Source organism: Undibacterium sp. TC4M20W (assembly GCF_049340245.1).
In the GTDB taxonomy this organism is placed as follows: Bacteria; Pseudomonadota; Gammaproteobacteria; order Burkholderiales; family Burkholderiaceae_D; genus Undibacterium.
In genome coordinates this window covers 1-46,932 of record NZ_JBMPPI010000039.1, presented here as the reverse complement: position 1 = coordinate 46,932, position 46,932 = coordinate 1, and the positions used below count along the sequence as shown (strand labels likewise).

Annotated in this window: 52 protein-coding genes; 29 read left to right on the top strand and 23 right to left on the bottom strand. The window is 50.7% G+C overall.

The window, feature by feature from the left end:
• Nucleotides 1–203 precede the first annotated feature (203 nt).
• The 6 genes from ACO0LL_RS27750 to ACO0LL_RS27725 all read left to right on the top strand — a co-directional run bounded on the left by ACO0LL_RS27750 (nucleotide 204) and on the right by ACO0LL_RS27725 (nucleotide 3,391).
• Nucleotides 204–458, top strand: coding sequence for a type II toxin-antitoxin system Phd/YefM family antitoxin (locus tag ACO0LL_RS27750; RefSeq protein ID WP_422954056.1), 255 nt, complete (start codon nucleotides 204–206; stop codon nucleotides 456–458).
• Complete coding sequence (locus ACO0LL_RS27745) at nucleotides 455–895, top strand: type II toxin-antitoxin system VapC family toxin (protein WP_422954055.1); 441 nt, start codon at nucleotides 455–457, stop codon at nucleotides 893–895. Before ACO0LL_RS27750 ends, ACO0LL_RS27745 begins: the two co-directional genes overlap by 4 nt.
• Nucleotides 896–998: 103 nt before the next feature.
• Nucleotides 999–1,667, top strand: coding sequence for an SMI1/KNR4 family protein (locus tag ACO0LL_RS27740; RefSeq protein ID WP_422954054.1), 669 nt, complete (start codon nucleotides 999–1,001; stop codon nucleotides 1,665–1,667).
• A gap of 106 nt (nucleotides 1,668–1,773) precedes the next feature.
• On the top strand, nucleotides 1,774–2,220 hold the full coding sequence (locus tag ACO0LL_RS27735) for a hypothetical protein (RefSeq protein WP_422954053.1): 447 nt from the start codon (nucleotides 1,774–1,776) through the stop codon (nucleotides 2,218–2,220).
• A 173-nt stretch (nucleotides 2,221–2,393) separates the two neighbouring features.
• The gene (locus ACO0LL_RS27730; protein WP_422954052.1) at nucleotides 2,394–2,840 is read left to right on the top strand and encodes a hypothetical protein; all 447 of its coding nucleotides are present in this window, start codon (nucleotides 2,394–2,396) and stop codon (nucleotides 2,838–2,840) included.
• Nucleotides 2,841–2,938: 98 nt separating this feature from the next.
• Nucleotides 2,939–3,391: a hypothetical protein gene (locus tag ACO0LL_RS27725; protein ID WP_422954051.1), complete on the top strand. Its 453-nt coding sequence runs from the start codon at nucleotides 2,939–2,941 to the stop codon at nucleotides 3,389–3,391.
• A gap of 115 nt (nucleotides 3,392–3,506) precedes the next feature.
• Here ACO0LL_RS27725 and ACO0LL_RS27720 read toward each other — a convergent pair whose 3' ends face one another.
• From ACO0LL_RS27720 to ACO0LL_RS27690, 7 genes are all read right to left on the bottom strand, one after another.
• Entirely contained in the window at nucleotides 3,507–4,646 is a 1,140-nt protein-coding gene (locus tag ACO0LL_RS27720) for a hypothetical protein (RefSeq protein ID WP_422954050.1), read from the bottom strand.
• Nucleotides 4,647–5,026: 380 nt separating this feature from the next.
• On the bottom strand, nucleotides 5,027–5,365 hold the full coding sequence (locus ACO0LL_RS27715; RefSeq protein WP_422954049.1) for a hypothetical protein: 339 nt from the start codon (nucleotides 5,363–5,365) through the stop codon (nucleotides 5,027–5,029).
• A 127-nt stretch (nucleotides 5,366–5,492) separates the two neighbouring features.
• Entirely contained in the window at nucleotides 5,493–6,044 is a 552-nt protein-coding gene (locus tag ACO0LL_RS27710; RefSeq protein WP_422954048.1) for a hypothetical protein, read from the bottom strand.
• A 173-nt stretch (nucleotides 6,045–6,217) separates the two neighbouring features.
• Nucleotides 6,218–8,746: a beta-1,3-glucanase family protein gene (locus ACO0LL_RS27705; RefSeq protein WP_422954047.1), complete on the bottom strand. Its 2,529-nt coding sequence runs from the start codon at nucleotides 8,744–8,746 to the stop codon at nucleotides 6,218–6,220.
• A gap of 180 nt (nucleotides 8,747–8,926) precedes the next feature.
• Complete coding sequence (locus ACO0LL_RS27700; RefSeq protein ID WP_422954046.1) at nucleotides 8,927–9,601, bottom strand: hypothetical protein; 675 nt, start codon at nucleotides 9,599–9,601, stop codon at nucleotides 8,927–8,929.
• A complete protein-coding gene (locus ACO0LL_RS27695; protein ID WP_422954045.1) occupies nucleotides 9,601–10,815 on the bottom strand; it encodes a hypothetical protein in 1,215 nt (404 codons plus the stop codon). Before ACO0LL_RS27695 ends, ACO0LL_RS27700 begins: the two co-directional genes overlap by 1 nt.
• A gap of 72 nt (nucleotides 10,816–10,887) precedes the next feature.
• On the bottom strand, nucleotides 10,888–11,727 hold the full coding sequence (locus ACO0LL_RS27690) for a YdaU family protein (protein WP_422954044.1): 840 nt from the start codon (nucleotides 11,725–11,727) through the stop codon (nucleotides 10,888–10,890).
• A gap of 538 nt (nucleotides 11,728–12,265) precedes the next feature.
• On the opposite strand from ACO0LL_RS27690, the gene ACO0LL_RS27685 reads away from it, so the two are divergent.
• The gene (locus ACO0LL_RS27685; RefSeq protein ID WP_422954043.1) at nucleotides 12,266–15,934 is read left to right on the top strand and encodes a tetratricopeptide repeat protein; all 3,669 of its coding nucleotides are present in this window, start codon (nucleotides 12,266–12,268) and stop codon (nucleotides 15,932–15,934) included.
• 136 nt (nucleotides 15,935–16,070) lie between these two features.
• Here ACO0LL_RS27685 and ACO0LL_RS27680 read toward each other — a convergent pair whose 3' ends face one another.
• From ACO0LL_RS27680 to ACO0LL_RS27670, 3 genes are all read right to left on the bottom strand, one after another.
• Nucleotides 16,071–16,649 (bottom strand): DUF4865 family protein, encoded by a 579-nt coding sequence (locus ACO0LL_RS27680; RefSeq protein ID WP_422954042.1) that lies wholly within the window; start codon nucleotides 16,647–16,649, stop codon nucleotides 16,071–16,073.
• 262 nt (nucleotides 16,650–16,911) lie between these two features.
• Nucleotides 16,912–17,316, bottom strand: coding sequence for a tautomerase family protein (locus ACO0LL_RS27675; protein WP_422954041.1), 405 nt, complete (start codon nucleotides 17,314–17,316; stop codon nucleotides 16,912–16,914).
• A 3-nt stretch (nucleotides 17,317–17,319) separates the two neighbouring features.
• Nucleotides 17,320–17,661: a carboxymuconolactone decarboxylase family protein gene (locus tag ACO0LL_RS27670; RefSeq protein ID WP_422954040.1), complete on the bottom strand. Its 342-nt coding sequence runs from the start codon at nucleotides 17,659–17,661 to the stop codon at nucleotides 17,320–17,322.
• A 129-nt stretch (nucleotides 17,662–17,790) separates the two neighbouring features.
• On the opposite strand from ACO0LL_RS27670, the gene ACO0LL_RS27665 reads away from it, so the two are divergent.
• The 8 genes from ACO0LL_RS27665 to ACO0LL_RS27630 all read left to right on the top strand — a co-directional run bounded on the left by ACO0LL_RS27665 (nucleotide 17,791) and on the right by ACO0LL_RS27630 (nucleotide 24,268).
• Nucleotides 17,791–18,675, top strand: a complete 885-nt coding sequence (locus tag ACO0LL_RS27665) for a LysR substrate-binding domain-containing protein (protein ID WP_422954039.1) — start codon at nucleotides 17,791–17,793, stop codon at nucleotides 18,673–18,675.
• Nucleotides 18,676–18,730: 55 nt separating this feature from the next.
• A complete protein-coding gene (locus tag ACO0LL_RS27660) occupies nucleotides 18,731–19,174 on the top strand; it encodes an SMI1/KNR4 family protein (protein ID WP_422954038.1) in 444 nt (147 codons plus the stop codon).
• A gap of 209 nt (nucleotides 19,175–19,383) precedes the next feature.
• Complete coding sequence (locus tag ACO0LL_RS27655; protein WP_422954037.1) at nucleotides 19,384–20,835, top strand: ankyrin repeat domain-containing protein; 1,452 nt, start codon at nucleotides 19,384–19,386, stop codon at nucleotides 20,833–20,835.
• Nucleotides 20,836–20,861: 26 nt separating this feature from the next.
• A complete protein-coding gene (locus tag ACO0LL_RS27650) occupies nucleotides 20,862–21,293 on the top strand; it encodes a hypothetical protein (protein ID WP_422954036.1) in 432 nt (143 codons plus the stop codon).
• Nucleotides 21,294–21,482: 189 nt separating this feature from the next.
• A complete protein-coding gene (locus ACO0LL_RS27645; RefSeq protein WP_422954035.1) occupies nucleotides 21,483–21,854 on the top strand; it encodes a VOC family protein in 372 nt (123 codons plus the stop codon).
• A 184-nt stretch (nucleotides 21,855–22,038) separates the two neighbouring features.
• Complete coding sequence (locus ACO0LL_RS27640; RefSeq protein WP_422954034.1) at nucleotides 22,039–22,614, top strand: DUF2059 domain-containing protein; 576 nt, start codon at nucleotides 22,039–22,041, stop codon at nucleotides 22,612–22,614.
• Nucleotides 22,615–23,070: 456 nt separating this feature from the next.
• Nucleotides 23,071–23,475 (top strand): hypothetical protein, encoded by a 405-nt coding sequence (locus tag ACO0LL_RS27635; protein ID WP_422954033.1) that lies wholly within the window; start codon nucleotides 23,071–23,073, stop codon nucleotides 23,473–23,475.
• Between the two features lie 61 nt (nucleotides 23,476–23,536).
• Nucleotides 23,537–24,268, top strand: coding sequence for an ATP-grasp domain-containing protein (locus ACO0LL_RS27630; RefSeq protein ID WP_422954032.1), 732 nt, complete (start codon nucleotides 23,537–23,539; stop codon nucleotides 24,266–24,268).
• A 62-nt stretch (nucleotides 24,269–24,330) separates the two neighbouring features.
• On the opposite strand, the gene ACO0LL_RS27625 is transcribed toward ACO0LL_RS27630, so the two are convergent.
• Nucleotides 24,331–24,984 carry a hypothetical protein gene (locus ACO0LL_RS27625; protein WP_422954031.1) on the bottom strand — a complete coding sequence of 218 codons (654 nt, stop codon included), beginning with the start codon at nucleotides 24,982–24,984 and terminating at the stop codon, nucleotides 24,331–24,333.
• 172 nt (nucleotides 24,985–25,156) lie between these two features.
• Between ACO0LL_RS27625 and ACO0LL_RS27620 the strand changes: the two genes are divergently transcribed.
• From ACO0LL_RS27620 to ACO0LL_RS27605, 4 genes are all read left to right on the top strand, one after another.
• Complete coding sequence (locus ACO0LL_RS27620) at nucleotides 25,157–25,627, top strand: YbaK/prolyl-tRNA synthetase associated domain-containing protein (protein ID WP_422954030.1); 471 nt, start codon at nucleotides 25,157–25,159, stop codon at nucleotides 25,625–25,627.
• Nucleotides 25,628–25,631: 4 nt separating this feature from the next.
• A complete protein-coding gene (locus ACO0LL_RS27615) occupies nucleotides 25,632–26,144 on the top strand; it encodes a hypothetical protein (RefSeq protein WP_422954029.1) in 513 nt (170 codons plus the stop codon).
• A gap of 48 nt (nucleotides 26,145–26,192) precedes the next feature.
• On the top strand, nucleotides 26,193–26,861 hold the full coding sequence (locus ACO0LL_RS27610; protein WP_422954028.1) for an O-methyltransferase: 669 nt from the start codon (nucleotides 26,193–26,195) through the stop codon (nucleotides 26,859–26,861).
• 123 nt (nucleotides 26,862–26,984) lie between these two features.
• Nucleotides 26,985–28,079: an SMP-30/gluconolactonase/LRE family protein gene (locus tag ACO0LL_RS27605; RefSeq protein ID WP_422954027.1), complete on the top strand. Its 1,095-nt coding sequence runs from the start codon at nucleotides 26,985–26,987 to the stop codon at nucleotides 28,077–28,079.
• Between the two features lie 131 nt (nucleotides 28,080–28,210).
• On the opposite strand, the gene ACO0LL_RS27600 is transcribed toward ACO0LL_RS27605, so the two are convergent.
• The 4 genes from ACO0LL_RS27600 to ACO0LL_RS27585 all read right to left on the bottom strand — a co-directional run bounded on the left by ACO0LL_RS27600 (nucleotide 28,211) and on the right by ACO0LL_RS27585 (nucleotide 33,178).
• On the bottom strand, nucleotides 28,211–28,642 hold the full coding sequence (locus ACO0LL_RS27600) for a hypothetical protein (protein WP_422954026.1): 432 nt from the start codon (nucleotides 28,640–28,642) through the stop codon (nucleotides 28,211–28,213).
• Between the two features lie 63 nt (nucleotides 28,643–28,705).
• Complete coding sequence (locus tag ACO0LL_RS27595) at nucleotides 28,706–29,137, bottom strand: hypothetical protein (protein ID WP_422954025.1); 432 nt, start codon at nucleotides 29,135–29,137, stop codon at nucleotides 28,706–28,708.
• Nucleotides 29,138–29,237: 100 nt separating this feature from the next.
• A complete protein-coding gene (locus ACO0LL_RS27590; RefSeq protein ID WP_422954024.1) occupies nucleotides 29,238–31,364 on the bottom strand; it encodes a S9 family peptidase in 2,127 nt (708 codons plus the stop codon).
• Between the two features lie 473 nt (nucleotides 31,365–31,837).
• Nucleotides 31,838–33,178, bottom strand: coding sequence for a hypothetical protein (locus ACO0LL_RS27585; protein ID WP_422954023.1), 1,341 nt, complete (start codon nucleotides 33,176–33,178; stop codon nucleotides 31,838–31,840).
• A 256-nt stretch (nucleotides 33,179–33,434) separates the two neighbouring features.
• Here ACO0LL_RS27585 and ACO0LL_RS27580 point away from each other — a divergent pair, with 256 nt between their 5' ends.
• Nucleotides 33,435–34,601, top strand: a complete 1,167-nt coding sequence (locus tag ACO0LL_RS27580) for a serine hydrolase domain-containing protein (protein ID WP_422954022.1) — start codon at nucleotides 33,435–33,437, stop codon at nucleotides 34,599–34,601.
• Between the two features lie 17 nt (nucleotides 34,602–34,618).
• Here the strand turns inward: ACO0LL_RS27580 and ACO0LL_RS27575 are convergent, their stop codons facing one another.
• Nucleotides 34,619–35,422 (bottom strand): alpha/beta fold hydrolase, encoded by an 804-nt coding sequence (locus tag ACO0LL_RS27575; protein ID WP_422954021.1) that lies wholly within the window; start codon nucleotides 35,420–35,422, stop codon nucleotides 34,619–34,621.
• A 148-nt stretch (nucleotides 35,423–35,570) separates the two neighbouring features.
• Here ACO0LL_RS27575 and ACO0LL_RS27570 point away from each other — a divergent pair, with 148 nt between their 5' ends.
• The 4 genes from ACO0LL_RS27570 to ACO0LL_RS27555 all read left to right on the top strand — a co-directional run bounded on the left by ACO0LL_RS27570 (nucleotide 35,571) and on the right by ACO0LL_RS27555 (nucleotide 38,181).
• Nucleotides 35,571–35,999: a MarR family winged helix-turn-helix transcriptional regulator gene (locus ACO0LL_RS27570; protein WP_422954020.1), complete on the top strand. Its 429-nt coding sequence runs from the start codon at nucleotides 35,571–35,573 to the stop codon at nucleotides 35,997–35,999.
• A 54-nt stretch (nucleotides 36,000–36,053) separates the two neighbouring features.
• Nucleotides 36,054–36,581 carry a demethoxyubiquinone hydroxylase family protein gene (locus ACO0LL_RS27565; RefSeq protein ID WP_422954019.1) on the top strand — a complete coding sequence of 176 codons (528 nt, stop codon included), beginning with the start codon at nucleotides 36,054–36,056 and terminating at the stop codon, nucleotides 36,579–36,581.
• Nucleotides 36,582–36,994: 413 nt separating this feature from the next.
• Complete coding sequence (locus tag ACO0LL_RS27560) at nucleotides 36,995–37,669, top strand: GNAT family N-acetyltransferase (RefSeq protein ID WP_422954018.1); 675 nt, start codon at nucleotides 36,995–36,997, stop codon at nucleotides 37,667–37,669.
• Nucleotides 37,670–37,722: 53 nt separating this feature from the next.
• Entirely contained in the window at nucleotides 37,723–38,181 is a 459-nt protein-coding gene (locus ACO0LL_RS27555; RefSeq protein WP_422954017.1) for a hypothetical protein, read from the top strand.
• Here the strand turns inward: ACO0LL_RS27555 and ACO0LL_RS27550 are convergent.
• A complete protein-coding gene (locus ACO0LL_RS27550) occupies nucleotides 38,172–38,570 on the bottom strand; it encodes a GFA family protein (RefSeq protein ID WP_422954016.1) in 399 nt (132 codons plus the stop codon). The two genes, ACO0LL_RS27555 and ACO0LL_RS27550, sit on opposite strands and share 10 nt — an antisense overlap.
• A 107-nt stretch (nucleotides 38,571–38,677) precedes the next feature.
• On the opposite strand from ACO0LL_RS27550, the gene ACO0LL_RS27545 reads away from it, so the two are divergent.
• The gene (locus tag ACO0LL_RS27545; protein WP_422954015.1) at nucleotides 38,678–39,244 is read left to right on the top strand and encodes a GNAT family N-acetyltransferase; all 567 of its coding nucleotides are present in this window, start codon (nucleotides 38,678–38,680) and stop codon (nucleotides 39,242–39,244) included.
• 213 nt (nucleotides 39,245–39,457) lie between these two features.
• Here ACO0LL_RS27545 and ACO0LL_RS27540 read toward each other — a convergent pair whose 3' ends face one another.
• The 5 genes from ACO0LL_RS27540 to ACO0LL_RS27520 all read right to left on the bottom strand — a co-directional run bounded on the left by ACO0LL_RS27540 (nucleotide 39,458) and on the right by ACO0LL_RS27520 (nucleotide 42,099).
• Entirely contained in the window at nucleotides 39,458–39,814 is a 357-nt protein-coding gene (locus ACO0LL_RS27540; protein WP_422954014.1) for a DUF1801 domain-containing protein, read from the bottom strand.
• Between the two features lie 123 nt (nucleotides 39,815–39,937).
• Entirely contained in the window at nucleotides 39,938–40,315 is a 378-nt protein-coding gene (locus ACO0LL_RS27535; RefSeq protein ID WP_422954013.1) for a hypothetical protein, read from the bottom strand.
• Nucleotides 40,316–40,323: 8 nt separating this feature from the next.
• On the bottom strand, nucleotides 40,324–41,358 hold the full coding sequence (locus ACO0LL_RS27530) for a suppressor of fused domain protein (protein WP_422954012.1): 1,035 nt from the start codon (nucleotides 41,356–41,358) through the stop codon (nucleotides 40,324–40,326).
• Nucleotides 41,359–41,443: 85 nt separating this feature from the next.
• Nucleotides 41,444–41,926 carry a hypothetical protein gene (locus tag ACO0LL_RS27525; protein WP_422954011.1) on the bottom strand — a complete coding sequence of 161 codons (483 nt, stop codon included), beginning with the start codon at nucleotides 41,924–41,926 and terminating at the stop codon, nucleotides 41,444–41,446.
• Nucleotides 41,923–42,099, bottom strand: a complete 177-nt coding sequence (locus tag ACO0LL_RS27520; RefSeq protein ID WP_422954010.1) for a CBS domain-containing protein — start codon at nucleotides 42,097–42,099, stop codon at nucleotides 41,923–41,925. Before ACO0LL_RS27520 ends, ACO0LL_RS27525 begins: the two co-directional genes overlap by 4 nt.
• 434 nt (nucleotides 42,100–42,533) lie before the next feature.
• Here ACO0LL_RS27520 and ACO0LL_RS27515 point away from each other — a divergent pair, with 434 nt between their 5' ends.
• From ACO0LL_RS27515 to ACO0LL_RS27505, 3 genes are all read left to right on the top strand, one after another.
• Entirely contained in the window at nucleotides 42,534–43,286 is a 753-nt protein-coding gene (locus ACO0LL_RS27515) for an SIMPL domain-containing protein (RefSeq protein WP_422954009.1), read from the top strand.
• A 28-nt stretch (nucleotides 43,287–43,314) separates the two neighbouring features.
• Nucleotides 43,315–43,863, top strand: coding sequence for a DUF6714 family protein (locus tag ACO0LL_RS27510; RefSeq protein WP_422954008.1), 549 nt, complete (start codon nucleotides 43,315–43,317; stop codon nucleotides 43,861–43,863).
• 117 nt (nucleotides 43,864–43,980) lie between these two features.
• Nucleotides 43,981–44,529 carry a DUF6714 family protein gene (locus ACO0LL_RS27505; protein ID WP_422954007.1) on the top strand — a complete coding sequence of 183 codons (549 nt, stop codon included), beginning with the start codon at nucleotides 43,981–43,983 and terminating at the stop codon, nucleotides 44,527–44,529.
• A gap of 28 nt (nucleotides 44,530–44,557) precedes the next feature.
• On the opposite strand, the gene ACO0LL_RS27500 is transcribed toward ACO0LL_RS27505, so the two are convergent.
• Entirely contained in the window at nucleotides 44,558–45,388 is an 831-nt protein-coding gene (locus ACO0LL_RS27500; protein WP_422954006.1) for an aminoglycoside 3'-phosphotransferase, read from the bottom strand.
• A 252-nt stretch (nucleotides 45,389–45,640) separates the two neighbouring features.
• Between ACO0LL_RS27500 and ACO0LL_RS27495 the strand changes: the two genes are divergently transcribed.
• Nucleotides 45,641–46,825 (top strand): serine hydrolase domain-containing protein, encoded by a 1,185-nt coding sequence (locus ACO0LL_RS27495; protein ID WP_422954005.1) that lies wholly within the window; start codon nucleotides 45,641–45,643, stop codon nucleotides 46,823–46,825.
• Nucleotides 46,826–46,932 lie beyond the last annotated feature (107 nt).

Below are 46,932 nucleotides of genomic sequence, written 5' to 3'. Positions count from 1 at the left end.
CAAGTATTGGCAGTAATCCAGTCGGCTCGGACGTTTTGATGTCATGTCCCTTAGTTTACTGACTTGAAAGCTGCTTTGGGTTTACATCATTTTTAAAATAGCTCACTTTTTTTGCGTAAGTCCTAATTAATTATTAGCCCTGCTTTTATCGCCCGGCATTATGTAGTAACATACCTACAAATGATATTTTAAGAGGTGTTGCCATGGCCATCACTACCCTCTCCAGCCGGGAGCTTAATCAGGATGTCAGCCGTGCAAAAAAGGCCAGCAAGAACGGCCCAGTGTTTATTACAGACCGTGGTAAACCCGCACATGTACTGCTGAGCTTTGAAGAATACCAACGCCTCACCAGACAACGCCGCAACATTGCGGATGCGCTGGCAGCGCCGGGTGTTGAGGACATAGCTTTTGATCCGCAACGATCAGATATCAGCATACGTCCGGCAGACTTCTCATGATGTACATTCTCGACACCATTGTCGTCTCTGAATTGAGAAAAGTAAAAGCAGGCAAGGCTGATCCCCAGGTCGCCGCCTGGGCACAAAGTGTTGACGCTGCCGACCTCTTTGTATCATCCATCACCATCATGGAACTGGAACTCGGCATTTTATCGATAAAGCGCAAAGATGCAGCGCAAGGGGCGCTATTGCGGGCCTGGATGGACCACCATGTATTGCCAGAATTTGCCGGACGAACCTTGGCCATCGATACCGCCGTGGCCCTGCGTTGCGCCAGCTTGCATGTGCCCGACAAACGAGGCGAGCGTGATGCGCTTATCGCTGCGACTGCGCTTGTGCATGGCATGACGGTGGTCACACGAAACATTGATGATTTCAAAGCAACAGGAGTGTTCGTACTTAATCCATGGACTCAGAACGATGATACGAGCAGTTAATTATTTTAAAAAAATATTAGCGCTTTCCGTCGGATTGCTCGTTTTGGCTTCTTGCAAGATGCAGACTAATGACCAGACAGAGATCAAACTGGATGCTAAATACATGAGCACCAATTCCGAAGCGTGGGAAAACTTTCTGGGCTGCTGGGATAGTGAAATCTCGGCTATTGAAAAGAAAGAAAATAAAGTACAAGCACATCTCTGGAAAAAAGCACAAAGACTTCCTGTCGACTCAATTGACGCCCTTGAAAAAAGGCTTCAGTCCAAACTGCCGCAATCATACAAGGATTTCTTAATTGTATCGAATGGACAATTTCGAACGCTGCAATCACCTCCGTGGAATTCTACAGGCGCCGATTTTCATTCGATTGATAAAGTGGATTTATTCGCCAATTCCTCGAACCGGACTTACAAAATCTGGGTAACTGCAAATGAAGATGACAAAATACCCGACGAGGAATATTTTGTTTACGGGAAAGAACAAAGCGCACCCCATATGCGTCCAAGGTATTTAAATGAAGCCATCGAAGTCAGTCATTTTCCCGCTATGGTTGAAGAGTTTATTTTGTTAAATCCAAATGTCAAAACACGGGACGGCGAGTTGGAAACCTGGTGGCTAAGCCCGAGGCATCCGGGTGCATTAAGGTACAAAACTTTCGCCGATTTTATGATCTCCATCTACTATGCAGAGATTCATGATGGTTCGCTGTATCCAACAGATACGCAAATTGCCGGGACCTGCGCAAAATTTTTATATCAGAGATATAAATAAATTGCCGCATGCAGGGTGCTTTGTAACGCACCGATTTCTACCTTGCCACTATCCTCATTTATCATCACACTGTTGCGTCATAACACACTACTCTTGCTGAAAAAAAATGTCTTCACCTCAAGAATTAATACTCCATATAGCGGCAGATGTAGAAATTTCTGACATTGAAGATATTTTGCGCATCAAGTCTGAGCCTGTGAGTAACTATTACGATCACATTGCAACAGCAGCTATCGGACAAGTCTTGCTAATTTTCGGGAAACCATTCTGGAAATCAGACAACATGGATATTCCTGTGCCATTTAAGTTCAGGATTGAATTTGATTGTCAATGGCGCTGGGTGCGCTCACGTGAAATTCTTGTGATGCAATTATGCAAGGAACTTCATACAAGATTTAGAGGATATTATGTCGTCTCCCGTGATCACGCTCCCATTGAGTTTTGGACAGCGGGTGAAGGCTTCATTTTCAATGAAGCCGAGCGCAATTACCATGACAGGTACCCTCACAATTTCAGGAGTTGTGCCTTCATGGAAACGCCCTTTGATCATTGAAATTTTTAAAGAAAAAACTCTATCTTTACGCGCTGTGGCAAGCGCTGTGTGCGTAGGGTGTGTTGTAACGCACCAGTTTCCACCTTGCCACCATCCGGTTTATAGGCGCAAGCGATACCTTGTAATGCATCTTATTCCCTGCTCCTGAATCTCGTTTTTATTTGAAAGAAAAAATGTCTTCACCCCAAGAATTAATACTTCATATAGCGGCAGATGTAGAAATTTCTGACATTGAAGACATCTTGCACGTCAAGTCTGAGCCCGTAGGTTACTTTTCGGATGAATTTGCGAATGCGGCTGTCGGGCAAATCATGCTGAGATTTGGTGAGCCACACTGGGAATCAAGCAATATGAGCAATACCCAGCCGTTTAAACTAAAAATCGCGTTTGATTGCGAAAAATTCTGGGTACGCTCTCGTGAAATACTCGTGATGCAATTGTGCAAAGACCTTTATCAAAAATTTGGAGGATATTATCTTGTATCTCGCGATGACTTTCCAATTGTTTTTTGGCTTGGTAATGCAGGTTTTTTCCTGAACGAGGCCGAACGAAATTACTATGACTGGTTTCCCCATAATTTCATCAAGCGGGATTTTGTCGCTCTCTCTTTTAATGCCTGAACGATGATGTAAAGCCATTCTTTATGCCAAACAGTGTTTTGGTCTGGGGTTGCCGTCTTAAAGTATCAGTTTTCCGTTACTAAATTATTTTCACAAAAATGACTAATACAATTCTTGAATTGCATACAACTGCGATACTTCCCTCACATCGCATCTGGTCTCTTTTCGGTGATGTTGATTGGCACGACAAATCTGATACAGAAGATATTTCTTGTGACGCTGCTTTTGGCCCCATAGAAGTCAAGATCAGGCGACCTTGGTGGAAATCAGAAAAGCCTGATGATCATGGGAGATGGAATACAGCAATCTCTTTTCATTGCGAAAAGTCATGGAATGATGTTCGCATGATCTATGCCCTGGAACAGTGTTTCAATTTATACGATGATATCGGTGGGTATTATCTGGCCAAAGAAGATCGAGGAGATTTAGGCTTCATTGTAGAGGAAGATAAACTTATCTTGCCAGAGCAGTATAGAGATTATTTTTCTACATTCCCCATGCCATTTGATCGCATTACTTACAGCATACCTCCACAATTTTCTCCCCGTTAAGCGTTCACTTCGGCGATTTGCGTAGATACGATCAAAATTCAATCGCATCCACGCGAACCGGCAACTATCCAATAGCAGAAAATTATTTATTCCCTGCGGCCATCTACAACATCACTCAAGACAGCGGAGTCAACAAAAATGCCCGCTGCACACCGTTGATCTTGCCGGTGCCGGCCAGTTGGCCAGCATCGTTGATGTGCAGACTTTGGTAATCTATGTCGGTGAGGCCACTTGCAAGACTGCTGACATCGGCAATCACACCATTGCTGTACAAGAAGGACCGGTCAACCTGGCTGCGATCATTACTGAGCCTGTAATAACCTATCACCTGCCCCTTGTTATTGATGCCGCGTGCATAGCTATTGCCTGCGGCACCGCCGGGCATGCCCAGATTGAGCATGCTGCCTGCGGTATATAAAAAAGCGCGGTAATCACCATTGGCAATTCTGGCAGCACCTGCGACCTGGCCAAGATCATTGATGCCTGTGGCCTCGCTGTAATTACCGCCCAGGGTGCCAAGATCAGAGAACTGCCGTCCATCATATAAAAAAGCGCGATACTCCTGGCCATTATATGCAGTACCCGCGACCATCCCTGATGAATTAATCGCCGCTGGCAAACAACTGCCCTTGGACGACAAAGAACCTATATCGGTCAAGCCACCGCCGTAAGACAAGGCGCAGCGAGTTTGCCCTTTTGCATTGGTGGCACTGGCAACAATAACACCAGCATTATTGATTGCCATTGCCCTGCTGAAGCGGCCACCCAAGGTGCCTATATCCACCAGTCCGGCTATGGTGGCGACGAAGGCGTGCTCATCATAATTGACAAAGGTGCCGTAGCCCACGACCTGGCCATTATCATTGATGCCATTGATTTGAAAGTAGCTCCCGCCAAAACTGCCCAGCCGTATCGTGCGGTTGCCGCTGAAAATACCCAGCTCAACACTCAGGCCATCAGCACTGTTGATCCGGCCTGCCGCGAGAGCATTTTTATTGGCGACCAGCACTACGCCTGTGGTATTGCCTATGGGTGCGAGTTGACCATTCTGGCTAAGAAATGGGTATGGCAAACCATCGGCTCTTGCCGACAGACCACCAACCCGACCATCTGCCGTCAAAGCATAACCGCCACTGGTACCCGATTCAAAAGCACCAAGATCAGTCAATTGCCAGCCTGCAGCGAAGCAGGAACCACTCATGGCCAGCAGCGCACTAAAACCGCCGAGATATTTTTTAAGATTGAATTTTTTCATGAACTCTGGTGTAAATCCGGCCCATAGACCGGAGCGGCATTGTGCATCTGCAGAGACAGCACAATCTGGTGGGCGCCTGCACACCCCTGTGTTATCCACCGTTAATAAAGGCGTGCGGCTATGCGCAAGCGGGTCTGCCTGATGCCGGAAAAACCTTTCATGGCAACAGCGCATAGATGAAACGATATCAATCGAAGTGGGGTGATGCAAGTGGAATAGCGGACATGCAGGGATTGGTCATTGCGCAGGTTTTACCGGGATTGATGAGACTCTAACTACGAATTCGCCGCGCCTCATCATCCTATATTAAAGTCATTCCCGCATTGTTGGGACTGGAATACATCGGACTTACGCTGAGAGTGCAGACTGACCTCGCCAGCTTATCCAATAAGGACAACAATATCACTCCTTGTCTTTAACATTCTCACCGTCTCAACTGACAAGATGTTCAATCTTTGGAGAGTATGCTGCTTTGCCTGAGTCGATAAATTATCCAGCTGTTCAATGCAATCGCAAAGCGTATTCAATTCGCCAACGAACAAGTTTATGTTTTCATGCTGGATACTGACAAAGATACCCCAGTCATCTATCAGTGACAAATTGTGGGCTTTTGCAATCGGAAAAATTACGTCACGAAACCATGATTCGCTACAAACAGGAACATTGAATAATCGCTCTTGATCATTCAGTGGTGTCTTCACGCTTGCTGTTACGCTCATTATTAATCTCTTGATTTTCGATAATAAATTACTTTAAAAATTAAAGCAGGACATGGGGTGAGAAAAGTCTGCATCATGCCGACTTTCGGTCTGATTATAGGAATGCTGCTACTGACCGCAGATTTGCCTAACGACGCATCTGGATGCGGGCACAGCCCGGCAATAATGGCGGATCAAACAGACTTACATTCAGCCCACGCTCTTCGCTGCCAGCATGAGTAAGCCTGAACATGTCGGGGTCATAAGCATACACCAGAGAATCGCGACGGCTCACGCCTATTCTTATTAAATTCCCTACTGACCAGGCCTTGATTTTCGCGGAGTCGGTCTTGCCAGCACGCGAAAACTTCACATCCAGAGCAGGGGCATCGACCTGTGATTCGTCGAAAATAGAGGCAAACGGCCAGCAGTTAACTACTTTACGAAAATCTTCTTCCCCTGCCAGATCCTGTGACCTGACCCAGCCCCATGGTGAGATGTTATTGGGGTCTTGTGACTTCATCCCCACATATATCCATTGCTTATCCGCGGTCTTGCTTAACTTCCAGTTGATACGGACAAGTTCCCCCAATGCCAGACGAAAAGAGACCTCTGCCATCTCGTCTGGTTTGGTGCGAACGGCAGCCCCACTGATCCGGCTTGCGAATAGCGCGCAAGCCAGGTCATTAGTGCGGGACACGCAGGCAGTTAAAGAAGTTCCGGCGTAAACAGGTGTGCAAAGCGCTGAACCAATCACGCACCCAATCAAGATTTTTGCGGTCAGGTACAGGAGTAAATAAGTTCGCATGGGTCAATTTACCAAAATAGAGGTCTTGTATTGTGCATATGATTGCTCACATCTTATGCGATCTATCAACATGCCTGAAACGCAAAATTAATCTGCCCCGTCAAAGTCCCGCTACCTACGGCTGGCATGTACACAGTCTGTATCGCATATCCCACCAGCGTCGCATTGGATGTAATGGCGGTGCTTGCACCTGTGGCGTCTGTATTGGCGTTACCACTCATGGTGATCGTGCCGGGGCTGAATGAGACTATAGTCGTGCCTGTTGGTATGCCTGTGCCTGTCAGCACTTGCCCAGGGGTCAGGTCATTGGTACTGCTGACGCTGGTGATCTGGTTGTTGCCGCTGGTGACGATACCGGTAAAACTCAGCACATTGGCGGGAATGTCAAAGGGCGTGACATTGCTGGCGCTGCTGACGCTGAAGGCAGCGACGCTGGCGACCACGTTTTGCGATGCATCTATGAGGTTCAGCGCCAGCGTGCCAGCGACTGTTGCGACTGGCAGCACAGTGGTGACGCTGACAGTAGTACCAACCGGGAATTGAGGCGGGCTCAGGCTGACTGCAAAATCACCGCTGGGGCCTGTGAGTTGCACGGTCTGGGTGGCAACGGCAGGCTGGTAATTGCTGTCGCCTGAATAGACCGCGGTGACAGTATAGCTGTGGGTATAGGCACCATCAGGCAAGGCAGGGACGCTAAAGCTGGCCGCTGCGGCCTGGCCGTTTGCCAGTGTCACACTGGGTTGGCTGCTAGTGTTGCTCATGACACAGCCATCGACAAAATAGCTGACGCTGCCAGTTGGCGCTGTACTGCTGCTGCCTCCAGAAACGCTGGCCGCCAGTTGCAGGCTGCCACCTTGCGTGCCGCTGGCGGGTGCTGTCAGTGTCACAGTCGGCATGGGTGTACTGCCCCAGGTGCTGAGGGTGATGCTGACATTGCCGACACTGCTTTGCTGGATATTGGTGCTGCTGCCAAACTTGTCGTCGTAAGGAAAAGCATAAGCCAGGCCACTCTCGGTCAGGCCAGCCTGGTGCCAGTACTTGACCCAGTAGTTGAAGGGCTGGCTATCTGGATACCAAGAGCTACTGTCACCCCAGGTCGATGGGTCATTGAGGATGATGCCACGGTTGAAGGCGGCAGAAATTGAATTCTCCAGATCGCCCTGCACCGCCAGCGCGGCACCGCTCAAGCCACGCAGGGTATTGTCAGCAAACACGGCGTCACAGGCGAAGATCATTTGCGAGGCAGATTCCTCGGCCATGGCGGAGCTGATCCATGCAGGTGGCGCAGCGACCGGGAAAACCGGCGTGTAGTCAGCCAGTACATTTTGTGTCGAGAACGGGTAGTAAATCGTGTAGGTATTGCTGTCGGTGCCGCTGCCATCTTTCAATGAAAGTGCATAGCTGCCGTCGGTCTGCAAAGCCACGCTGCCGCTATAAGTCAATGGATGGCCAAAGGCTGAGGATTGCAGGCTGAAGGTATTGCCGCCGCCATTCGTTGGCACACCAGGGCTTGATGTGGCGGGGCTGCTGAAGTATTGCAAAAAGAAGTTATCTATCTGGGCATTGAAATAATTGTTCAGCGCATCGCTGGCGGCCACATTGGGGTTCTCGCAAATGTCCTTGGGCGAGACGATGCGCATGGGTGCTGCGCCCAGGCATTCCATGAAAGGGCTGGCATTATCCTTGTTGCTTTGCTCCTTGATGAAGGTCGCAAAATTACTCATGTCGCTGCCATTGAAAATATCATCGCGCACGCCGACGACACCGACGGGCCCGGCCATGACGGCAGTGAGTGCCGCAGCACTAGCTGTGGCGGTAGCAGGCAGGTTCAATACCATGCTGGTGGGGTCAGCACCCGTCGGCACGCTGACCACTGCGCTGCCTGGCGCAATGCCGCTGCCAGTCACTGGCACACCCTGACCCAGGCCAGTGCTTGCAGTCAAACCTGTGACCTGAGTGCTGCCTACGGTGGTGTCACCAGTGAAATTAACGTTATAAGTCTGGGTCGCTGCAGCATCCTTGAAGAACTGCAATTGCATGGGCAAGCCAAAGGCATCGACCTGTGAGGTATCAATATCGACATTGATGCTACCATCCGCATTCGAGGCGACGGTAAATTCGAGAAAATCATAAAACGTGCCAGTACTCGGGTCTTGCGCACTGGCCGGGCTCGGTGACGAGACTGAGGCAGGTGTGGATGTGACCGACACCTGGGCCTGCGTGGGTGCACCGACAGAAATCAAAATGCGCCCCGAATATTGCTGGTTGTTATTGCCGTTTGCATCCCCCGTATAAGCCGGCGCAGGCAGGCTCAGGCTATTGCCCCATTGCGTGAGGGTGTAGCTAGGCAGGATAACGCCATCTGGCGAATTGGGCCCTGGCGGAGCCAGCTCAGTCACAGCAGTCGGCACCACCTGCGTCTGCCCTGCCGCTGGTGGCACCAGGTAATAATTGGTACCCTGCGCCGGAGTCTGATTGTTGCCGGGATTGATGATGAGGCTGCCATATACCGTCACCCAGACATTATCATTATTGGCGGGCGAATTATTGGTGATCGTGACGGGGACGGTTGATTGAATGGGGAAGGAAGACATGAGGAAACGCTCCTAGAATGTAGTGACATCGTAGAAAAGGCAGGCGGCAAGCCCACCACGGCTGACGCAATATCCTTGCCTATTCTACATGATCAAAACACAACTTCGACACATCCATGCTGCTCGCCGCCAAATCCTTCCCTTAGAGAACTGATGAGTGGCAACCCTGGCAGCAACATCTCAGGCAATGATAATGCTGGTCCCCTTGAAACGTATGCTTCCATCCTTGTATCTGGCAAACGCCATCCATTCGACATAAGAAAAATCCCGGCCCATCACTGCCTGGTAGCACTGCACAGGCTTGTTGAATGGCCAGATACGATCCCATTCATTGAGGCACCGCGCTACCTCTACCTCATGTACGGCTGCTACATGCAGCCTGGACAGATCGTCAGCCTTGCGCGCATAACGCTCCCATGGCAAACCTGCCTTGCGCAACAGGGCTATGCCACTGAGCTCAGCCAAGTTCTTGATCTCCATCGAAGCTTCCAGCGTCATGTCAGGATAGATTTCTGTCCATTGCTGGCCAGGGTAAAACTGCTCACGATAATCGAGTGACGGACATAGGCTTTTGCTATTGATGCGGGCTGCATATTTCCTGCTTTCGCTTTCGCGAAAATGCCAGGCCCGGTTCTCCCATTTGAGGCTCACCTCATCAAACACGCAAGCCTTGCCCTGTTTGATAACAGGTTTGCTGACCACAAACGCATCTGGCTTGGAAAGACAGCGCACCAGCGTCATGCCATTGACCAGCTTGTAGCTCGATTGCGCCATAACGTTGGCGCTCAGCACTTGCTCAACCGCTGCGACGTCACAGGATAAATTGGGGACTTCATAAACAATGATGGGTAGCATTACTTCCTCCAAAAATCCCAGATGCTGCGGGGCACCCTGGCCGGATAATCGCGATAATTATCGACCAGTATTTTATAGTCTCTTTCTACTGGTCTGGGTGAACGGATAATATCTGAAGCGTAAGACATAATGCCGGGCCGCATTGCAGGATCGATATATTTGAATTCGTCGTGACCACGTCCCAAGGCATGCAGGATTTCATGCCCGGTGACATTGAAATTACGGCCACGAGGCAGATACATCGTCAACTCATTGCTGTCCCAGTATCCACCGGTATTTTTAGGCAGTCTGCTGTTCTCTGCGACCTTTTTTCTGAAGGCCTCGTCGTCCATCACATTCATTTTGAATGCAACGGGCTCATCTTTTTGCGCGAGATGAAAATCTACATTCATGCCGTATTTACCGTCTTTGCCATTAATCAGATTCAGTTGTTTGACAGCCAGATCACAATCAGGAACGGTACCTATACATTCCAGTGCAGCCTTGGCAGAGAGTACGTTATCAGTAATGTTCAGGTTTTGCAAATTACCCAACTGTGCGCCATTCCATTCGCGTATGGAGCTGGGTGTGGGTTCTGGACTATTTGCTATATGTGCAGCAATTCTCGCGCGGATTTTTCCTATATCTTCAGGCGAGACTTGCGAATAGTATTTACTTCCCTTTCTGGCAAAGTCAGCATAATCCACCTCAGGTAAACGACTAATATCCAAACCCAGGTCATTCTTGAATACCTGACGCTGCAACCATATCACTTCCTGCTCGCGTGTGAGCCCTGGTGGCGGCAACTCTAAAAGTTTCTTATGTTTTTGCAGCACGTCGGCCCCCGTATATCCTGCCGCAGCCCCTCCCTGGCCTTGCTCATTGGAACGCATGGCAGCATCCATAGACTGCCCATCGTACTCACCCCATGAGGCTGGCTCCTGCTCGACATCACGCATCTCGTTGCGTTGCCAGCTATTGAAGGGTAAATCCGGCTGCTGCCTGCCACGCAACAACAAGGGATCACCCCTGTCGTTCATACCGTCTGTCCTTATTGGTATATCCTGCTGCGGCCAAGAAACTATCTGCTCCTGATCTAGTCGCCGATCTGCCTGGAATACAGGGATATCAGCTTGTGAACTGCTGTCGCTGTCTGGCAAACCCGCCAGATCGTCATCCAGAACTGGAAAAAAATACGGCAAGCCATCCCTGCCTGTGTAGGTGTTTCTTATCATGTCATCCTCTATGATGTTAATGGTCTATCGTTTCCTACGCCTGTCTTTCTGCGTGCATGATGCGCTTAAGCGTCAATATTCTTCTTCATCAAAATAAGTCTCTTCATGCGTCCATAAGGGACGCGCCTCCCAGTCCCTCAGATAATGTTGTTCAGGACCAAAGAACACGCTGGCATGCATCACGGCATCCAGCTCCACCTGCTTGTCTTCAACATAAGAGCGATAACAACTGGCACCATGAAACATGTGGACTGGGCTGGCTCCTTCTGCAAGGCGGGCATTCCAGGCCTGGTAAGCTGCGATTCTGGTGCAGGCAGATGTTTTAGGATAATCTTCCCATGCATATTCAAAATATTCATCGCACTGCTGCGGCGTGACCGCAGCTTTTGATTTTGGTTTTGTTTTTTTTATTGGTTGACTGTTTACTGGTTTATCGTTCCTGGTAACTGGTTCATGGTTACTGGTTGCGATCTGTGCAGTTTGCAATTTCGTCTCTGATCTTGTTTCTGATTTCAGAGGTGGAGCGTTTGCATGAAGTGTTTTCCCTATGCCGATTTGCTCAAATTCTTCATCTGGCTCTGCAACCAAGCCTGCCCTGGCACCGCCCCAGCGTGCTTTGTTGGCAGACTTGGCACGGTCGGCTTTGGCCCGGTATAAGGCCAGCTCTTCTTCACAACGACTATTCGTATGGCCTGCATCTGAGATCACAAAGAAGTCAGACAAGACATCTGCCACTTCACGCATATATTCGCGCATACCTATCAAGCGTGCGACTTTTTCAGGGTCGGCTGGCAAAGCTGCTTCAGTTGTGTAATACAGGTCCAGCATGCGGCGGTAGGCCAGGTCTTCCAGCAAGCTCAGGTGACGGGTGTGGGACGCATAATCTCCCAGATGGAAGGAATAAAAATTCATGCGCACCCTCCTCTTGTATTGTTGTTGTGACTGCGAAATGAAAAATAAATGGCCAGCCCTGCAAATGACCGGGCGTGACTGTACGCTTGAATCAGAATATTCAATGAAAACCTCATTAACAAAAATAGTAAGACACAGGTCAGGACAACCCGTGCGGAAAATGATATGTGTGTAAACTGGAAAGCAACGCGAATTGATATGCGGCCAGGCGCGTTGCGAGATGTGTTAAAACGTCGCGTAGATGCGTAGTTTGAATGCGCGCCTTGATTGCACGCGGTAATGTTGTGTAAAAACGCTGTTCAGAAAACCAGGTAGTGACGCCAGCCTGCCGGAAGATAAGCTTAAGATACACTTTCCCCGCAATGATGCATGTTACACAAACTGCACGCATCCACCAAATTTTTCTTAAGTCAGTTTAAAACGCAGACCAGGTCTAAGAAAAACCCTGAAAAAACATGGCGCAACGCCCGAAACCAAGCTTTTTTACCTGCACCCCAGTACAATACTAGCTGGTTCATTTTCCACCATCGACAACATAATGCCGGTTAAATTTCAACCCCTGTTCTGCCTTGCCCTGGCGCTGCCTGCCATGTATAGCCCAAGTACCCTGGCTTCTACTGAAAAACAGGCGACCGTTACCAGCACTCAGATTAAAAAGCAGTTATCTGCCACTGAAACAGAGGCCAATAACTTGCGCAAGCAGGCGACAGAAAACCCCGGTAAATACCTGCCCCAGCTGATCACGGCCATCATCCGTCAGGGCACTATTTATCATAAGGAAAACCGCTACCAGGAGGCGCATGTCGCCTATGAAGAAGCGCTGGAACTCTGTGACAAGGTAGAGGCAGGCAAAGCAGAAACCTACCAGGAACACCTGTACATGCTGCGCTACAATCTGGCCTTGCTGTATCAGGCAGAAAAAAACTGGCCACAGACCAGGGTTTATTTTGAAAAAGCAGTTGCCGTCAGCCGTCTGCAGGTAGAAAAAAACCGTGATGCTTACTTGCCGCAATTGACTTCGACCCTGCATAGCCTGGCAGATCATGACAAAGAACAGGCTCTGCGCCCGCAAGCGCTGGCGTCCTATAACGAAGTCATCGCCAACTATCGCGAGTTGGTGCAGAAAGATGCCTATACCTACACGCCAAGGCTGGCCAACGCCTTTTTTCATGCGGGCGTGGTTCAGTATCAGGAGAAAAAACTTCCTGAAGCAAGGCAGATGTTTGAAGAATCGATTGCGTCTTACCGTCTTGCGGTAGTAAGAGAAGAAAAATTCAAACCGGAATTGGCGCTCAGCCTGTCCAATCTTGGCATCACCAATAAAGCCGACAACAAATACGCTGCAGCACGGGCAAATTTTAATGAAGCCATTGCCATCTACCAGGCTGAAAAGCAAAAAAGCGCCCATACCCAGTATGTGCATGCCAACTCAGTCAGAAGCCTGGGGGATTTGAATGCCATCGAAAACAAACGGGCTCAGGCGCAAGCATCCTACGAAGAAGCAGCCAATATCTATAGGCAAATCCCTGCCAGTTACGCTGACGAGGCCCGTCCATCGTTTGCAGCGGCCCTCATAGAACTGGCGCACATTTACAAGCAGAATAATCTTCAAGCGCAAGCAATCAGCGCGTTTAATGAGGCTATCGCCAATTATCGCCAGTTAAGCCAGAAAGATGCGCAGACCTACACACCCAAGCTGGCCAATGCGCTGCTTAACCTGGGCTTTGTTCTGCATAATGATAGAAAATATGCAGAAGCAAAAAAAACTTATGAAGAATCAGTCAGTTTTTACCGGCTTGCGGCATTAAAAGAAACCAGGTTCAATGCCGGGCTTGCCTTAGCCCTGAGTAATATTGCACTCATCGATAAACTTGATAATAAAAACCCTGAAGCGCGCCAGGCTTTTGATGAATCCATTGCCCTTTATAAGGAAGATATAAAAAGCAATCCGGCGTCCCTGCATGGCTATGCCGTGACACTGGAGAGTTACGCTGAGCTCAACAAGAAAGAGAACGAGCTGGCGCTGGCACAGGCAGCTTATGAAGAAGCCGTCCGCGTCTATAAGCAAGAGCTGGCGACAGAGTCAGCACAGGCCTTGCCTGCCTTGCCTGCCTTGACAACTGCGCTCATCAGTCTGGGTGACTTGTACCGGCAAATGCGGCTGTCTGACAAGGCAATTGCTGCCTACGGCGAGGTCGTCGCCAACTACCGGCAGTTAATCCAGAAAGATGCAGACACCTATACACCAAGGCTGGCGAGCGCCTATTTTTATCTGGGCGTGCTGCATTTCAACGAAGACAGATATTCAGATGCAAGACAGGCATATCAGGAATCTGTCAATTTTTACCGTACTGCGATAGGAAAAGAGCCCCGGTTCAAGCCTGAACTTGCCCTGAGTATTTCCAATCTTGGCATCAGCTACAAGAATGACAAAAAATATGCCGAAGCGCGGCTGGCGCTTGATGAGGCCATCGCCATCTACCGTGCAGAAAGCCAGAAGAGCGCCCATACGCTGTATGCCTATGGCGACACGCTCAAAAACCTGGGCGACCTGAACTTATTAGAAAAAAAGCAGACACTAGCACAAACGTCCTACGAAGAAGCCGCCACGATCTATCGCCAGGTACCATCCAGCTATGCCGATCAGGCAAGGCCCAACTTTGCAGCAACACTTAATGAGCTCGCAGATATCTACAAGCAGACAGGGCAAAGCGACAAAGCGCGCGTGATTTATGAAGAAGCCGTCGTTCACTGGCGCAAACTGGCTGCCAAAACACCAGAGTATTATCAAAGGAGACTGGCAGGTACGCAATTGTCACTCGGTCTGATTTATTACAATGAACGTAAAAATCAAGAGGCACAGCAGGCACTTGAAGATGCCATCAGCATGTATGGCGCGCAGGTAGAAAAATATCCTGAGCTGACCCACAATCTTGCCGTCAGCTATTTAAACCTCGGCGATGCTGCGCTCGTCAACAAGCAAACCCAAAAAGCCTATACCGCCTATGGTGAAGCCCTGGCCCTTTACCGCAAACTGCTCAAGAAAGATAGTGACACTTATTTGCCACCACTGACCAATTTGCTGGCCACCATGGCAGAGATAGACCTGACGCAAAAACGCAATAATGAAGCTTACACCGCGCTGGAAGAAGCGGCAGCCAATTACCGCAAGCTCTCGGCAAAGGATGCAGCCTCAGCGCAGTTGTATGCGAAAAAACTTGCCAGCGTCTTGAGCCAGTTTGGCTACCTGAATCTGAATAACAAGCCACAACTGGCCGAAGCACTGTTCACTGAAGCCCTGACTGTCTACCGACAGCTTGCTGCCAGAGAACCGCTTTACCTGCATGATCTTGCGTCGGTACAAGTCAGGCTGGCCATGGCCTTGAACAATCAGAGAAAGACGGTCCTGGCGCGACCTCTATTGGAAGAAGCTATCGCCAATTATCGCAAACTGGTCCAGCAAAAACCAGAATTGACGGATGAACTGATCTTTACGCTGTCACAACTGGGTGAGCTCAATCTGAAAGAATTTCACTTCGATGATGCCCGCAAGATGTATGCAGAAATACTCGCACTTTGCCGCCAGCAAATTGACAAAAACCCGGCTACTGAAAAGCGCAAGCTGGCATGGGTACTTGCCAGACTGGGCACGTTTAACATCATCGGCAAAGACCTGATACAGGGCCGTATTTTCCTGAATGAAGCAATCAGTATCTATCGCCTGGATTACGCACAACGCAACGACACCGCCAATGAATTTGCGATGGCCCTGTATGGGCTGGGTTTGCTCAACGAGGCAGATAACAGAGCCTCAGCAGCAATCAAAGCTTTTAGTGAAGCCAGCACCCTGCTGCAGGAGCAAAAGCAATTAAGCCCTGCCCTGCAAGCTGAACTGGCCAAAATACTCCACAGCCTGGCGACCGTAGAGTTTACCGAAAGGCGTCTCAAAGATGCACAGGAACATATCAATGCAGCGCTGGCTGTCCGCAGGCAATTGGCAAAGGACACTGAAGCTGAGCAACGAGACCTGATCGATGATCTTGCCCTGCTCTCCAGCATTCATATGCTCAACAAGGATTTGCCCAAGGTCAGGCAAGTCTATGCAGAAATCACACAGCTTGCCGAGCGCACAGGGCCGCTGCCACCAAAAACACAGGCACGCGTCGATATAATCAAGCTCTTTATTAAAAATACCAAGGGCTTATAAGCATTTTACTTCGCGCCAGGATCAGGTTCACAGCACGCCTGCCTGGGCGTGCTGGCCTGACAAAGGTCTGACCATCCACGCAAACATGCCGGGCCCTGCTGCTGAAACTCATTTGGGCGCGTGAAGGCCCACATGATCAGCGCCCTGGCGCCGACACGTGCCCCACTTCATACGCCTGCACATGATCAGGCAAACCTGCAGCTTGCGCGGCTGAGGCATCACGCCATAAAGTAAAGCGCACCAGTGTCCATGCATTCGGGTCAAATGCCACCAGCGTTGCCAGCGCACCGGCTTGTTGGCTGATGTTTTTTGCGGCGGCAGTTTCAAGCTCGCGCAAAGCGCCAATATCTGTGTAAGCCTCAATCTGACTGTTCTCACGTGTAGCAAATGTCGCGCTGCGCACCTGCGTATCCACATGACTATGCCACACCGACCACTGACTGACTGCAGGCCAGCCAAAAGCTTGCGACACCGCCTTGAAGCCATCGCCGCAGATGAAATTATTCATGCCCTCGTTGTCCTGCCACAGATAAAAGGGCGCATAGGCATTATGGCTGGACGTCGTTGGTTCCCGGCCTTTGCTAGCATGCAGGTAAGCCTTGAAAGCCAGGCCGGGGAAGTTATCCAAGATATGCCCCTTGCTGGCAATACGCTGACGCACGATGTCCATGTCGTAGTCGGCAGGAAGGGTGAAGTTGTATTGCATGGCGATCATGTTGGGTGTCCTTTTTGCGATTGGTTTGATGGGGAATTTTTCTTGTAGATTGCAATTGTTGCAGGTTGGACCGGATTCGTAGGTTGCGCATTGTAGGTGGTGCTATGCATTGTAGGTTGGGCTACGCCTCATCAGCCCAACACTCGGCGTTTCAATGCCGTATACGTTTGGCAAAGGCCCAGTGTTGGGCTGATACCCCGTAGCCCAACCTACGACGTTACAAAATTATCGAACCCGACCCAACCTGTGTCATTGCAAAACCTCACTCATACCGCGCCACCCCGTCATACATCACACCACCACTAAACGACCAGTCCTCAGCTGCGGTAGTATTGATAATGACCAGCACATCCTCAGCGCGGATACCTGGCGACACTCCCAGCAACTCTACCAGCCTGTGGTAAAACGCCGCCTTGGTCGCAGCGCTGCGCTGGCGGCCAGCGGTGATCTGTATTAGTACAAAATCGTCCGACCTTGGCTTGTTCTCGTGGCTGAGATAATCACGGTCAAACACCAGTTCATTCACTTCATGCTGATGGATGATCTGGAAGCGGTCCTTGAGTGGCACTTCATATGCTTCTACCAGTGCCTGATGCAAAGCATCCGACAAGGCTTGCAGGTATTCAGGTGATTTACCCTTTAACAGGGATACGCGGCTCATGGGCATGATTTACTCCTTTGATGTTGAAGTAGTTTGTTTCGCAGACAATTGGCGCAGCGCGGTGACAGCCGATGCCGCCGTAGGCCAGCCCGCATAAAACGCCAGTTGAGTGATGACCTCGACCAGCTCTGCATGGGTGATGCCGTTGTCCAACGTGCGCTGTATGTGAAAGGGCAATTGCTCGCTGCGGTTCAGCGCAATCAGGGTGGCAACCGTGATCAGACTGCGTTCACGCGCGGCCAGGCCCGGCCTTTGCCAGATGTCATCGAATAAAACAGTGTCGGTCAGCTCGGCAAACTTGGGGGCGATGTCACCCATGAGTTCGCGGGCGATGGTGCTGGGGATTTGCATGGTGCGACTCCAAAAACGTTATTGACAAGTACAAGATACCCGACTATCTTCATCCATAAAATCAGATAATTTCAAACCCATCATTCCAAAAACCGGGATGGACAAAAGATAAACAAAAGGAGCAAGCCAGTGAGCAAGATCACCTTTGACCTTGATGTCATGCGCACCTTTGTGACAGGCATAGAGCTGGGCAGCTTTGCCAAGGCGGCAGACAGGCTGGGCCGCTCCACCTCTGCCGTCAGCGCCCAGCTCAAGAAACTCGAAGACCAGGTCGGCAGCCCCATCCTGCGCAAGTCTGGCCGTGGCATGCTGCCTACGGCTGCGGGCGAAACCCTGCTGGCCTATGGCCGCCGCCTGCTTGAACTCAATGACGAAGCTGCCGCTGCCGTACGTGGGGTTGATCTCGAAGGCTGGATCAGGCTGGGCATACCTGAAGACTTTGGCGAACGCATACTCACCGACGTGCTGGGCCGCTTCGCCCGCGCCCACCCCAGGGTCAGGATAGAAGCCAAAATTGCCCGCAACGCCACCCTGCTTGACCTCATCACTGGCGGCCAACTTGATCTGGCGCTAACCTGGGATGGCGGCATCAGCACCCCGCACAGCGAACACCTGCGCAACTTTGCCATGCACTGGATAGGCGCGGCAGACCCGCAACTGCAAGCTAGCTATCCCGGCGATGAACCCCTGCCCCTGGTCGCCTTTGAAGCCCCCTGTCTCATGCGCAGTTGCGCCACCAGCGCACTTGACCATGCCAACATCCCCTGGCGCCTGTCCTTCACCAGCCCCAGCCTGTCCGGCATCTGGGCCGCCGTCGCCGCAGGCCTGGGCGTGACAGTGCGCACCGCAGCCGGCCTGCCTAAACACTTGCGTATTATCGACAACCCCGCCCTGCCCACTTTGCCCATGCTGGGCCTGAGCTTGCATCGCCTTGAGGCTGAGCCGGACATGGCCGTGCAGCGTTTGCGCGCGATTATGGTGGAGACGCTAATGGAAGAAGGAACGGGGCAGTAGTTAAGAGCGGCGTGATGGCTGGCAAAATCAAGATTAAGTATTGAAAGGGCGTTGAATGAGCATATTAAATAGCTTGCAGAGCTACATTGGATTAAGTGTTGGCACTCGGCGGTTTACTCCCGTCGATAGTAATAAATTAGATCATGCAGAAATGGAACTCGGGTTTCTATTGCCATCTAGCTTAAGGAAATTTTACCAAGCAGTCGGTTATGGCTGGCTTGCAGAAGATAATCGGCCTGACATCAGAAATTTATTTATCCATCCTTTGGATATGGTTGATCTGTATAAGGGCATTTCCGAGTTTGGACCACCAGAGCAATTTTTGCCTGGGGATGTTCCTTTTTTTGACTGTGGATCATTCAGATTTTTAGTGTTTCGACCAAATTCTGCCAATCCAGAATTCATCTATAGAGATAATGGTGACATAAATCCGGTTGCGAACAATGCAGAAGATTTAGTAGCCAAACTTTTGCGAAATCCACATTTTTATGAAGAATGAGTTTTCAATATCTCTTGATTATGGACGTGCAGTTTGTCGATTCAGGTAAAGCCAGAAATCAATAAATTGATAAATCCCATTTTCAAATTCAGATATGATGTACGTTCTACATCTTTTTCCATCTGCCCATGTCCACTCTCAAACTGCGCCCAGTCTCTGCCTTGATACTTGCCTCCGGCCTTTTGCTGGCTGCAGCCAGCCAGGCATAGTTGCCCGCCACCTACACGCTGGACGATAAAAAACTGCTATGGGCAGAAGCCATCTCGTATTTCAACGGTACTGAATATCAATACGAATTGCTGCGTTTTGACAGTGAAGCGGCAGCACTTGCCTGTGACAAAAATCCATATGCCTGCGTCGGTAACAAAGCTATCAGCAAACAAAGTTTCCGCTTGCCTTTGCCTGCTGTTCCGCTTTACCTGAAAGACATCGTCAACAACCAGCGCAACTCCACCATCAGCAAGCCCGTACTTGATCCTGCCAGCAAGACCTGGGTCATGGTGCTCATGAAATCAACAGGGCCTAGCGATTTCCCCAAAAACATCAATCCGCAAAACTGGCTGGACCAGTATGCACTGACAGCCTTGCCGGGTTTGAATGATCTGAAAACCGACAATACCCTGACTACCCGGCGCGAACTGAGCCGTATCTACGACCCGGCAGCTCTGGATGCGGCCTTAAAAGCTGGCATAGTTAACAGCAGTAACATCAACATCAAACTAGCAGATGGCTCTACCCTTTTGCGCAGGGCCGCCATTTTCAAAGAATCAGAAATGATCGATACGCTGCTCAAGAACGGTGCCCGTGCAGACGTATGCACGCCCTTGTGCCCCTTGAACAGCGCCATTCAAACACAGGATATCGCCCTCATCAAAAAACTGCTCGATGCAGGCGCCAACCCCAATGGCGGCAATGATGTTTATCGCCCACTATCGTTAGCTGCCTTATTGGCCAACAAAGACATTGTTGAGCTCTTGCTGGCCAGAGGTGCAGACCCGCTCTTGCCGCAGAAAGAAGTCATATTTGGAGGTGACATACACAAAGCCTTGCTGCAATACGCGCCTGCAGACAATCCCGCATTTACCAGCTGGCTACAAACAAAAATAGACCAGGCGCTGGAAAAGACAGGCAACTACAAATGGTCAGCCTGGATAGAGCAAAACGGCCAGAGAACAAAACTCACCGACAATGCCGTCATCAAGCTCAAAACAACACCATTCAAGATCGTCATGCAGATCAACCCCGAGCATTCATTCAGGTTGATTTGCGCCGAGGACAAAAGCCTGTTTGAACATGCCAAAGACATCCACTTCAGGACTGACACACTCAGCCCTTTCAATGTTGGCGCGTCAGCTGACGACAGCAAATACCTGTCCTGCGGAAAAATTACTCAGGAACGAGGCAAATGGCTATTCGACGGTGCAACCAAAGAACTGAGCTATACCGAGAAAGCCGATGAAAAGACCGGTACGCAACGCACAAAAGGCACTAACGGAAATGAATACAGCTACAACGTCACCGAATTTATCAGCGATCGTAACCCAGTCCCCCTGGCACAGTACAAAGGCAAGGAACTAGCCATGATGATAGGCACCGTGCCCAGATCAGGCATGGGCGCAGACTACTTCCGCCCGGCCAGCTTTACGATCAAGTTTCAGTGATGGGGATTACCGAACGAGACAATATCGTGAAACTGCATTTTGTACGTGCAAAAACATGGGATGAGAACGACGAACTGATGGAAGAACTACAGCCATATGCCAGTGCTCAGTTAGAAAACCCTACTTCCAGCGGGTATTGGGACCCAAGAGGTTTGTTTGCTATACATATCACCAATGTCATTCAAAGTATTAGTGATTGTGATAACGCAATTAGAATTATTAATTTGATCAAAAAAGAAGAATCCACATCAAAAATTCTTTCAGACAAATATGAAATACGCAAAGCACGTATCGAATCGACTGGAGTTACTTTTTTTATTCAATGTAAAAAAACGGATCAAGAAATCTATACAGGCTTGATAAGTTTAGATAAATATATGGCTGCAATTTTGCATTGGAAAGATTTTATATCCGAAAAAAATTGCATTGAGCGCATAGTTGACATACCAGACTACTAGCGTCCGTTTAATCAGACGCTTTGGCTGAGTCGATAACTATAAATCCCTTTCCATGCAAATCACATCGTAAATTTTATGCCGATCTCTTGTGGCCCGATTTGCGTAGGATTAGATGCTCATGTAGTATCTTTGTGGAAAGGCGGTTTAATTCATTCAATTCTATTTCAATAGGCATCCTCAGGAGGCAATATGAAACGTGTTGTTGGCATAGGCGGTGTGTTTTTCAAGGCAAAAGACCCGCAAGCATTAAGCGCCTGGTACCAGGATCATCTCGGTTTTGAACTCAGCCCCTGGGGCGGTGCCGTATTCAAGGCCAATGGCGACGGCACAGAAAAAACTGCCTGGTCATTGTTCCCGGCAGACTCCACCTACTTTGCCCCCAGCACCCAGCCATTCATGATCAATTACCGCGTCGATGACCTGCACGCCCTGCTCGCCGCCTTGCGCGCCGAAGGCTGCGATGTCGATGCCAAAGTAGATGAATCAGAATACGGCAAGTTCGGCTGGGTCATGGACCCTGAGGGTAACCGCGTGGAGTTGTGGGAGCCACCTAAGGAATAAAACGCAGCATCTCTGCTTGGTCTTGCGCAAAAATACGAGAGGTAAAACCTGTGCATGACCGCATTCAGTAGGGTGCGCCATGCGCACCAGTTTATGTCGTGAGCGATGATATCAATTCAATCTTCAATATCGTACAACTGCATTCCAGCCATTAGCGTATATTATTTTTTGAAAAACCGCCTTGATGAAAATTTCCATCAAACTCTTGCCAGTTATTTTTCTAGCTTTTATTTCCATGCCCATTGTTTCGCAAGCGGCATCTGAGACTACCGCAAAATTACAGACTGGAATGACTTTAGCCAGATTAATGTATTTAGGAGAAGGGCCTTTAATTCAAACTGAAGAATGGGCAAGAGCAGGGAGTAAAAATGACAAGTCTCAAGATTTTTTAAATTGTTTCAGGGAGTCTGATTTGTCTGAAATACACAAATTCTACGCAAAGCCACTCTCAGATTTGCTTTCAATTTCCGAAATGAATCAAGCAATTCTTTTTTACCAAAGCCCCGCTGGGAAAAAACAATTAGAAATCTCAGTAACAACTCTCAAGAATGAGCTTAGACCACAAAAAGATCGTGATGTTACACCTGCATATTCGTCCGACGACTTAAATGAATTTAAAAAATTTTCTGAAAGCAGCGTTGGACGTAAACTGTCAAACCAAAGCAATGTGAATGCTCTGATTTCCGTTGCGACTTCTAAAAAGTTCCTGGACTTTTACAAAACTCTTGAGCAGAAATGTAGAAAAAGTAACGGTCAGTGATGCATAGAAAATTGTAATGCACCCGGCCTTCTATAAAAACTGCTCACCTGCTTTTACCACCGCCCTCAAACTAGTCATGCCAGACTTGATCCGGCATCTAGTGTCTTTACACCCAGACTTCAAATTGCTGATGATCTATGCAAAACCGTGCGCAGCTTCTCATTCCCGAATACCTGCGTCCGTACATAACCAAAGCCGCTGGATGCCAGATCAAGTCTGGCATGACGATTTGGACGTCTTAGCCAGCGATAAGCTAAAGAGCTTTTAAGCGAACAACAAATCAGCCCCGGAGTACGCAGCTCAGTTCATTAGCACGATGGCGCCGTGCCAAGCACACTTGCGCCTGATGGCAATATCAATTGAGCCAAACGATGCTATATTGCGTTTTTTGCCTGTTGCCTGCCGTGTGTCAGGCCATGCATGTGCATGCAAGGGCGATCAACTTAATCATGTCCCATGACCAGCATACCCACATCGCCAACAGGCACCAGCCGCAAACATCTGCTCCCGTGGATCAGAATATCCCTGCTCTGCTGTCTCATGCTGTATTCACTGGAACGCGCCATCGATTATCTGCATCAGGCAGGCTGCGCGCAAAACCCGGGGGTGGGCGCGACGATAGCATCTACTGACCTGGGTATGATCTGTGCCGGTTTTCAATGGTTGTTCATGTTGTCGGGTGCGTTCATACTCGGCACCTGGCCGGGTGTGAGCAAATGGCGCAAGCTGGGGCAGGCATCTGTGTTTTTGGTGCTTAGCTTTTGCCTGTCTATCGTGCTGTCAGTCTGGTATGAGGATGAGGTGGCAGAAACTTGCGCCCGGCCGGGTATAACCCAGCCTGCCAATGCAAGAACACCTTGAGCCACTTGTCTGTCTTTGCTATTCAAGTGTATATTTTTTCATTCATATAGAATTCCACGCCATGCCTACGCTGATTTTCACCCCGCGCTATACCGACGACTCACAAGCCTTGTGGAAGGCAGCAGGTGCATTGGGCTGGCAGGTGCAGCGCCTGACGAACTGGCGGGTACCTGAGCACTTGCAAAATCTTGAGCAAGCGGTATTGTATGGCGAGGCCCTGTTTGGCCCGACGCTGGCAGAGCAACTGGGCATAAGCCTGCTGAGCCCGCCAGAAGACTGGCTGGTGCGCCTGCCCATGGAATACAAACACCGTCAGATCAGCATGCAAACGCTGAGGCAGGCTCGCCAACTGACAAAGCCCGCTTTTATCAAGCCACCCAATGACAAGAGTTTTCCGGCAGAGGCATATACCGGTGCCAGCCTGCCGCTTGAGTATGATGACGACATGCCGGTGCTGGTGTCAGAGGTCGTCCAGTGGGAAAAAGAATTTCGCTGTTTTATATTGCAGCGCCAATTAGTCACCTACTCTCTCTATTCCCGCTTTGGTGATGTTCAGCGGGAAACAGAGTTCGCCAGCACGATGGATGAAGACAACGCGCTAAAGGCATTCATGCACACCCTGCTGGCAGATGAACGCGTCGATTTACCCGATGCCTGCGTCATCGATGCCGGCATGCTGGCTGGCGGTGCATGGGCCTGCGTGGAACAAAATGCGGCATGGGGTGCGGGCATTTATGGTTGCGATCCTGCCAGGGTGCTGGAAGTATTGCGGCATGCTTCTGTCAAGATTTAAGCTCTCAAGTCAAATCCCAACATACTTCGCGGCCAAAGCTGCTCCTGCGTGCATGCCTGACATCACTTGCACTGCCCTGTCACCGCGTTATAGGCCAGCGCAGCGGCGGCGAAATAGCCTTTGTAGGTAGTCTGACCTATGGTGATGCCTTCGGGATTGGGCTTGATACAGTCAGTGATTTGAGCTTTGCTGACTTCGCGCCCGAATTTGCGTATGGGGCTGCGCTCTGTGGTTTCCAGCGGCTGGCCTGACCGGCTAGCCAGTTTTTGCAGGTCGCTACGGCTGTCGGCGTAAGCACGGGCAATGGCGTCTTTATCTGTGCGCAAGCCCGATGATGCCGTCGATTTTTCTTCGGTGAATACATCTTTGCCAAGGTCTTGCCTTGACGGTTCTGCTGCCGGTAGCGTAATGGCTTGCGCAGCTTGCTGCGCGCTGGGGCTGGCCCGCTGCCGGGTTTGCCGGGTTTCGCGTTCCCGCATTTTGGAGATGTCGGTTTTTTTGCTGACAGGCCCGGCGTCTGCACTTGGGGTCTTGGGAATAGCCTTGGGCATGAATGATAAGTCGAGAGTGATGTAGCCAGTTTCTGACATTGGTTTTTTGTGCCAGGGCCGCACAAGCTGGAACAATAACAAGGCGGTGATCAGACAGGCAATGACGAAAGAGAACACTGACTGCCAGGCAGCCTGATTCGGCAGGATAAGCTTACGTTCTTGCATCAACTCGTCTTCAACATGGAAACAGGGTGTTGGACATTGGCTATGACAAAACAGTTCCATTGAACTTATTTTTCTTGCATGCAGAAATCATACGACAATAGTAGCGCGTGCTATATTAGTATTCCATCCATTTCCTGAGTCAAGTGCAAATCAAATGCACCAAGGTGACACCATGTTCGACCAATTAAAAACTCTGCTGCAAACCCACAATGCCCGCTTCCGTGTTGTTGAGCACCCTGCCGAGGGCCAATCTGAAAAAGTCGCTGCCATACGTGGTACAGAAGTTGGCCAGGGTGCCAAGGCCATGCTGTGCCAGAGCAAGGATGAATCTGCGAAACTGATTTTGGCTATTCTGCCTGGTGACCAGAAGATCGATTTCAAAAAACTGGCGGCCGTCATGCAGGTCAGGAAAACCAGCTTTGCTGCACCTGAAGCAGCGATGGAAAAAACCGGCTGCGTCATCGGTGCGATACCGCCTTTTGTATTTTCTGATGACATTGCACTGGTGCTGGACCCTACTCTGGTCGCACGTTATGCAGAGATCGCTTTCAATGCGGGGCGGCTGGATACCTCCATCATTTTGAATACAGAAGATTATCTGCGCATAGCCAAACCGATGCTGCATGATATTTGTGCGGCTTGATGCAATGCAGCTCACCCGGCTTGCGCCTTTGTGGTCACTGATCAAGCGTCATCCTTATCTGATCGCGATATGGGTGCTTATCACTTGGTTCTGCAGCCAGGACTACTTTGGCTTCGCAATATATCTGCTTGCTTTACCCAGCCTGCTATACGCCATCGTCCAATGCGCCTTCAACTGGCGCACGAGCAAACTGCGTCATAAATATATCCTCCTTTGTGTCCTGATCGTGTTGGCCTTCATGACCATTAACATGGTGCATAAATACAAAGATGATAAAGCCAGGGTGTATGCCGATCACATCGCCGGTGAACTGGAACAATATTACAAATTGCATGGAAAACTGCCTCTCAGCCTGAACGATATTCCAGCACTGGCGCATCAAGGTAAGCGTCCCCATATGCTTTTTTACCTGAATGGAAAAAACGGACCTTTTCTATTCTATGCAACTAGCTTTGCGCCTTTTTCGGGTTGGAATTACGATTTCGAGAAAAGACAATGGCTTTATCAACACGACTGAACATCATTATCACGTTTTTAAATTTTCTACTCTCCCCAAGGACAAGCAATGCAACAAACCACCTGGACTGCAGTTGATGATTATTTTTGTGAACGCCTGATCCCTGGCGACCCTGTGCTGAATGCAGCGCTACAAGACAGTGATGCAGGCGATTTGCCGCAGCATCATGTGGCACCAAATCAGGGCAAATTTTTGCACTTGCTGGCCAAACTGCAGGGTGCAAAGACGGTGCTGGAATTTGGTACCCTCGGTGGCTACAGCACGATTTGGCTGGCGCGTGCCCTGCCAGAAGATGGGCGGGTCGTGTCGCTGGAATTCAACCCGCACAATGCGGCGATTGCGCAAAAGAATATAGAACGTGCCGGCCTCTCGCACAAGGTGGATATACGCGTGGGCAAGGCGCTCGACACGCTGCCGCAACTGGAGGCAGAAGGCATACATCCGTTTGACCTGATCTTTATCGATGCCGACAAACCGAACAACCCGCATTATCTCGACTGGTCGATCAAGCTCTCGCGCCCCGGCACCCTCATCATCGGTGATAATGTGGTGCGCAATGGCGCGGTGGCTGATCCTGCCAGCACAGACGCCAATGTACAGGGCGTGCGCAGTTTTTTTGACTTGATGGCGAACAACCCACGCCTGTCTGCCACGGCCTTGCAGACGGTGGGCAGCAAAGGCTATGATGGCTTCTCGATGGCGCTGGTGATTGCCTGACCATTGCTTGACCATTGCCTGGTCGTTTGTAGGGTGCGCCGTGCGCACCGTTTTAGCAATTTACGTAAAGATAAAAGCGGTGCGCATGGCGCACCCTACAGCAGGCTATCAACATCATCCTCCATGAAACGCATCGTCACAATGTCACTCCCGCTCATCCTCATCTTCGCGGCTTATATGGGCCTGAAGCCTGTTCCCATCACGCCCGTCGCCTGGCAAGCTCCTGTCAGCCAGGGTTACACTGGCGTGCATGCAGCCAATACCAGGCTACAAGACTTGCACACAATAGACCTGCAAGGCGAAGTGGGGCCGGAACATGTCGTCATCGGCCCCGATGGCAAACTCTACACTGGTGTTGAAAGCGGCAAGATTTTGCGCATGCAGCCAGATGGCAGCGCGCAGGAAGTATTTTGCACTACCGGCGGCAGGCCGCTGGGCATGGTCTTTGATGCAGACGGCCAGCTCGTCGTGGCGGATGCCTGGAAGGGTTTATTGTCGATCGCTGCCAACGGCAATATCAGCGTTTTGCTGGGTATTGCCGAAGGCGGGCCATTACATTTCCCCGATGCCGTGGTCGTCGCCAGGACAGGCAAGATTTATCTGACCGATTCATCGACCCGCTTCACGCCCAGTCAATGGGGCAGCACCAACGAAGCCGCCATGTTGGATATTTTTGAACAGTCATCGACCGGCCGGGTGCTGGAATATGATCCGGTGAAAAAGTCTGTACGCATCATCGCCCAGGGCCTGAGCTTTGCCAATGGCATTGCCCTCAGCGCTGATGAAAGCAGCCTGCTTGTTGCCGAGAGCGGTAAATTCAGGGTATGGAAGATCGCGACAGCAGCCCAACAACTGGACCTGGCACAGCCCACACCACAAGCAAGCATCCTGTTTGATAACCTGCCCGGCTACCCGGACAATCTCACGCGCGGCAAAGACGACAAGCTGTGGCTGGGCTTAGCCGGGCAACGCAACTTCCTCGATCAGACAGCACAACGCCCCTACCTGCGCAGCATGGCCCTGCGCATCCCGCGCCTGCTCTGGAAAATGCCACCAGCCTATGGCCACGTCATTGCCTTTACCGAAGACGGCAAAGTCATCAACGACCTGCAAGACCCCAGCGGCAATTCACCCACCGTTACTGGCGTGACAGAAACCGCGAACCGGCTGTATATTCATAATGTCAGTGGCAAGAGTTTGGGGTGGATGGGGAAGTAAAGTAAAATGGCAACTTACAATACACCTCTTCTCCCCCGTACCATCCAGCCATCATCAACTAACGGTACTGGATAAAGGTATTGCTCAAATAATTCACGAAAGCCTCCATCAAACAATGCCGCGCTAGCGATCTAGCTTGCGTCATACCCTGCCGCAAGATCCTGCCAGAATGCCTGTTGTTTGTGTTTGTTGCCTATAAAATTCTCTATGCCATTATCTACACCCGCCGTGTCGGTCGTCAGGTGAACGACATAGCCACCGACATCAATGGAGGCTATGGTGCTGCTGAACTGTATGCCACTATTGCGATGGCGCCAGTTTTGCCGCATGCGGATTCGCCTGTCCTCATTCAGGATCAATAAATCTGCCTGGCTACGGATAAGCGCATTGTCATTTGTCGTTTCATATTCAAATTTCTGACTGTCCACAGTCAATGGAAGGCTATAACATCCACCGCTGACGACAAATTCGAGACCGTATTGATCAGCAACATCCCACAATAAACCAACATTGGCAGGTATGCCCAAAGGTATAAAGAAGTAAATATCAAGCTTGTTTGTCATGACTCAGCATTTTACGTTGCTAATGAGTGCCGCCAGCTTTATGACCCCCGGCCATATGCGAAACTACTCCGTTTTACCAACCCTTTTTATTTCTTCATGAAGAATAGAAAAAAATAACCTTGGCGGCACATCTTCAATATATGGATATTCATTCATCTGTATTTCTTCCCACGCAGCATTATCGTCTGCTAAAAGCTTCTCAAGGTAATTTAAATATCCCACTTTGAATGATTCTGAACAAGCCAAATAATATGGAAGTACATAATTCCTAGCCAAGGTACGAATTCCATCTGTTTTAGTGATATCTAAACTGGCTATATCGTCCCAAGCTTCTTGTCCTAAACTTGCCTCGGGACCGAGAACTTCTAACAAAACCGCAATTGTTTCAAGCATTTGATTTTTTGGATTTTGATTTTTTGGTTTCTCATTTTTCATAATTGAATTCAGCCAGTAGGGTGCGTCTTGACGCACCACATGCCCAGCACCATATCCCATGGCGCAAGAGATCGAAGAAATTGCAATAAGAGCGGTGCGTTACAACGCACCCTACTGAGTGAAATTTTGGTGAATACTCCAATCAAAAAACTCGTCGAGCTCAATCCACCAGCCCCCACTGCCCCAGCATCCACGCCTGTTGAAAAGCGTGTTCGCGCAGGCTGTCGTAGCGGCCTGATGCACCTGAGTGGCCTGCGTGCATATTGGTTTTGAATAGCAACTGGCGCTGGTCGGTTTTGAGGGCGCGCATCTTGGCGACGTATTTGGCGGGTTCCCAATAGTGTACCTGGCTGTCGTTGAGGCCAGCGAGCACCAGCATGGCCGGATAAGCCTGCGGCTTCAGATTGTCATACGGCGCGTAGCTGCGCAGGTAGTCATACACGGTCTTGTTATTGGGGTTGCCCCATTCCAGGTATTCGCCTGTAGTCAGTGGCAGTTTGGGGTTCATCATGGTGTTGAGGCTATCGACGAAAGGTACCTCAAGCACGGCGGCGTGAAATAAGTCCGGGCGCTCATTGAGGACTGCACCTATCAGTAAACCGCCAGCGCTGGCACCATGGATGATGAGTTTGCCGGGGCTGGTCCAGTCTTGTGCGATCAGGTATTCAGAGGCCGCGATAAAGTCGCTGAAGCTGTTTTTCTTTTTCATGAGCATGCCATCAACACGCCATTGCTCGCCGAGGTCATTGCCGCCACGGATGCCAGCTTCTACATAGATCACGCCACGATCCAGCAGATTGATGCGGCCTACATCAAACTGGGCGTCTGAAGCTTCACCATAGGCACCATAGCCATACAGCAGCAATGGTGCACTGCCATCAAGGGCTATCCCTTTTTTATACACGGCCCACAAAGGGATTCGCGCCCCGTCGTGGGCAGTGGCCCACAGACGCTTGCTTTCATAGTGTTGTGGATCATACTTGCCAAGTATTTCATAGCGCTTTAACACCTTGCGCTGGCCGCTGGTAACATCAACTTCAAAGATCACGGGTGGTGTCAGTGGAGATTGATATGAGATACGATAAGAAGACGACTCGTAACCATCTCCATCCATGCCAGCGACAAAATAGACTGCCTCATCAAAGTCCAGCGTTTGCCAGCGCTGTTGGGCAAATTGATAAATCCGCATGCGCGTGACTGCCTGCTTTTTTTCGGTAACGACCATAAAATCACGATAGACATCCAGTTTCTCGGTAAGGACTTCAGGGTCATAGTCAGCAAAATTTTTCCAGTAACGTGCTGATGGCTGGGTCACGCTGGCGGTGACAATGCGAAAATTGATTGCGTCCAGATTGGTGGTGATATACAGCCTGCCGTCACGATGGGCAACGCTGTAGCGCAAGCCCTTTTGCCTCGCCTGTATCATCTGCCAGGGTGCTTGCGGCGCGGCAGCGGACAGCATCCGGGTTTCATTACTATCATAGGATGAAGCGTCGAGAAAAATCAGTTTTTCATCGCTGGCGGGATAAACCGCAAGATTGAATTCCTGCGCAGCTTCATGGTATTGCAGCACAGGTTTGCTACCGAGTCGCTGGCGATAGAGGCGATCCGGACGCAGGGTCACGGTATCGCCACTGACATAGAACAGGGTTTGATTGTCTGCTGCCCAGGCCAGGGATGACACTCGCTTCGCCCTTTCAGGCGAGAGTTGGCCGCTGCCAAGGTCTTTAACGAACAGCTCAAACCTGAGGTCGCCAGAAAAATCCAGTGTATAGGCCAGCTTGCTGCCGTCAGGGCTGACCTGGAATTCGCCAAGTGCCACATAGCGGTGCTGGCGTGCCAACTGGTTAAGATCAAGCAGGATTTCTTCTGTTGCCGCTTCATCCCATTTCGTGACGCCATCCACCACTTTCGCTGCGCGGCGGCACAGCAAGGGATGCTGCTGTCCGGCCTCGATACGTTTGTAGTAATAAAACTGCCCATGGCGTTGCGGCAGATTCATATCGACTTCTTTGACCCTGGCCTTGCTGGCTTCAAACAGGCGCGTTGCCAGCGGTTGCAAGGGCTGCATCTGTTTTTCTGTATAGGCATTTTCTTGCTGCAGGTAAGTCATGACCCTGGGGTCTTGCTTGTTGCTAAGCCAGTGGTAGTTATCGATGTAGGCCTGACCGTGGTAGGTTTTTTTGTTGGCCTGTCTTTTGGCGATGGGCACACTGTCAGTGTCTTGTGCTGACAATGGCAAAGGATGAATAAGGAAAATCGCCAACAATAACAACAGACGCAGCATGTCAAAACCTGTTCAGATCAGTTCGTGTGAAGAGCAGAAAAATACGCATTGGTTCAGCGAGAACGCAATGAAAGTATTTTTATTATGACATGCTTTAAGTAGGAATCAGCAGTATCAACTGCGGACAGTGATGCAGGGCCATTGCAGTACGCCGTCTGCATGAGATGATCCCTGAAAACTTCTAGACCTCTCAATATAGAGGCACCGGGATACAGAGGCACCGGGACACAGAGTGGGCACTGAGAGGTACACTTCAAAGATATTTGCATGAGTGCTTAGAGCAAGACGCATATGCATTAAAGTCTCAGTGCAATTTTTTTTGTTCAAGAATTGTGAATGGTAGGCCTTTTGCCTGCGGATAAAGACCTGTAGGGTGCGCCATGCGCACCGCATTCACGTCTATGCGGATTGCAAAGATGGTGCGCACGGCGCACCCTACTAAATACACCTTAGCTGATCACAGCCTCCAAAGATCAAGCATACTGATACTTCATCGCCGCCCGCACCATGAGGCTAATGATGTCTCTGGTAGGGAAATCCATGAGCACGGTGCCGAAGTAGGCGCCCCAGGGGTTTTGGGGCTGGGTGATGAAATTGGTATAGATATCGTCCCGCACCTTGGGTAACAGGTAGGCAGCATAATCGCCAGGAAAATACCCCACGTCAGGCACGCGACTAGCCGAGGTATAAGTGACAAACCAGATCACAGACGCGGTGCCGCTACTTAGCGCTTTGTCCAGGTGTTTTTCTATTTTGTCCCACTTGGCGTCCTTAATATCTTTCCAGTGATTTTCTACATCCAGGCCGGGTTGCTGACCTGACTGTACGTGCCGCCAGTCAACCTGATAATCGATATTGCCCCAGTACAGGCCACGGTCTGGTGCGGTCAGTTGGTAGCTGGGGCCCTTGTCTCCATCGACAAAGGCAAAGATGATCTTGCCCCTGGCATCCTTGAGATTTGGTACCGTATGGTCCTTGTAGAACAACTGGTCGAGGGTCTTGCCATTGTAACCATCACGATTGTTAATGATTTTCCAGAAAGCGTCATAAAAAACTGAGCGTGTCTGCATATCGTACTCTTGCTTGATCAGGAGGACTATGCATTCGGTAGGATTGGCTTTCAGAAATTGCAGGCAATCGTCCAGCACAAAATATTTGGTGTCCTTATCATGCGGGAACTTGGAATCAAAAAAAGCATTCTGGTAGTGGCTGATGGGGTCACCATGGTGGATGGAGAAATTGACTTCGCCATTGGCCCCAGGCAAATAGCGCAAGCGTATGTCAAACACGCGCAAACCCTCGCGCAGTTGTTCGGCCAGTGTCCATTGCTGACATTCACAGCCATAACCAAAGCGCGACATCGATTCGTGCGTGCCAGGCAGGTTGATCATGGATAGCAGCGCCGTGTCATCAATGGCAGACATCCAGCCTTGTGGATAAGCATAAAAAGCAACGACGCCTTCGCTCCAGCCTGAGTGGTTTTCCTTGCTGGTGTCGTAATAATAGCGGTCGGGGTTTTGCGCATTATGGCGGTAGATAGGCACAGTGCCGGTCTGCTCCTCAGTCCAGGCGTAGAAAACGATATTGCCTTCGCCCCAGCCCGCATTGTTTTCTTTATTGGTGTCGTAATAAAACCGGTCAGGGTCTTTGGCAAAATGGCTGTAGATGGGGACGGTGCCGGGCGCCTGGTCCTTATATGCCTGGAAGAAAATCTCGCCCTCCGACCAGCCAGGATAACTGGCCACATTGGTGTCGTAGTAATAGCGTACCGGCTTGTCTATGCTGTGCAAAAATACTGGCGTGAGTTCTGCCATGCTGATCTCCTGAATGTTGGACGATGATGAAAAAAGGCGCGATGCGAAAAATCTGGGACGATGGCAGGCGAATACGTCTGCCGTGGTCAATTCATGCGCATGTCGATAACGTGGTTAATTTAGCATCAATGATAGCTGTTTTATCAATATCAGGAAATGCTTTTTTGTATCATTTTGTCATGGCAAATACATAAAATCCTTGATGTCGTATAATTTTGCGACCAGCTATTTTTTGCCTTCATGCTTTTTTACCTCCATGCTCAATAAACACTACGGCGTCCTTTTGGCTGCGGCCAGTCTCTTGCTTGCTGTTCCTGGTCAGGCTGCTGATACGGCTGACAATGCGGTTGCAGCGCCGCCCGCACAAATCCAGCAAATCCAGCAGCCGCAACAGCTACAGCAACTACAGCAACTCGCCAGCAAACACCAGGTCTGCACGGCTGCGCTGGTATACATCCGCAATCAACAGATACAGGAACCATTGTTTGCCAAGGGCTGTGAAGATGCTGTGATGCCTGACGCCAGCAGCATTTTTCAGGCAGCATCCCTTTCCAAGCCGCTGTTTGCCTATGCTGTGCTGAAGCTGGCTGCGCAGGGCAAGCTGGCGCTGGATGAGCCGCTGATGCAATACCTGCCGCAGGGTTACCAGCATCTGACAAAACCGGGAGAAGTGAACAGCCCGCGTGAGCCATTCACTGACACTCGCCTGCAAAAAGTCACGGCGCGCATGGTCTTGCAGCACACGGCAGGCTTGCCCAACTGGGCAAGCGGCAAGCTGGCATTTGAATCAGAACCGGGCACGCGCTGGCAATACTCTGGTGAAGGCTATGTGTTGTTGCAAGCCGCGCTTGAATCCATCACGGGCATGGGCTTGCAAGCCTGGATGCAACAAGCCGTATTTGCGCCACTGGACATGCAGCACAGCAGTTATGAACCACCTAAAGAATGGCAAAACCAGCTCATCGCTGGCAGCCTGCAGGGCAAAGCCCTGCCCTCGCGGCTTCGCTCTGATCGGAGAGCGGTAGCTGCGGCCAGCCTGCATACCAGCATTGGCGACTATGCGCGTTTTGTGCAGGCGATATTAAAAGACACTGATCTGCAAAAGCAGATATTCGACCGACCCGTCATGGCAGACCAGCGCAGCAACACGGAATGGGGCCTGGGCTGGGGGATTGCACATACCAGCACAGCAGACCGCGCGCCCCTGCTCTGGCACTGGGGTAACAACTATGGCTACCGCGCCTTTGTGATTGCCGCCCCGGCAACGGGCGACGCCATGATATTGCTGACCGGCAGTGACCAGGGCCTGAAACTGGCGCAGGCACTAACGGCAAATGTCATCCCCGGCCAGCTTGAGCTATTCCAGTTCCCCATGCTGGGGTTGAAGTCTGGTTTTTTATGTCAGGCCCTCAGCATCTGCTGATCATGCATTGATGGGGCTTATGCATCGCCAGCCGCAAAGAATTCATCAATGATCGCGAAGGTTTTTACAGGCTGTTCCAGATGCGGCAAGTGGCCTGCCAGCGGCACGGGCGCAAAGCGGCTGTGGGCAAAGGCAGCGGCAAACGCTTGTCCATAGGCAGTGGTGACTACCCTGTCGCTCTGACCCCACACCACCAGTGCCGGAATGTTGATTTGCTGCAGGCGGGCGCGCAAATGCGGGTCATGCATGAAGGGCGCACCGGCAATTACACGCATGGACGCCATGTTGGCACGCTGCATGGCTTGTTGCTCTGCAGGCAGGCTGGACGGATCGATAAAGAATTTGTCTGGTTCATGAAAAGCATGTTCAGCCAGACCACGCGGGCCAAGCACAAAGGGATCAGCAATAGGCTCGCCATCAACATGAATGCCGACGGCATTCACCAGTACCAAACGGGCAATGCGCTGTTTGCCACCGTCAGCTGTATCTTGCAAAGCCATTTCTGAGGCTATCCAGCCACCTATCGATGAACCGATGATCACAACATTGCGCAGGTCCAGCTTATCCAGCAGGGTCAGATAGGCCTTGGCGACATCGGCGACTGTTTGTATATCGTCTGGGCGGGCAGTGCCGTTCCAGCCAGGGTGGGTAGGCAGGATGCTCAGTGCATTTGCAGATACATGACGGGCTATGCCAGCCACCGTGGCGGTGCCGCCGCCACCATGCAAGATCAATACAGGCTGCCCCTGACCTGCCTGTTCATAAGTAATCGAAAGGCCGGGGCGCAGCTCTGTAATATGGGTTTCTGGTGCGTAGGACATGGTGAATACTCCGAAAGCAAAATGATGATCGTATGAAGCGACTTAATTACAAACACGATTACAAACACAATTATAAGCACATTTATATAAATATGTTTATATAAATCAATTTATATCAGTATATTTACATTCATGCTAGACTGACCGCATGCTAAATCACATCCAACACCTGGGCCGTGCCGTCAAGCAAGCCCAATACCGCCAGCATCGGGCGCTGGAAACTGCCCTGGTCGCGGCAGGCAGCACGCTGGCGCAATGGGATGCCCTGCGCGCTATCGGCCGCATGCCCGGCGCATCATCGCATGACCTGGCCCTGGCCACCTTCCAGACTGACCAGGCCTTTGGCACCCTGGCCAACCGTCTCGTCACGCAAGGCCTGATAGAACGCCGCCCCGGCGAAGGGCGGCGCATAGAACACTTCCTCAACAAGCAGGGCGAACGCATGCTCGTGACCGCCAATGAGATCGCCATGCAGGTGCTGACAGACAAATTTGGCGTACTGAATGCGACAGAGCAAAAGCAGTTGCTTAAGCTGCTGAGCAAGCTGGTTGAGGCAGAGGATACGGGGCTGGAGTAAGATGGGCTAGATACAATGGTGCTGCCCTCTCTCTTTTAGCACAACCAGAAAATCATGACTGCACACGCAAGCACCCATGCCATGCGCACCCTCAAGGTCAATCATGCGGGTGAGCATGGTGCAGTACACATCTATGCAGGGCAAATTCTTGTTGCCCGCTTCACCGCTCCCGCCATGCTCGCCGAGTTGCGCGAGTTCAAAGCTCATGAAGAAAAACACCGCGCCCTGTTTGCAGCAGAATTGCAGCGCCGTGCCCGCCCGCCATGCCGCAGCGCTTTTTTATGTGCAGCAGGCGGCTTTGTACTGGGATTCATTACTGGTCTGTTTGGCCGCCACGCCATTGCCGCCACCACGGTAGCAGTTGAGCGCGTTGTGTTGCGCCACTTGCAGGCGCAACTCGTGGCGCTGGCAACAATAGACGAGGCGGCAAGCAAGGTCGTTGCCTCCATTGTCGCTGAAGAACAATTGCATCATGACCAATCAGCCACGCACATGGATACGAAGTCGTTTTGCACAAAGCCCCTGCAAGCCCTTGTGTCTGGCGCGACCGAAGCGGTTATCTGGACAGGCATGCGTGTTTAATGGTGTCTAATGGTGTGTAATGGTGTGTAATGCCGCAGGCTGCGCGATACAGCCGACCGCAAAACATCCACAAGCCTGTATCAGATCAGACTAAAAACGCATAAAAACCAGCATATGGTTTATGACATTGATTGCATATTTACAACGCCATCCCTGCTGTCATGCCCGCCCGCGCCTATCGTCTCAGAACCCTGTATATGCCGGCACAATATGCGCTTTTACCTATGACAGTAACCTGCATTACTGCCAGACAAGGCCAGGCAAATTGATAAGGCAGGCTAACAAAATAGCATCATCCACAATAATTTTTAATTAATCTTTTGACAAATAGTTGATATATTTACTTAAAGGCAACATAATGCAGTAAATTGCTTTTTGGATAGATCATTATCTTGATACAAGCAGAGGCTGATATGCACAACCCTATTTCTACAAGTGGCACTGCTGGAGACACAGCCAATACAGACCAGTTGCTCGGCGCCTGGGCACATGGCTGGACGATTTCGCGTGGCACTGATGCCCCCATACCGCTGGCCGATTTTGGCTACCGCATACAGGTGGGCCTGCCCGGCCATCTGGAACGCTATGTCCTGCAGGGCCATGTCCTGAGTGCCATACAAAAACTCGCGCAAGAGCTTGATACGCCAGATACCTGGCTCAAGGTGTGCGCCCCGCACAGCAGCGTCGCGGGCATCCTGCCCCCACGCTGGAAGGTCAAACCGCTGGAATATTTGATGAGCAAATCCATCGCCCCGACGGCAGTCACCATGCCTGAGGCTTACCACATCAACCTCATTGAAGATGGCGATGCTGTCACCGCCCGCGCCTGCAGCAGCGAAGGCCACCATGCCGCGACGGGCCGCATGGCCATCTACAAACAATACGCCGTGTTTGACCAGATCGTCACCGAACCCGCACACCGCCGCCGTGGGCTGGCCTTTGCCATCATGCAAAGCCTGGCCAACCATGCGTGCAGCAAAGCGGCATCCACCGGCATTCTGGTGGCGACCGATGAGGGCCGTGCGCTCTACACCGCCATGGGCTGGACGCTGGCGTCTGAAATGACGGCGGCTGTGCTGGTGGAGTAAGATTGGATTTGAACTTGACTCAGTTACTTGATGCAGTTACTTGATGCAGTTACTTGACGCAGTTACTTAATACAGACGGACAGCATAGCGACACAAAAGAAATGCAGAAAACCCAAATAACATCCAGTTTTTTCTGGGCAAACGCAATTTGCGCCAGTGTGCTGACCTTGCTGCTAGGCTTGATAGGGACTTTCTTTATTCCCGTTTTTCATGACCTGCATGCAATTTTCCCCAAGGAACAAATTAACTTAAGTACCCAGCTATTTGACGATTACAGCCTGCTCTTATGGTGCGCCACTCTCCCATGTCTGGCGATATGGATATATTGGGCAATCAACATCTCACATCCCTATGCAAAACGGCGCACTAGCAAGGCATTTGCAGCACTGGCTACCGTAGAGATTGTGCTGATAATCCTGGCTGTCTGGTCGATGTACGATCCAGCGAAACAAATTAGGCAGCATACCGTTGCGTTAAGCGGCTATGAGAAAAACATCAGCACCTACAGATAACAGGTCACTGCTGGCGGCGTATCCCAGTTATCGTTGATACCATCGACATAGGTCACCGGTGCTGCTGCCAGTTCTGCAATGCTGGCATCATCAAGACAGCTCACGCTGACACCATAGAATTTGCCACGCCGGGGTGAGTGGGCAACGCCAAACGGCCGCACGCCGCAATGCTTGCAAAAAAAATGTTGCTCGTTCTTTGCGCCAAATTGATATTCACTGAGTTCAGATTCACCTGCCAGCAGACGAAAAGACTCTGGTTTTACGACTGCTGCCCAGCAACGTATCTTCAGGCAAAAACTGCAATTGCAACGCATGCTGCCATCGGCCAGATCGATGTCCGCTTCAAAACGTATGGCCTTGCAATGGCAACTGCCGTGATAGGTTTTCATGATGTTTTATTTTTGTAGATGGCCTGTTATTGTACACAGACTTTATTGAAGTGCAGTTCATTGGTGCGCGGTTATAATCTGCCTGCTATCCACTTAGGAGACTTATCATGCCCGCCTTTAACCAGGTCACGTTAGACAGCCCCCGCCTGCATCTGCGCCCCCTGTGCATGGACGATGCCGCCGCCATCCTGCGCATGCGTTCCAAAGCCAAGGTCATGCGCTATATGACCACTGCACCATGGACAGAACTTGGCCAGGCCACTGGCATGGTCGAACGGGATCAGGCCGCCATGGTCAGGGGCGATCTGCTGCGCCTGGCCTTGATACGCAAGACTGATAAGGTGTTTCTGGGCAGTTGCATCCTGTTCCACTTTGACACAGGCTGCCGCCGCGCCGAGATTGGCTACGACATGGATGAAACTTACTGGGGCCAGGGCTACATGAACGAAGCCCTGGTGACCCTGCTCAATTACGGCTTCAATGAATTAAACCTCAACCGCATCGACGCCGACATCCACCCGGACAATATCAATTCCGCCCGCTCACTCGAAAGACTGGGCTTCATCCGCGAAGGCTATCTGCGCGAACGCTGGATCATTGACGATGTGGTGTCGGATTCGGCAATTTATGGCTTGCTGCGTAGTGATTGGGTGAAGCGGGGCGAAGCATCCTAGAACAAGCGGCGCAATTCGAAACAGCTTATTGCTCCCATACAAATTACCAGAATACTCACATCATCGCCTTGATGTAGGGCGCATTGTAATGCGCCGTATGGGATCACTACACCCCCGGGCGGAAATATCTGCGCAGTACACCACGCACACATGCGGCGCATTGCAATGCGCCCTACGGCTAGCCATTTACAAGCATCGCGGTGCAACTCACGGCTACTTGTTCGCCGCCTTCAAGGCCAGCAGAAGATATGCATGCACATGTTTGTCGCTAATGTCCTGCTCAGAAGTCAGCTTGATATGGCGGCGGTACTTGCCATCGCCTTCGAGCTTCTTGTATTTATCAGGCAGGGATGCACCCAGGCCAAATTCCAGCGTCACATGGTTTTTGTAAGAGAAAACACCGCAAAATGACCGTGCTGCTGAAAACAGCAGGCCGCCATATTTGACAACTTCGCTCACGCCCTTATCAAGCTTCAGGATCATTTCACGCAGGCTTTGTACCAGCGCGTAGTTCTCTTCATTAAGCATGCGTATGTCTTGCAATAGCTTGTTGATTCTCTCTGTACTCATGGGGTCTGCTCCCTTTTCATGTGCGGTGTCAGGATTTCAGCAATTGAGGTACTGTTGCAGATGGTGCGCACGGCGCACCCTACAAAATGGCTACGTGAGTTGCTACGTTGATGATGTCTTTCTTCATTTCCTGACCTGGCCCTGCTGATCTCGCAGCAGCGTCGTCAACTTCTCAGAAATGAGTCTGGGTTTGTCATTACTGTCATTGTAGCTTGCGCAGCCATCAGGTAATAGCTGCTCCTTGCCTTTACCTGCTCTTGAAAAATACAGTTGATCACCATCACAACGCAAACGCGCCCTGACCTGGCGGGTGGATTTTTTGCGCACCTCGGCAACCCAGCAGGCATCTGCGCAACCGCTGGAATGATAGGCCAGCAGCTCGCCACGTACTGGCCAATTGAGGGTGTATTCGCCGGTGCCGCCAGATGCCCAAAGCTGACCGCTGCCTGCCAGCAGAGCTATGAAGGCAAAACAGTTGAAGTAGCGCAAAGTTTTTTGCATCGGCAATATCAGTAAATGTCTATATCAATACTCAGGCTCTTCGCACCGCTGGCTTGTATGCGTATGCGCTTGGCGATAAAACTGTCGCCCTCATATTCAGGATCTGCGCGGTAGTTCTCTATCAAGCCCTGTTGCACCAGTTCGCCTATCTGTTTGTCAGCAAACAATTTGCGCATATAAGCGTCGCGCGGCATATAGGCAATATTAAAGACGACATCTTCACCACCAAACTGGGGCGGGAATAAAAACCCTCGGCGCAGCAAGCCCTGCTCTGCCAGGGCCTCGGCCTGCTCCCTGCTCTTGATGCTGACGCAATCGACTCCTTGCGGGTGGAATACCGAGGGACGGTCCGGCTTGCTGAACTGGCCCACACCTGACTTTTGCAGGATGTTCATGAGGGCATTGCGGCCATTGCTCTTGGACCAGATCATTTCATCATCGGTAATCGTGGTTGCCACCAATAAGTTCATCTCACCATTGGGCAGCTTGAATGTGGCTGGCAGTGGTGCACGCGCCCTGGTGATGAGGATATTCACCATCTGCTCGCCACCGACATAAATATCTTCAACTGTCATGCCCTGGTATTTATCGACGCGGCCCAAGAAATCGACATCCTGCTGTATCTCGCTATTGACTGCCCATTGCAAGAGCCACAGTGGCCATTCTGCCTGCCCATGTGTCAGGACCATGAACTCATAGCCATAACCCGGGCGGCCTGGGTAAGTGGCTACTTTGTCCTTGCCCTTGATTTGCATACTGGTTTTTACTGGGCGCCCCAGTTCATCATGCTCGACAACCACATCTTCAGTTGCCACCGTTGTCGGCATATCTGGATTGCTGAGTCCGAAACTGGAAGTCAGCCAGCTAGTCGGCGATAACTGTGGGGCGGCCAGCTGATACAAACCACCGCCTGGCCAGACCACATTCAAATTCATCACTTTGAGAATATCATCAGGCAGCGGGCCAAATTGTTCTGTATAAGCCGCCGCACGCGCCTCATACACAGCTTGCCACAATTGCTCGTCCTTTTCTTCTGCATTCATGTTCTTTGATTTTCCAAAATTCGTTTGAGGTATGTTCAGGCTATGTTTGGTGCATGTTTCTTTTATTGCGGGTTTGCCCGGCATTCTAATTGACCAGCACCTCTTCCACCTGCCTGATTTGTCTGATCGCTTCCAGCGTACTATCAAAATTCGCCGAGCTGCCGGGGATGATAATGGAAAAGCCGTTGACCAGAACCAGTTTCATGCATTGCACTTCCATACCTATGATCTGGTCCCAGTTATCATCACTGACCAGGACAATTTTCTTGACGGCGTCGAGGTCAATCCCGGTACGCCCCCATACTGCATTGATGCTGATTGTCGCATGCTCGAAAGTCAGTTGCCATTGCCGCCTTGGGGTATCGATCAGACCCTTTGAATATGCAGAGATAAACCAGGCCAGGTAGGCCAGTGCCAGCCCGGCTGACGACAAAATAATGAAGATGGTATCAAGCAGTTTGCCTATCAGCAGGTAACTGCCCAACATGATCAGCAAGAATACGACAAGTGGGATAGCCCTGTACAGCAACTGGCGCAAGGCAAATATGGTGGGTGTATATGCTTTCATTGTCTGGTCTGTACTTGTGCTTCAGTTTCAGTATCCGCCAGTTTGCCCCTGTACAAAGCCGCCACAAGGTCGGATTGCGTGAGCATGCATGTCAAACGGCGTTCTTCATTGATGATGGGAACATGGTGCAGGCCCTGGTCAGACAGCAGCGGTACCAGCTCGACGATGTGCATAAGCAGACCATTTTCTTTGCATGGCGTGTAGAACTCATTTCATAATTAGGAGCGAGGTGCGTTTGCCTCATAACTTTAACCGACAAGACGTACGTAGCTGCGAAATAATTCGCCTGTTTGCCGCGGGCCACAGCAATCTGACCAGCGTTACGAGGCAAACCCTACGGGAACGGGCGATTCGGGCGCATTGCTGCGTTGTGCCTTTTGCTAAGGCGCCCAGCCTTAGCTGCACAGAGTACACACCTTACGCCTTGCACTGCATCCCGAATCACCTCGTTCGCACTCACTCCCAATCATGAAATGAGTTCTCATTTTATTTTGCAACAAAGTGCAAAGTGTATAGGGAAAATAATTGCTTTGTTGGAGTATGTTAACACCGTGCTTTTGCAATGCACAAATACCTGCTTCATGCCCTGTCATTTCTGGAGAATACAATGAACAAAGACTTATCCCGCGCCCTGGTCATACTTGGCGTTTTGCTGGCCTTGGGCATGTCGGCTGCGGCTTTTATCTTTGGCATGCAGGCCAGGCATATCGGTGCGGGCAAGCAAAGTATCTCGGTCAAGGGTCTGGCAGAAAAACCTGTGCAAGCTGATTATGCAGAATGGCGTATAGGCGTAACGGTAGTGGCGCCCAGCTTTGCCGAGGCATTGGCCAAGTTGCGTAAATCACGCCCGGTGCTCGATGAATTCCTGGGCAAGCAAGGCTTTGAAAAAACTGCGCTGAAAGAATCAGAAGAAGCCGTAGAGCCCAATATGGTGATAGAAGATTTGCCCGATGGCCGCAACCGCCAGGTGCAGCGCGGCTACAAGGCCACGCAAAGCATACTGGTCACATCGAAAGACCTGACCAAGGTAACCAACGTCAGCCGCGCTGCACTACAACTCGAAGCGGATGGCCAGCCAGTATTCCACAGCGCACCGCAATACCTCGTATCCAAGCTTGAAGACATCAAGATGTCATTGATAGGTGCCGCCACCGAAAACGCCAACAAGCGTGCCTCTGAATTTGCCAAATACGGCTCGGTCAAGGTAGGCAGCATGCGCTCTGCCTCGCAGGGAGCATTTTATATTCTGCCAGTCGGCACAGAAACCAGTTCGGACGAATACGGCGGTACATACGACAAGACCACCATCGACAAAGTGGCCCGCGTCGTGGTGACGATAGAGTACAGCATAGAACGCTGATCAAGCTTCATGAACACAGCCTTTAATGATGAGCTACCCTACACAACAAGATATAGATGCCATGCGCGCGAGCGGCTATGAAGCCGTCACCATCGCACCGGCACAAGCGCGGCAGCAACTGGGTGAACGCGCAAGCGCGCTCAAACAAGCCATACACCTGGCGTTTGCTGATGTTCAGTTAGGTGATGGTACAGGCTTGCACGAAGCCCAGGGGCTGGATGATTACGAAGATGCACAAACCTGTGCTGCCTACCGGGAAAAAGATGAAAAAACTGACTGGCGGCGTATCAGCCTGGAGGACATGAATCTCTGCTGTAGCAGCCTGTCTTTTTTTGACGCAGCAGGCATGCGCTTTCATTTACCAGCTTTTATGCAAGGGGATCTTGATTATCAAGTCAATTACGATTTGATCTATCACCTGACACAAAGTGTTTCTATGGAAGACAAGTTTGCACTCCTGGATGATGCACAAAGAGCTGTCGTCGTTGCTTATCTCAATTTAAGGCTGGACGATGAAGATTATCGCCATGAGTGGGAGCATGCCTTCAATGCCTTGCTTGGATACTGGAATGAGTAATCTGTCCCGCATTTTTATATGGTGCGTGCGGCACACCCTACAAAGCATGAGTGTAGAGGTTAAATCAAGCATTCCACAATCGTGGCATGGAATGCTAAAGAAATATATCATGTAGCAATGTATTATCCCACACAAAAAGACATAGATGACGCGAGTGCTGCTGGCCACGACGAAACCTGCATCGCACGGAAGCAACTCAGGCTAAATCTGGGCTCACGAGCTGCCACACTCAGGCAAGCCACGGAACATGCATTTGCTGACGTACGCTTGGGGAATGGTGTAGGTTTGTATGAAGCGCAAGGAATTGATCACTACGCCAGTGAAGAAGACTGCGCAAATTACCGGGCTAAAGATGAAAAAACTGACTGGCGATGCATCAAGTTAGAGGATCTTAATCGATGCAACAGCAGCTTGTCTTTTTTTGATGCAGCAGGCATGCGCTTCCACCTCCCTGCATTTATGCAGGCAGATCTGGGGGAGGACGTTGAGTTTGATCTGATCTACCATCTGGTCTTCAGTAGCCAGGTAGAAGAACAGCAAAAACTTTTGAATGAAGCCCAGAGAACGGTCGTTATCGATTACCTGAAACTACAGTTGGATGATATCTACAACAGCAATATGTGGGAATACATCTCCAAAGCCCTGGCAGACTACTGGAATCAATAGTCGGCACACTCGCCAGAATCTCCGGCGTCTAAAACAATTCATCCAACTGCATAAAAAACTCCCGCTTCGCTGGCGCATCTGCATAACCTAACGAGGCCAGTGAAGCCAGGAATTCATCCGCCACTTTGTCAGACACTTCTTCACACAGATTGCGGTGGGCAAAGGCGATGCCCATCCAGCGGTCGGCAAGGCCTGCGCGGCCCAGGTCGATGAAATAGAGCTGGTCGTGCTCATCGACAAACACATTGCTGTCACCGAGATCACCATGGGCAAAAACCAGGTCTTGCGGATTTTCTGCTGGCAGGGTCGCATGCAGCAAGTTGATCAGGTCTTGCACGCTGTGCAGGCCCGGCCATTGATCAAGCTCATACTCTTGCGCATGCAGGTTTTGGCTGACCAGGTATTCAAGCTCGCGCAAGCGCATGGCGGCGCCTGCATGCAGCGGGCAACCATGCGTGGGCAAGGCTTGCAACTGGCGCAGGGCTTCGATAAATAAATGGCTGACTGGCTGTCCGGCTTTTATCCGTGCTGACAAGGGCACGCCAGGCACGGCGCGGGTGATCATGGCTTCGCCATGTTCATTGTCAGCCACCGCCACCAGTTCAGGCACACCTATGCGCCCGTTCAGCCATTGCAGCGCCTGCGCTTCGCGTTTGATGCTATAAGTGGTGGATACCAGCACAGGTGACGAAGTCTTGAGGAAGAAGTGTTCGCCGCCTTTGCTGAAGCGATATACATTGCTGGGGGATTCGCCAATGTCATCAGCAATCAGGGTGGCGTTGGCGATGAAATGAGTGATGGTGGGTGGTAGCTGGTGCATAGGGTGCATGGGCTGCTGTTCTGGTTTACTGGTGTCCATGATCTTTGGGCGGCACAGCTTATTTCAAGTTTCTTATTCAAATTTGCTTTGCCCTGCCATCCAGGGTCTCGCCATCTGTCTGCGATTTTTGCATTTCATTCCCCTGCTTTTACAATCCATCTTTTCTCCATAGCCGCCTGTTTTACTTGGCAATAAAGTAAGCCTGCACTTGTCGGCAGACAAGAAAAAACAGCGCAAAGGCGATATGGCAAACCTTGCCCGCCAGCGTGAAAATCAAACCAGGAGAAATCAATGCAATCAATACCATCCATACAATCAATACTGCGTTCTGCACCATCCCTGTTCCCCACATACCGTGTTCTTGCCGCCAGCCTGGCCTTGCTGGGTGGCTTGGCTGCCTGCCCCATGCAGGCACATGCCGACACTGTCGATGATTATGTCCGTGCTGAAATGCAAAAGCGGCATATCCCCGGCATGACAGTGGCTGTGTTGCGTGATAACAAGCTCATCAAGGAAAGCGCTTATGGCCTGGCCAGCCTGGAACACAATGTGGCAACGAAAACAGAAACGGTCTATACACGGGCCTCGATGACCAAGATCTTTACCGCCAGCGCGATCATGCTGCTGGTGCAGGATGACCGCATTGCGCTTGACGACTCCATCACAAAAATCCTGCCGCAACTGCCTGCGGCCTGGGCTGGCATCACGCTGCGTCACTGCCTCTCGCATACCTCGGGCTTGCCGGATGCGATTACTGATGACGTCAACATCACCACCATCAGCGGTGACCGCGACATCCTGATTCAGGAGCTGGCAAAACTGCCGCTGCAGCCCGCAGGTGAAAAATCTTTGTATAACCAGACTGGCTATATGCTGCTGGGCATGGTCATAGAAAAAATCAGCGGCATGCCGTATGAGCAGTTTGTGCAAACCCACTTGTTCCAGCCCATGGGCATCACTGGCGCAAAGTTTGGTGATGCCTGGTCCATCATCCCTGGCCGCAGTGACCTATATACTTCACTCGATATCAGCAAAGACCATAGCAAGCTGGAGATGAAGAATGGCCGCCCCGTGGTTATGAAAGACAAGATTTACCACTATGGAGCAAAGTTCATGCCCGATTACCTGGCCCCGGCCGGCCTCTTGAATGGCAATATCCACGACCTCGTCAGTTTTGAGCAGGCACTGGCCAGCGGCAAGCTCATCAAACCTGCGCTGATCAAAGAAATGAACACGCCCTACAAGTTGCGCAATGGTCAGGACGGTGATTATGGCCTGGGCTTTATCTTCATGCCCTTTGGCAAACAGGCTGCGATTTCTTACGGTGGCGGTGCTGCCACCTGGCGTGTACACCTGCCTGAGAAGCATTTGACCGTGGTTGTACTGACCAATCTGCAGGGATCACAACCACATGCGCTGGCGGGCGGCGTTGCAGCACTCTACGACGACGGGGCTAAGAAGCTGTTGCGAAATTAAATTAAAGGTTTAAGAAAGTTCCAGCAAATGAGAGAACAAGCCAACGAAAGAAATGCTTCGTGTGTCATAGCTAGTTTCTCATAACGCATTTTTAGACGACGGTAAGA

Excerpts from the sequence above, each read along its gene's own strand:
- ACO0LL_RS27750 (WP_422954056.1), top strand. The coding sequence starts at position 204 with ATGGCCATCACTACCCTCTCCAGCCGGGAGCTTAATCAGGATGTCAGC.
- ACO0LL_RS27745 (WP_422954055.1), top strand. The coding sequence starts at position 455 with ATGATGTACATTCTCGACACCATTGTCGTCTCTGAATTGAGAAAAGTA.
- ACO0LL_RS27740 (WP_422954054.1), top strand. The coding sequence starts at position 999 with ATGAGCACCAATTCCGAAGCGTGGGAAAACTTTCTGGGCTGCTGGGAT.
- ACO0LL_RS27735 (WP_422954053.1), top strand. The coding sequence starts at position 1,774 with ATGTCTTCACCTCAAGAATTAATACTCCATATAGCGGCAGATGTAGAA.
- ACO0LL_RS27730 (WP_422954052.1), top strand. The coding sequence starts at position 2,394 with ATGTCTTCACCCCAAGAATTAATACTTCATATAGCGGCAGATGTAGAA.
- ACO0LL_RS27725 (WP_422954051.1), top strand. The coding sequence starts at position 2,939 with ATGACTAATACAATTCTTGAATTGCATACAACTGCGATACTTCCCTCA.
- ACO0LL_RS27720 (WP_422954050.1), bottom strand. The coding sequence starts at position 4,646 with ATGAAAAAATTCAATCTTAAAAAATATCTCGGCGGTTTTAGTGCGCTG.
- ACO0LL_RS27715 (WP_422954049.1), bottom strand. The coding sequence starts at position 5,365 with ATGAGCGTAACAGCAAGCGTGAAGACACCACTGAATGATCAAGAGCGA.
- ACO0LL_RS27705 (WP_422954047.1), bottom strand. The coding sequence starts at position 8,746 with ATGTCTTCCTTCCCCATTCAATCAACCGTCCCCGTCACGATCACCAAT.
- ACO0LL_RS27700 (WP_422954046.1), bottom strand. The coding sequence starts at position 9,601 with ATGCTACCCATCATTGTTTATGAAGTCCCCAATTTATCCTGTGACGTC.
- ACO0LL_RS27695 (WP_422954045.1), bottom strand. The coding sequence starts at position 10,815 with ATGATAAGAAACACCTACACAGGCAGGGATGGCTTGCCGTATTTTTTT.
- ACO0LL_RS27690 (WP_422954044.1), bottom strand. The coding sequence starts at position 11,727 with ATGAATTTTTATTCCTTCCATCTGGGAGATTATGCGTCCCACACCCGT.
- ACO0LL_RS27685 (WP_422954043.1), top strand. The coding sequence starts at position 12,266 with ATGCCGGTTAAATTTCAACCCCTGTTCTGCCTTGCCCTGGCGCTGCCT.
- ACO0LL_RS27680 (WP_422954042.1), bottom strand. The coding sequence starts at position 16,649 with ATGATCGCCATGCAATACAACTTCACCCTTCCTGCCGACTACGACATG.
- ACO0LL_RS27675 (WP_422954041.1), bottom strand. The coding sequence starts at position 17,316 with ATGCCCATGAGCCGCGTATCCCTGTTAAAGGGTAAATCACCTGAATAC.
- ACO0LL_RS27670 (WP_422954040.1), bottom strand. The coding sequence starts at position 17,661 with ATGCAAATCCCCAGCACCATCGCCCGCGAACTCATGGGTGACATCGCC.
- ACO0LL_RS27660 (WP_422954038.1), top strand. The coding sequence starts at position 18,731 with ATGAGCATATTAAATAGCTTGCAGAGCTACATTGGATTAAGTGTTGGC.
- ACO0LL_RS27645 (WP_422954035.1), top strand. The coding sequence starts at position 21,483 with ATGAAACGTGTTGTTGGCATAGGCGGTGTGTTTTTCAAGGCAAAAGAC.
- ACO0LL_RS27640 (WP_422954034.1), top strand. The coding sequence starts at position 22,039 with ATGAAAATTTCCATCAAACTCTTGCCAGTTATTTTTCTAGCTTTTATT.
- ACO0LL_RS27635 (WP_422954033.1), top strand. The coding sequence starts at position 23,071 with ATGACCAGCATACCCACATCGCCAACAGGCACCAGCCGCAAACATCTG.
- ACO0LL_RS27630 (WP_422954032.1), top strand. The coding sequence starts at position 23,537 with ATGCCTACGCTGATTTTCACCCCGCGCTATACCGACGACTCACAAGCC.
- ACO0LL_RS27625 (WP_422954031.1), bottom strand. The coding sequence starts at position 24,984 with ATGCAAGAACGTAAGCTTATCCTGCCGAATCAGGCTGCCTGGCAGTCA.
- ACO0LL_RS27620 (WP_422954030.1), top strand. The coding sequence starts at position 25,157 with ATGTTCGACCAATTAAAAACTCTGCTGCAAACCCACAATGCCCGCTTC.
- ACO0LL_RS27615 (WP_422954029.1), top strand. The coding sequence starts at position 25,632 with ATGCAGCTCACCCGGCTTGCGCCTTTGTGGTCACTGATCAAGCGTCAT.
- ACO0LL_RS27610 (WP_422954028.1), top strand. The coding sequence starts at position 26,193 with ATGCAACAAACCACCTGGACTGCAGTTGATGATTATTTTTGTGAACGC.
- ACO0LL_RS27605 (WP_422954027.1), top strand. The coding sequence starts at position 26,985 with ATGAAACGCATCGTCACAATGTCACTCCCGCTCATCCTCATCTTCGCG.
- ACO0LL_RS27600 (WP_422954026.1), bottom strand. The coding sequence starts at position 28,642 with ATGACAAACAAGCTTGATATTTACTTCTTTATACCTTTGGGCATACCT.
- ACO0LL_RS27595 (WP_422954025.1), bottom strand. The coding sequence starts at position 29,137 with ATGGGATATGGTGCTGGGCATGTGGTGCGTCAAGACGCACCCTACTGG.
- ACO0LL_RS27590 (WP_422954024.1), bottom strand. The coding sequence starts at position 31,364 with ATGCTGCGTCTGTTGTTATTGTTGGCGATTTTCCTTATTCATCCTTTG.
- ACO0LL_RS27585 (WP_422954023.1), bottom strand. The coding sequence starts at position 33,178 with ATGGCAGAACTCACGCCAGTATTTTTGCACAGCATAGACAAGCCGGTA.
- ACO0LL_RS27580 (WP_422954022.1), top strand. The coding sequence starts at position 33,435 with ATGCTCAATAAACACTACGGCGTCCTTTTGGCTGCGGCCAGTCTCTTG.
- ACO0LL_RS27575 (WP_422954021.1), bottom strand. The coding sequence starts at position 35,422 with ATGTCCTACGCACCAGAAACCCATATTACAGAGCTGCGCCCCGGCCTT.
- ACO0LL_RS27570 (WP_422954020.1), top strand. The coding sequence starts at position 35,571 with ATGCTAAATCACATCCAACACCTGGGCCGTGCCGTCAAGCAAGCCCAA.
- ACO0LL_RS27565 (WP_422954019.1), top strand. The coding sequence starts at position 36,054 with ATGACTGCACACGCAAGCACCCATGCCATGCGCACCCTCAAGGTCAAT.
- ACO0LL_RS27560 (WP_422954018.1), top strand. The coding sequence starts at position 36,995 with ATGCACAACCCTATTTCTACAAGTGGCACTGCTGGAGACACAGCCAAT.
- ACO0LL_RS27550 (WP_422954016.1), bottom strand. The coding sequence starts at position 38,570 with ATGAAAACCTATCACGGCAGTTGCCATTGCAAGGCCATACGTTTTGAA.
- ACO0LL_RS27545 (WP_422954015.1), top strand. The coding sequence starts at position 38,678 with ATGCCCGCCTTTAACCAGGTCACGTTAGACAGCCCCCGCCTGCATCTG.
- ACO0LL_RS27540 (WP_422954014.1), bottom strand. The coding sequence starts at position 39,814 with ATGAGTACAGAGAGAATCAACAAGCTATTGCAAGACATACGCATGCTT.
- ACO0LL_RS27535 (WP_422954013.1), bottom strand. The coding sequence starts at position 40,315 with ATGCAAAAAACTTTGCGCTACTTCAACTGTTTTGCCTTCATAGCTCTG.
- ACO0LL_RS27530 (WP_422954012.1), bottom strand. The coding sequence starts at position 41,358 with ATGAATGCAGAAGAAAAGGACGAGCAATTGTGGCAAGCTGTGTATGAG.
- ACO0LL_RS27525 (WP_422954011.1), bottom strand. The coding sequence starts at position 41,926 with ATGAAAGCATATACACCCACCATATTTGCCTTGCGCCAGTTGCTGTAC.
- ACO0LL_RS27520 (WP_422954010.1), bottom strand. The coding sequence starts at position 42,099 with ATGCACATCGTCGAGCTGGTACCGCTGCTGTCTGACCAGGGCCTGCAC.
- ACO0LL_RS27515 (WP_422954009.1), top strand. The coding sequence starts at position 42,534 with ATGAACAAAGACTTATCCCGCGCCCTGGTCATACTTGGCGTTTTGCTG.
- ACO0LL_RS27510 (WP_422954008.1), top strand. The coding sequence starts at position 43,315 with ATGAGCTACCCTACACAACAAGATATAGATGCCATGCGCGCGAGCGGC.
- ACO0LL_RS27505 (WP_422954007.1), top strand. The coding sequence starts at position 43,981 with ATGTATTATCCCACACAAAAAGACATAGATGACGCGAGTGCTGCTGGC.
- ACO0LL_RS27500 (WP_422954006.1), bottom strand. The coding sequence starts at position 45,388 with ATGGACACCAGTAAACCAGAACAGCAGCCCATGCACCCTATGCACCAG.
- ACO0LL_RS27495 (WP_422954005.1), top strand. The coding sequence starts at position 45,641 with ATGCAATCAATACCATCCATACAATCAATACTGCGTTCTGCACCATCC.